The following is a 57,671-nucleotide window of genomic DNA, read 5'->3' as shown; positions in this document are numbered from 1 at the left end:
CCGAAACCGGCGCTCCAGATTATTGATAATCCCCTCAAACTCGGTGTCATAGGTGCCGGTACCGTACTCGTTTTTCCGCACCATTCGGATGCGCTGGCCCTTGGTGCCGTAGAGTATGGCATCCAACTGCTCTTTGGTGAGTTTTTTCACCGGCGTGTCCAGCGAAAATCCGTAATGGGCTGCAAGAGCCTCGTAATACATTTGGGCGATAGTGCCGCTCTCACCAATATACCATCCGCTGGCCTTGATAGCTCCCTGACGGATGGAAAGGTTCTTGTTAGGAATGACCAAATCCGGATCCACCTTCATAAAGGTTCCCAATCCGGTACAGGTGGGGCAGGCGCCCATGGGATTGTTGAAAGAAAACATCCGGGGAGCCAGCTCCTCGATGGAAACGCCGTGTTCGGGGCAGGCGTAATTCTGGGAAAACATCATCTCTTCCCCGTCAATGACATCGGCGATGATGAGTCCGCCTGACAAGTGGATGGCCGTCTCAATGGAGTCGGTTAGCCGGGCTTTGATTCCATCACCGATGGCAATGCGGTCGACGACGATCTCGATATTGTGCTTTTTGTTCTTTTCCAGCTTGATTTCTTCCGACAAATCGTAGATATTTCCGTCTGCCCGCACCCGGACGAAGCCGCTTTTCCGGGCAGCCTCAAATTCTTTGACATGCTCGCCCTTCCGGCCCCGCACCACCGGTGCCAGGAGCTGTAATTTCGTCCGCTCCGGCAGGGCCATGAGCTGATCGACAATCTGGTCTACCGTCTGCTGCTTGATTTCCCTTCCGCAAACCGGGCAGTGGGGAACGCCGATACGGGCGTACATCAAACGGAGGTAGTCGTAAATCTCGGTCACCGTGCCCACGGTGGAACGTGGATTTTTGGAGGTGGTTTTCTGATCGATGGAAATGGCGGGAGAAAGCCCCTCGATATAGTCTACGTCGGGCTTTTCCATCTGTCCCAAAAACTGCCGGGCATAGGAGGAAAGACTCTCCACATACCGGCGCTGGCCGTCGGCGTAGATGGTATCAAAGGCGAGGGAGGATTTTCCAGAGCCCGAAAGCCCCGTCAAAACCACCAGCTTATCTCTTGGAATTTCTACGTCCACATTTTTCAGGTTGTGCTCCCGCGCCCCTTTGATGATGATTTTATCTCTCGCCATGCTAAACTCCTTTATTCCCTGCTGCCATTTTCCACACATCTCCCAGAGGTCTGTGAAAAATTCAGCGTTCCAATTCCTCTTTCAGTTTGTTGATCTTATCCCGCAGGAAAGCGGCCTGCTCGAATTCTAAGAGCTTGGCCGCCTGTTTCATTTCGGCGGTCAGTGCTTTTATCATCTGCTGCTTCTCGGCGCGGGACAACCGCTTGCCCTTTTTGTCGATGGTGTCTTTCGAGGAAATCTCCAAAATCTCCGCCACCGATTTTTTGATGGTCTTAGGCGTGATGCCGTGTTCCTTATTATAAGCAAGCTGAATCTCCCGGCGGCGGTAAGTCTCCCGGAGGGCCCGCTCCATAGAGCCAGTCACCGAATCGGCATACATAATGACCTTGCCCTCGGAATTTCGGGCGGCCCGTCCGATGGTCTGGATGAGGGAGGTCTCGCTGCGGAGGAAGCCCTCCTTGTCGGCATCCAATATGGCCACCAGGCTCACTTCCGGGATGTCGAGTCCCTCCCGGAGCAGGTTGATGCCCACCAAAACGTCAAATTTTCCCAGCCGCAGGTCGCGGATAATCTCCATTCGTTCAATGGTGTCCACATCGTGGTGCATATACCGCACCTTGACCCCCATGCCGTCCAAATAGTCGGTCAAATCCTCCGCCATCCTTTTGGTCAAAGTGGTGACGAGCACCCGTTCCTCTTTATCCACCCGAAGGTTGATTTCGGACAACAGATCGTCGATCTGGCCCTCCACCGGCTTGACGATGACTTCCGGGTCAACAAGGCCGGTGGGGCGTATGACCTGTTCGGCAATGTTTGCGCTGTGTTCCCTCTCAAACGCGGAGGGAGTCGCCGAAACGTAAACCACCTGGTGGATTTTCTTATAAAACTCATCAAAATTGAGGGGGCGGTTATCAAAGGCAGAGGGAAGCCGGAAACCGTAATCAATAAGTGTCTGTTTCCGAGCCCGGTCGCCGAAAAACATACCCCGCACCTGGGGGATGGTGACGTGGGACTCGTCGATAAACATCAAAAAATCGTCCCCGAAGTGGTCAAGCAGCGTGTAAGGAGTGCTCCCCGGCTCTCTTCTTGACAGAACCCGCGAGTAGTTCTCTATCCCCTTGCAGAAGCCGATTTCCTCCAGCATTTCGATGTCGTATTTGGTGCGCTGCTCAATCCGCTGGGCCTCTAGGAGCATTTCGTTGTCCCTGAAATACTTGACCCGCTCCAGCATCTCCCGTTCGATCTCCTCCACCGCTTCTTTCATCTTGTCCGGAGGAGTGATGAAATGAGAGGCTGGAAAAATTGGCACGTGGGAAATGACGTTTTTCACTTCGCCGGTCAGGGGGTTAATCTCAGAAATCCGGTCAATTTCGTCGCCGAAAAACTCCACCCGAATGGCAGTTTCGCCGCTCCCCGCGGGAAAAATCTCCACCGTATCGCCCCGTACCCTAAACTTGTTGCGGACAAAGTTAATATCGTTGCGGTCGTATTGGATGTCCACTAATTTGCGCAGCAAGGCATCCCGGTCGATCTGCATGCCTGTCCGAAGGGAAATCACCATGCTCCGGTAGTCGATGGGGCTTCCCAGTGAGTAAATGCAGGACACGCTGGCCACGATGATGACATCTCGCCGTTCCGCTAAGGCACAGGTGGCCGAGTGGCGGAGCTTGTCGATTTCGTCATTGATGGCGCTGTCCTTTTCAATATAAGTATCGGTGCCGGGGATGTAGGCCTCCGGCTGGTAATAGTCGTAGTAGGACACAAAATACTCGACGGCGTTTTCGGGAAAAAACTCCCGGAACTCGGTGCAGAGCTGGGCCGCTAGAGTTTTGTTGTGAGCCAAAACCAGAGTAGGCTTATTAACTCTGGCAATCACGTTGGCCATGGTAAATGTCTTACCAGACCCGGTGACGCCCAGAAGCGTCTGCTCCCGGTTGCCGTTTTCCACCCCTTTTACCAGACTGTCGATGGCTTCCGGCTGGTCGCCAGTGGGCTGATAAGAGGATACCAGTTTAAATTTTTGCTCACTCATAGACATTTTCTCCCGTTTTGCATCCAATGCCAGTCGGCCAGTACTGATTCACATAACTTCCTTCATTTTGACAAAAAAAGAAGAGAACAACCGTTTTCAACGTCTATCTTACTCCTTATTTCGCCAATTGTCAATGATTTAGTATACCACAAGAACCCTGTTTTTACAATTGAGGAATGATACAACGATTTTTGTGACAAAACGGTAAAATGGTTCCGTTTGTTTCTATCATTTCTCCGATTTGGAGGACGCCGACAGGCTCATTACCGACAAAGGCTTGCCTGAAACGGTAGTCGCAGATATTCGGTACAACACCCCGGGACTCAATCCGGATTTGGTATGATCCCCTATCGAATATATCCATATAAAATTCGCCCTCCACGTAAAATGGAGAGTGATTTTTGTCTGTCTTTTTCAGTCGTTCCCCGCGGGAAGATTACCTTGAAAAATACCGCCAGCAGAATCCTAAGGCCAAACTTTTTTTCGAAGATAAAGGCGAGCCGGCTATTTAGCGTTGTATGACAGCAATCTGGGCTATATAAATTCCAGCAAAAAAATATAACTTGCATTTACCGGACTGCAGAGTTTTACCCTGCGCATGCTGTATGATAGACAAAAAGTAACGGGATCTCCCATTTAGCGGAAATCCCGTTACTTCATATAATACCATGTAAATATTTTCTTTTGTGAATGCTGATAACAAAATCTTGCTGTACAGAACCGTAACATTCTGTCCACTAAAAAACGTCGAATTCATCCTGCCTTGGAAGCTGCATCTCCACAATGTTTTTGATGCCCAAGTGTCCAAATTCCATCATTGAAACCGCCGTATCGCCAGCAACAACAAAATGGTCCAGAAATTCGATATTGAGCTGGCTCAGTACTTTTTGCAGCCGTCTTGTCGTATCGATGTCGTGACGGGAAGGCCTCGCCACGCCGTGTGGATGGTTATGGGCAAGAATGATGCTCACTGCGCCGCACTGCAATACGATTTCCGTGAGCTTTCTTAAATCCACGTGAGCCATGCTTTTACTGCCTTTGGAAATAATTTCTGTCCGCAGCAGCTTGCAGGCATTATTCATACAAAGTAAATATACGATTTCTTCTGATCGGCCCATAAATTTCGGAAGCAAATATTCTCTGATTTTATCGGTGGTATCTAGAATTTCTTCCTTCTCCTTGCTCTCTTCCATAAATTTGCGGTAGACTTCCGGAACTAGTTTAATCAGGATCGCTGCGTTTCGCGTCATTCCTTTGACGGCGGCCAGCTGCTCTACATCTGCTAAAAACACCTGCGAGAAACTGCCAAAGGTGCGGATCAGCTCGTGGGCAATATCGTTGGTGTCCTTTTGGGGAATGCCGAAAAACAGCAGTATTTCCAGCACATTGTGCAGTTCGAAATGCTCCAGCCCGCCTTCGTTGACGAATCTCTCCTTGATTCTTTGCCGATGACCGGCATGGGGATTTTCCTTCCTGGCGCCTTTCTTTGTTGTTGCAACTTTTGTTTCGTCCTCAATCTGTACCATGACAATCCCCCTTCTTTTATCAAGGCCGGATAGTTATCTCTGCTTATGATAAAATATCTAAAAATTTTCTTTTTTACATGGAGACAGTATAGCACATAAATTTTGTTCTGTAAATGTTCTTTTTGGTATATAAAGGCGCTTAAAAAACCAAAAGAAATTGAAATGAAGGTGGAAATTCATTTTAAAATGTAGTATAATAATATTTACTTATGTTTTGACAGTGTCTATGACATTTTAACTTTTCCAAAACGATGAAAAATTTTACCATAAAGGAGCCTTTTGGTTGGAAATTTATCTGGATAACTGTGCTACTACAAAAGTCTGTATCGATGCGGCAAACGCCTGTATGAAAGTAATGACGGAACAATACGGAAATCCCTCATCCCTCCACAAAAAAGGGGTGGAGGCGGAAAATATTGTTACGGCAGCCCGCAAAACGGCGGCCTCTATTTTAAACTGCGACCCCGATTGTATCATCTTCACCAGCGGTGCGACGGAAAGCAATAATCTTGCGATATTAGGCGGCATCTCTGCCCGGAAACGGGATGGCAAAACCATTGTCACCAGCTCAGTGGAGCACGCTTCAGTGGAACATGCGGCAGCGTATCTAGAAAAGCAGGGCTATACTGTCAAACGTGTCGAACCAAAACCCGGCGGCAACTTCGATGAAGCCGATTTTATCAATGCGGTGGATGAAGACACCGTTTTGCTCACCTTTATGATGGTCAACAACGAGTTGGGCACTGTACTGCCCTATGAAAAAATCATCCGCGCCCTGCGACAGAAGTTTCCCAAGCTCCTCATCCATCTGGATGCTGTTCAGGGGTTTACCAAATTCCCCCTGAATGTCCGTAAAATTGATGCTGACCTGATTTCCTTCAGCGGCCACAAACTCTACGCCCCTAAGGGCATTGGTGGACTTTACGTCAAAAAAGGCGTTCGAATCGAACCCATTATCTACGGCGGCAGCCAAGAACGCAGCCTCCGCAGCGGAACGCAAGCTGTCCCCCTAATCGCGGCTTTCGATGAAGCACTCAAACTCTGTCGGGACGAAGGAGAAAAATTTGCGGAAACTTATCGTTTCTGCAACGATTATTTGCGTAAGGCGTTTCAGAAGATGCCGGAAGTGGTGATTAACTCCCCGGCAAACGCTTCTCCTCACGTGCTCAACATCTCGGTTCCCGGCGTGCCTTCTGAAATCATGCTACATTTTTTGGAACAGCACGATATTTTTGTCTCCAGCGGCTCTGCCTGCTCCAAGGGTGCCAAAAGCGTCGTGCTCAAAGCTTACGGCCTCCCGGAGGATCGGGTCAAATCAGCCCTGCGCCTCAGCTTTTCCAAAGACACTGCCAAAGAGCAGCTGGACGGGTTCCTCGACGTGTTAGAACAGGGTATCCGGCGGTTCAAAGCTGTGATCCGGTAATGCTTATCTCCACATAGAAAGGATTATTTCCATGAGAGAACTAATTTTGATAAAAAACGGTGAGATTGCTTTAAAAGGCCTAAACCGAAGCAGTTTTGAAGATATTTTGATGAAAAACATCCGCTGGAGGCTCAAGGACCTGGGGGCTTTCAAGCTGAAAAAAGCACAGTCCACTATCTATTTGGAGCCCACCGACTCGGATTCCTTTGATTTCGATGAGGCACTGGACCGTCTGCGTAAGGTGTTCGGCATCGCCATGCTGTCCCGGGCCCTCGTCGTGGACAAAGATATGGACGCCATCAAGGAAGCTGTCTCCGCTTATGTGGAGCCGGTTCTTTCTGGCGCAAAAACCTTCAAGGTGGAATCCAAGCGGGCGGACAAGCGCTTTCCACGCACCTCACCGCAGATTTCCGCGGAAGTGGGCGGCGTACTGCTGAAGCATTTCAACCACCTGAAGGTGGACGTCCACCATCCTGACATCACTGTTATGGTGGAAGTACGGGATTTTGGGGCCTATATCCACGCTGGGCGGATTCCCGGGGCAGGCGGTATGCCGGTTTCGTCCAGCGGCCGGGCGATGATTCTGATTTCCGGGGGCCTCGACAGCCCGGTGGCCGCTTACATGATGGCAAAGCGGGGACTTGCCCTTTCAGCCGTCCACTTTGTGAGCCCTCCCTATACCAGCGACCGGGCTTTGCAAAAGGTGGAAACCCTCTGCGAAAAACTCACCGCCTATACCGGAAAAATCCGGTTTTATTGCGTCCCTTTCACCGAAATCCAGGAGGCTATCAAAGAGCACTGCCCCGAGGAACTCTTCACTATCATCATGCGCCGGCTGATGATGAAAATTGCCACACGGCTGTCGGAGCAGGAAGAGATCCGCGCCCTTATCACCGGCGAAAGCCTGGCCCAGGTGGCCAGCCAGACCCTGGACGCCCTCCACTGCACCGACAATGCGACCGATCTAGTAGTGCTCCGTCCTCTTATCGGCATGGACAAAACAGAAATTATCGACATCGCTTATAAAATTGATACATATGAGACGTCGATTCTGCCATACGAAGACTGCTGCACCGTCTTTACTCCCAAACACCCTCGCACCAAACCCAAACTGCATTTTGTAGAACAGGCTGAAGCCCGTTTTGATTTTGAGCCGCTCCTTGAAAAAGCCGTGGCGGAAACCAAAATCAAAGTGATCGATTAAAATCTCTGCGCCGGCTTTGTTTTCCGGCAACTCCAGTACAGAAAGGCTTGAACCAACATGAAAAATTTTTGGAAAAAAGTGTCTAGTGCGGTTTGGCTCCAGGTCATAGCCGTATCCTGTGTTTTGTTTATTGTCAATGTAGCGGCAGGCACCTCTCTGGAACGGGTAGACGGCGGTAATAAGCAGCTGGCTAGTTCTTCCGGCCAGTCGGAATCGTCTGACAGCCTGGATTTAGACGACCAAAGCTTTATCGAAAGCGGCGCTTTCGGCGACTGGGAAGATTTTTCCGACTTTTATGAAGACAGCCAGCCCGTGCGCCCGGATTCCAGCCCTTCCAGCGAATCCCGGTCGGAATCCTCCTCTGAATCCTCTTCCGAGCCATCGACTGCTCCTTCTTCGGATTCATCCTCGGAGTCCAGCGTCGAGGTTGCCCCCAGCGAACCCTCCTCTCAAGAGAGTTCAACTCCTTCTTCCGAACCATCCTCCCAGCCTTCCTCGGAACCATCTTCCGAACCCACCCCGGAATCCCCGGCCAGCGGTTCCCCTATAGATGCGCCCAGCCATACCACAGCGCCTCCTATTCCCTCTGAGTCCGCCGACGAATCGGTTCCGCCGGCAGAATAACACAAACTCGCCCGTTCGCATCTGAAAAGGAGGTTGCGGCATGAATCATAAAAGTTACCTGCAAATCATCATCACCGGCTTGATTGCCGGCGGTTTTCTCACCGCCCTTGCCTTTTCCAGCAATCTGGTGGCGACGGCGAATGCCATTCCTCCCCAGAGCAAAGAAACAATTGCGGTTTCCGCTCCGCTCATCGACGAGGACGGTTCGGTCATCAATATGCCGTCTCTGGAAGGCGGCGTTCCATTATACGACGACCTGGATGTGTCTCCCATAAGCATCGAGCCGTCAGAATCCCCGTACAGCGGATCGATTTCCTCCAGCGAATCTTCCAGCAGTTCTAACGCGGCATCTCAATTGGAAAGCCCGTCCAAAGCGCCGTCTTACAATACACCGGACAGTTCCAGTAAAACAAATCCCAACGACGCCGCGTCGCACACCACGTCCTCAAAGCCATCCGGAAGCTCTTCTTCCCCAAGCAGTTCTTCCAAAGAGCCGTCCAGTTCAAAACCAAGCGCCAGCGCCTCTTCAAAGCCTGCGGAATCTTCCAGTTCGATTTCTTCAAAGCCCAGTGAAAATTCTGCCAGCTCATCAAACAGCGCGGGCGGAACGCTGAAGGTCTCAGTGGGAGGCGTTGTCACTGAAATGGACGCCTACAACGCGGTCTGCCAGGTGGTAGAAGGGGAAATGGGTTCTTCCTTCAGCCCGGAAGCCCTAAAAGCTCAAGCCGTTGCCGTTTATTCCTACATAAAATACGAAAATAAGGCGGGGCGCTCGCCGTCCCTGCCTATGCGAACCCCCTCTCAAAAGGTACAAAACGCTGTGTCAGCCGTTATCGGACAAGCTGTCTACTATAACGGATCAATTGCTTTTACACCCTATCATGCCAGTTCCGCCGGAACCACCAATTCTTCTGCGGAAGTGTGGGGCGGCAGTTACAGCTATCTGACCAATGTATTAAGTGCTTACGACCCTTCATCAGGCTATAAAAACCTGACTGCCACCGTATCAGCTTCCACCGTCAAAAACGGGTTGGAAGGCTTTTTGGGCATTACGCTGGATGAAAACAATCCCCAAGGCTGGATAAAAATCGCAGCTGTCAATCAGGGTGGATATGTCACTAAGCTCACTGTTACCGATGCAGATGGGCAGACCTATTCCACCACCGGGCGAAAGCTGAGGGAAAACATCCTGAACTACGCCCTCAAAAGCCACGCTTTTACCTTCACCTGCGACGGGAGCAATTTTATTTTTACCACAAACGGTTACGGCCACGGCGTGGGCATGAGCCAGACCGGCGCCAACGGATACGCCGTCAACGAAGGCTGGACCTACAAGCAGATTTTAACCCACTACTATCCGGGCACCAGCGTTTATTAAGATTTCGAAAGATTATCCACTCGCTTTTTCCATATAATAAATCAACGAATCAATACGGAGGAAAGCTATGGTTTCTTTAGAAAAATTTTACTTCGACGGCGATAAAAAGCTGGCACTGGACACTCTTCCCACCAGTGCCAAGGGACTGGGCCTCGACAAGGATAAAATCCGGGATAAAACGGAAGAAAACCGCAAGGAAATTGCCGCGCTTCAGGACAAACTGTACGCGGAAAGCAAAGAATCCCTCATTCTGATACTTCAGGCCATGGACGCCGCCGGAAAAGACAGCACCATCAAACACGTCATGGGCTGTGTCGATCCCCAAGGACTGGACGTCCACAGCATGAAAGAGCCCACTAGTGAAGAGCTGGCCCATGATTTTCTCTGGCGCACCGTCATCCACCTGCCGCCTCGGGGTAAAATGGCGATTTTTAACCGTTCTTATTACGAGGATGTGCTGATCGTCAAAGTCCATCAGCTTCAAAAAGCTTACCAGATGGCCGACCGCTGCCTCGACGACAAGGAGTTTTTTGAAAAACGCTACCGCCAGATCCGGCATTTTGAGGAATATCTTTACGAAAACAGCTACCGCGTCGTCAAAATTTTTCTGAACGTCTCCAAAGAGGAGCAGAAAAAACGGTTTTTGGAGCGGATCGACATTCCGGCGAAAAACTGGAAGTTTTCTGACAGCGACGTACGGGAACGGGCTTATTGGGACGACTATATGGACGCTTATCAGAAAGCCGTCAACGAAACGGCGACCTCCCACAGCCCTTGGTACGTCCTGCCCGCAGATAACAAATGGTACACACGGTATCTGGTGTCGGAGGCGATTCTCGATACTTTAAAGGAAATCGATCCCCATTACCCCAAGCTGCCGGAGGGCAAACAGGGGGAGCTGAAGCTCTGCCGGGAAAAATTGCTGGCTGAGGAGGAAAGGAAACGGTAAACCGTTGCCGTTTAAGGACGATTTTGCCTCGATAAAATCATTCGATAAAAAACAGGACAGTCGATTAGACCGTCCTGTTTTTTGTTACAAGAGGAAAAATGGTACATTTTTGTACATTGACCGTAACAAAGAATAGCATGGGAAATCTCAACCCAATATCGCAGTAAAACAGCTATTATTTATAATTTGCTTTCTTTTTACTACATTTTATGCGGTAAAATCTATCAAAGATGGTTTCAAAAGGCATTCGTCTTTTAAAAAAGCAAATTGTTAAAAATAGTTGCAATCTTTTTTACGGACTGAACATGCCTGTTTCACTAGGCATTCTGCGGGCATTCCATGCCCGCAATGTTATTATTTTTTATGGAATGATTCCGTTGAGCGGACCCTCCCCGTCCTTCTGGGAAGGAAGCGTCCCCATATACTTTTTATAGGTTTTGGAAAAATAGGATAGGTTTTTAAACCCGCTCATTTCTGCGCTTTCACTGACGTTATACCGCCCGGAAAGGAGCAGGTTTCTGGCGTAATTGCACCGTATGAAATTAATGTAATCCACAGGCGTGCGACGGGTGACTTCCTTAAAGACTCTGCAAAAATAATATTTGCTGAATCCGATGGCCTCGCAGATGTCGTCGATGGTCAGCTCCTCCCGAAAGTGGGTGCGAATATAGCTGATGGCATCCTTTACCATGGTAAGCCGTTTGTTTTGGATCTCCCCTAAATCATTGGCAGAATCCACATGGTAACGACTCAGGTGGAGCAAAAGCTGAAGCGCCAGCAATTTCACTGCCGGCTTGTAAAAGGGTGCCCGATCCGTCCATTCCCGGATAATTTTGTCGTAGAACCCCTGGGCGGCGGAATCCCGGACGATTTCTTTGAACATCATGTTGCTCACCGGAATGCCAAAATCCTCGTAAAGAGACCTGTCCACAATCAGACAGTAATATCTGCACTGCTCGGTAATGGATTCGATACAGTGCAGCACATTGGGGTTGATGACCACAATATCCCCCACCCGGGCGGGAAATTCCGCAGTACCGGAATAAACGATGCCCTCACCTTCGATGAAATACAAAACCTCGATATTTTCATGCCAATGGACGCTGGAGGTCACCGGCAGATATGGAAAACAGGTGTCCAGGTGAAATAAAATCGGAAACGAGGGGTCAAGAAACGTATGATCCTCGTGAGTAGAAACTTGCATAATCATCCCTTCTATGGTTCAAAGCCAAAGCAATATTGTGTCAATCAGAGGCAACATCTTTCCTTTACTTTTTTGTACTATATTATATAATAAATTTGTATTTGAAGTCAACTTTTTCGTTGCTTCAAGTGCATCTTGCTCTCTCTTTAACCGGTTAAATGAAGAAAGGAAGAAAAACATGTACAAATTTTCTATCGGAGTCCTGCTCAACTCCTTTAGGATGGACACTCCGTCTGCCCTGAAAAAAGCAGCAGAATTAGGTCTCCAAGGTATCCAAGTTCCCGCGGCATTCGGAGAATTGTCCCCTGCGGAACTGACCGGAGACAAAAAGAAAGAATTCCTAAAGATGGTCAAAGACAATGGCCTCACCATTTCCGCTCTCTGCGGTGATTTAGGCCAAGGCTTTGGCAACGCGGAGAAAAACCCCCAGCTGATCGACGAATCCAAACGAATTCTCGACTTCGCGAAAGAACTGGAAACAAACATCGTAACTACTCACATCGGCGTAGTCCCAAATGACCCCACTCACGACCGATACAAAGTCATGCAGGAGGCCTGCTTCGAGCTGGCCCAGTATGCGGACACCATGGACGCGCATTTCGCCATCGAAACCGGTCCGGAAACCGCAACTACCCTCAAGGCTTTCCTGGATACGCTCCATTCCACCGGTGTGGCGGTCAACTTAGACCCTGCAAACCTCGTCATGGTCACCGGCGACGATCCTGTTCAGGCGGTTTACACTTTGAAGGACTACATCGTACATACGCACGCAAAAGACGGCAAACGCCTTTACTATAAAGATCCTGAAGTGATCTACGGCCTTGCAGAGGATGAAATGCTCCAAAGTCCCAGCTTCATTGAAGTTCCTTTGGGCGAGGGAAGCGTTGACTTCAAAAATTACCTCAAGGCACTGGATGAAATCGGCTACCATGGCTTCCTGACTATCGAAAGGGAAGTGGGAGATAATCCTGCCGCTGATATCAACACTGCAGCCACCTTCTTAAAAGGACTTATCGGCTAAGCACATCGATTAAAGGAGTATTGCGTATTATGGAGAATAAAAAAATTAAAGTAGGTGTTATCGGCACCGGTAACATCTCTCATGAACATATCAAAAGCTATATCGCTAATCCCAATGTTGAACTCTATGCGTTCTGCGACATCAATCCGGAACAGCTGAAAAAAATGGCCGATCTTTACGGCGTCGAAAGAACTTTTACCGACATCAACGAATTCCTCAAATTGGATGAAATCGACGCTGTCAGCGTCTGCACCTGGAACTCCGCCCACGCGCCCTGCGCTATCGCTGCCCTGAACGCCGGCAAACACGTTCTCTGCGAAAAGCCCATGGCCACCTCCGCCGCGGAAGCCAAGGAAATGCTCGCAGCCGCTGAGAAAAATAATAAGCTCCTTATGATCGGCTTCGTCCGCCGCTATGGCAACGACTGCAAAATTTTGCAGGATTTCATCAGCACCGACTACTTTGGCGACATCTACTACGCCAAAGCTACCTACCTGCGCAGAAATGGCAACCCCGGCGGCTGGTTCGGGGACAAATCCCGTTCCGCAGGCGGCCCCCTCATCGATTTGGGCGTTCACGTCATCGATTTGACTCGCTATCTGATGGGCAACCCGAAACCTGTATCGGTTTACGGTGCAACCTTCCAGAAGCTCTTTAATCGCCCCAATGTAAAAGGCACTAAGGGATACAACTCTGTCTCCGCCGGTACAAAAGACATCTGCGACGTAGAGGATTTGGCTTCTGCCCTAATTCGTTATGACAACGGCTCCGTTCTCGCCATTGAAGCCAGCTTTAGCCTGAATATCAAGAGCGATGAAGGTAAAATTCAGCTTTTCGGCACCAAAGGCGGCGCCAAAATTGACCCTGAACTGGAAATGTACACCGAAATTAACGACTATATGGCCGACGTGAACCTGACTGTCCCCACTTCTCTCGACTTTGCGGGACTTTTCCAGAATGAGATCGATCACTATGTAGACTGTGTAATCAACGGCACTGCCTGTAAATCTCCCGCTGCCGATGGAATCGAAATTATGAAAATCCTCGACGCAGTTTACGAGTCTGCAAGAACCGGTCACGAAGTTGTACTCGACTAATTCCCTATATCGAAAAAGGAATTGATATTATGAAAATTTCTGTAAGCTCCTATAGCTTTTCGAAATATATGGCGGAGGGAAAACTTACTCAGTTTTCCTGTATCGCCGTCGCGAAAGAACTGGGATTCGATGCCATTGAATTCGTCGATATCATTCCCCACGACGGCTCCACCGAAGTGGAATATGCCAAAAAGCTTCGAAAAGAATGCGAACGCCTTGAAATGCCTATCTCTAACTTCACCTTTGGTGCCGACCTGCTTTATCCTGCGTCCGGCGATCGGGAACAGGAGATCGAGCGTGTCAAAACAAAAATCGACTTAGCGGAAATTTTAGGTGCTAAAAGCGTACGTCACGATGCCACCGGCGGCTTTCCCTGTGGAAAAAGGGGATTCCGTGGATTTAACGATATTCTGCCAGAATTGGCAGAGAGCTGCCGTAAAATTACCGAATACGCCGCTTCCAAGGGAATCAAAACCATGGTGGAAAACCACGGTTTCTTCTCCCAGGACAGTGAACGGGTCGAAAAACTAGTAAACACTGTTGCACATGAAAATTTCGGCCTGCTCTGCGATATGGGAAATTTTCTCTGTGCCGATGAAAACCCCGCCATCGCTTTCGGCAGGGTTGCTCCCTATGCATTTTATGCTCACGCCAAGGATTTCTTTGTCAAGGACGGAAATGGTTTTGACCCCGGCGAAGGGTTTTTCCGTTCGAGAAATGGAAACTATCTCCGCGGCGCCATTATTGGCCACGGAGATGTGCCCATCCGCCACTGCCTGTACGCATTGAAAAACGCCGGCTACGACGGCACCATTGCCATTGAATTTGAGGGAATGGAAGATAATATGGATGGGCTCCGTATCGGCCTTGCAAATCTCCGTAAAATGGTCGAAGATGTCTACGGCAAATAATTGGCATTCCCTACCTTGACTGCAATAAAAAATAGCAGGAAACACACTCTCTATAATCAAGCAGGAATATTATTTTTTACAATTCTTCTATACCATAAGAAAAGCGCGCCCCTATTTTGGGGGCGCGTTCTTCTTTTGCGGTCTATCCGCCACGAAGCAAAATACAGATGTTCAACTATTTTGATTGCTGCGCTTAAATTCTTTGGCCACCGCTCGCAGAAGTTCCTTCTGCTGTGTAGTCAAACCGGTGATATTCAGCATTTCATGATTATCCAGACCAAGGAGATAGTCGGTTGTCACGCCATATAAGATAGATAATTGAATCAGTACGTCTACGGAAGGAGTCTTGATGTTGTTCTCGTATCCGCTGATGGTAGCCTTGGAAAGATTGAGCCTTTTGGCAACCTGGGTCTGGGTCATTCTTTTTTGCTCTCGCAACGCCCGTAAACGATACCCAAAATCGTAGACCATCAAAATCCCTCCTACGTAATAGTGTAATCCATGAACGTCGTCTTTTAGAGAACTATTATCTATATTTGTCAACTTAAAATTGACAATAATCATGCTTCCTGTTATAATTGAAAAAAAGAGCATTTTTAAGGGAATATGACTATTTTATATAGCAATGAAAGTTAAGGGGCGGAAGCGATGAAAGAAAAAATACTGGAAGATTTGGCCGAATGGGGTCATTGTTTTATCTCTGACTTGCATTATGCATCTTCCTCAGCCCGAATAGCAGAGCTTCTGAGAAAATTTCCTTTTAATCATTACAGCTTGGAAGAATGTTCCTATTGCTTCAGCTACATTTTTGACCGGCCATTTGCTTTTAAACAATGGAACGAAATCAACAGTGTCATTCAAAGCCTTCCTTTAAAAGAATAAAAGCCTTTGCTTTTGTAGCAAAGGCTTTTATTCTTTTGCCAACATTGTAAATTAGCAAAAAATATAGTATAATAACAGAATATGATAAAATACAAAAAAGAAAGGCTATTACCATGCTTCAAAATAAGGAAGAATTTCTTTCACTCAAGCAGCAGGCGCTGAAAAAACGCTTTTCCCATATGAATCCCATGCAGATGCAGGCCATTTTTCAGGTAAAAGGCCCTCTGCTGATTCTGGCAGGCGCGGGAAGCGGAAAAACCACCGTTATCATCAACCGGATCGCCTATATGATTAAATTTGGCGACGCTTATCAGAACACCTACATAGACGACCAGGTGGACGAAGCCGCTTTGGAAGTGCTCAAAAGCTACATAAACGGCGCAGACGTTTCCGACGATGCTTTATCGGAAATCGTAGGCAGCTATCCCATCCGTCCCTGGAACATCCTCGCCATAACCTTCACGAACAAAGCAGCAAATGAGCTTAAAGAACGGCTCATTCATATGCTGGGTGAAGAGGCCAACGATATCGCCGCCTCTACTTTCCATTCGGCCTGCGTCCGTATCCTGCGTCGGGATATTGAGCGGCTGGGGTACAGCAAAAGCTTTACCATATATGACACCGATGACAGTGTTCGGATGATCAAGGACGCTATGAGCGATTTGAAAGTCGACGACAAAATGTTTAAGCCCAAGTCCGTGCTTGGGGAAATCAGCCGGGCCAAAGACAGCATGGTCTCACCTGATGAGTATATGGCCACGGTGGGCAGCGATTTTAGAAAACAGCAGATTGCCAAAATTTACAGTCGGTATCAGTCCCGCCTGTTGCAGGCAAACGCATTAGACTTTGACGACATCATCTGCAAAACGGTAGAACTCTTTGAGACAAATGCTGACGTATTGGAGTATTATCAGAACCGGTATCGTTATCTTTTAGTAGACGAGTATCAGGACACCAACCACGCCCAATACCGCTTGGTGAGCCTGCTCGCCCAAAAGCATCAAAACCTCTGCGTCGTCGGCGACGACGACCAGAGCATCTACAAATTCCGCGGCGCCACCATCGAGAATATTCTGAGCTTTGAGCAGCAGTTCAAAAGTGCCTGCGTTATCCGGCTGGAGCAAAACTACCGCTCCACTCAGACGATTCTCGACGCGGCAAACGAGGTCATCAAGCATAACGAAGGCCGCAAGGGCAAAAACCTCTGGACCGAAAACGGCACTGGGGACAAAATTTACCTGAAACGGGTCCACGACGAGCGGGCGGAAGCGAAATTTATCGCCGACACCGTCGAGGAAAATGTTGCAAACGGTATGAAATACAGCGACCACGCGGTTCTATACCGGATGAACGCTCAGTCGGGTTCCATTGAGCAGTATTTTATCAAGTCCGGCATCCCCTACCGGCTGTTCGGCGGCATCAAGTTCTTCGAGCGGAAGGAAATTCGGGACATGGTGGCTTATCTGAGCGTCATCAATAACCCCAGCGATACCGTCCGTCTAAAACGCATCATCAACGAACCGAAGCGTTCCATCGGCGACGCTACTGTCTCATCGGTGGAACAAATCGCCCTCCAGACCGGAATTCCGGTTTTTGACGTGCTGAAAAATGCCAACGACTACGGTGTCTTAGCCAGGAAGGCAAGCCAGCTGACCGCCTTTGCCTCCATGATCGAACAGCTGCGGGACGCGGCTCTCACGAAGCCCCTGGACGAGCTGCTGGATGACATCATGGAGCTCACTGGCTACAACCTGATGCTGCACGCTTTGGGCGAGGAAGGCAAAACCAGGCTCGAAAACATCGGTGAGTTAAAGTCAACCCTGGTGAAGTACGAGCAGGCAAATCCCGAGGATGCAAGCTTGGACGGGTTTTTGGAGGAAATTGCCCTGTATACCGACCTGGACAGCATGAACAGCTCCGACGACTGTGTCGTCCTGATGACTATGCACTCTTCCAAGGGGCTGGAGTTCCCGGTTGTTTTCCTCCCCGGCATGGAGGATGGCATCTTCCCGTCGGTACGCACCATGTATGATCCCGTCGAGCTGGAAGAAGAGCGCCGCCTGGCCTACGTGGGCATCACAAGGGCTAAACAGAAACTTTTCCTCACCTACGCCAAGGAACGGATGGTGTTCGGCTCCACCAACCGCAACCGCCTCTCTCGCTTTGCGGAGGAAATTCCTGATGACAAACTGGAAAAGAGCGACGACACTCTTAACGACACTCATTTTTCCCCCTACTCCCGGGAGCAAAAGGCTCCCGCGCCCGCCGCGCCCCGAATGGTTTCTTCGGTTGGGACAAAACCCAAAGCTGCTGGCGTGGCCATCAATTTTTCTGTAGGGGACAGAGTTCACCACAAGGTGTTCGGAGACGGCACCGTCCTTTCCATCACCCCCATGGGCAACGACAATTTGGTGGAAACCGCCTTTGATAAAATCGGCACCAAGAAAATCATGGCAAACTTTGCAAAGCTCCAAAAACTGTAAATTCTTAAAATACTGATATTCTTTCATTTCAATTACTTTTAAAAGAAAAGGAGCATCCAAATGGCTAGAAAAAGAAGGCGCCGCCTGAAGGTCGGCCGCATCGCCGCCGCTTTGGCGATTGTACTATTGCTCGTCCTGGCGGTGATATTCGCCGTAAAGGCCTTAAAACCTGACGGCGGAGATGGCTCCTCCTCTTCGTCGGATTCTTCCTCCCAGTCGGAAAGCAATTCTTCCTCTCAGCCTACCGGTACCGGAGACGCTTATGGCGCAGTGCAGATGAGCAAGGAGGATGTCCATAAAGGCGATTTGATTCTCGTCAACGCCGATGCTCATTATGTAACCGAGAAACCCAACGATTTGGTGACGGTCGCCAGCAGAAAAATTGACCAGTACTCTGTCAAAAACAACGAGCTTGAGGTGCGGGAAAAGATCATGGAACCCTTTAACCGCATGATGCAGGATTTCGCCGGCGCAACTGGCCTCACCGACGTCATGGTCATCAGTGCTCATCGCACAGTGGAGTACCAGCAAATGCTGTATGACAATGATTTGAAGCGAACCGGCAAAGACTTTTCCGACGAGGTTGCAAAACCCGGCGAAAGTGAACATCACACAGGACTCGTCATGGATTTGGGAATCGTCACCTCTGACGGCTCCAAATTCTTTGACGCCAGCGGAGACCACATCTGGGTAAACCAAAACTGTTATAAATACGGTTTCGTCGTCCGCTATCCCGAATCCAAAAAGGACGTTACCAAAATCATCCACGAGCCGTGGCATTACCGCTATGTGGGCCCCGTCCACGCCGCCGTTATGGAAGAAAAGGACTTTTGCCTGGAAGAGTACATCGATTTTCTCAGGCAGCATCCTTTCAGTGGTGAGCATCTGAAAACAACAGTGGACGGCAAAGATTATGAAATCTATTTCGTCCCTGCCAGAGGTGACACAGTTGAAGTCCCCATCCCCAAGGACAAAGAATACACCATTTCAGGCAACAATGTGGATGGATTGATCGTCACAGCGGAATTATAATAAAAAGAGAAGGCAAATGTGGGATTTGCCTTCTCTTTTTGTATAAGTACATCCTTTTCCGCTCATACTTTCCCTAACGAACCCTATGGAAGTGATGACATGAAAAAGGAAAAATCCTCTGCCTCTGTTTTCGCGATTTCTTTTGTAATCAGCCTGGCGGCACTTTTAATAGTGATAATGCTGGTGCTGTCGGCAACCATGCTTTCCCCCGACCGCCTCTCCGCTGCCTCTGAACAGCAGTCCGGCCCCAGCGACCTGTCTTTGGCCTACTACCGTCCCACAAAAGAAGAGTCTTTTTCCCTGCTACTGATTCATTGCAGGGAGCGGAACGAGCCGCCCTACGGTTATACCCTTTTACACTTCGATCCGGTGGATACCGTCATTACGCTGGTGAAAATTCCATCGGAGACAGAAGTAACCATCGGAACCCGCACCGACACCCTCAACGGCCAATACGATTATGCCGGTTCCGATAACGCCAAAATGGGTGTGGGCAGCATTCTGCTCAGCGAAGTGGACCGCTATGCCCGCATCGACCAAAATGGGCGCCTGAACCTGATCGATACCCTGGGAGGCATAGAAAAAACTCTTTCCTCCGCTTACCGTGAAGGGAACGTTTCCCTTCCAGTAGGCAATAACCTCCTCAACGGCAAAACGGTGTCCCAGATTTTGGAACAGCTCCCAAATCAGATTTTTTCATCGGAAGAAGAATTTTTAAAGCAATTGCTGGAACAGCGGCTCACTCCAGAGCTGGCGGACAAAGGTGATTATCTCTTTACAGCTTTTCTGAACAACACAGACACCGATGTGACCCAGTTCGGATATGCCGAACGCAAAAAAGCCATGCGCTATTTCCTGAATAGCCAGGAGCGCCGTGTAGAACTTTGGGAACTGACTGGCAGCTGGTCGGACGATCGGTCTGTGTTCTACCCTGACGCCTCCTCTATACGGGAAATCAATCAAATCATCGATGAGCAGTAAAAGCAGGGACGTAAACGTCCCTGCTTTTTTAGCCTAATCTTTAGAATTTGATTTCAATGACAGCACCGCTGTCCGGCCCGATTCGGATACCGTTTTCTTCAAGTGAGCAGTTTCCAATTTTCGCCAACACCTGTTTGCCTTTGAGAGCTACAAAACCATCCTGTGTTCCACGATTGACAGCAGTCAACACCTTTCCTTCGCGCACAAATGCAACCAGTCCATCCATAGCAGCCACAAAGCGAAATTCTCCTTGAAACGCCACCGCGAATTCTTCTCGGACAGCACCCAACCGCCGGAAATAATCGATGAGCTCTGTATCTTCCCGCTCCCAGGGATAACAGCGCCGGTTCCAAGGGTCGGCAAAGCCGCTTAGTCCCGCTTCGTCTCCATAGTAAAGACAAGGGAACCCGGGAAGAGTGTATTGCAGTAGTGCCGCCGTCTGGAAAAGCTTTTTCCCTCGCTGGTATTCCTGGGAAGACAACTGATAAGTCCCCTGCTGGTCGCTTGGCACCGGATGTTCCACCCCAAGGCAGGTAATGGCCCTAACAGTGTCATGGGTGGACAGAGAGTTCATCAGGGTGCAGACAGCAGGCTGGGGATAATGGTCGAGAATTCCCATGACTGCTTCGTAAAAAACGTCGGCGTTTCCATCCCGCATAAAATTTAGGACGGCTGAACGCCAAGGATAATTCATCACGCTGTCTAGCTGGCCACCCATCAAGTACGGTCTGCGATGTCCGTAGCTTGATTTGTTGGAAGCGTCTTCCCACACCTCGCCAACGATGTAAGCGTCCCTGTTCTCTGCTTTCACCCTACGACGCAAAGTTTCCAAAAAAGTATCGGGTAGCTCGTCGGCCACATCCAGCCGCCACCCCCTCACGCCGGCTTTCATCCAATGCGCCAATACTCCATCCTTTCCGCAGATGAACTCCAGGTAGTTCGGATCTGTTTCATCCACGTTTGGCAGAGTGGGAAACCCCCACCAGCTTTCGTATCGGGTGCGATCTTCGGAAAATTGATACCAAGAGTAGTAAGGGGATTCCGGAGAGCCAAAAGCTCCCTCCGAATCGTAGTGTCCTTCTTTATTGAAGTAAATGCTGTCAGAGCCAGTGTGAGAAAAAACACCGTCCAAAATGATTGAAATACCCAGCTTTTCCGCCTCTTGACAGAGTAGCTTAAAATCCTCCTCCGTCCCCAAGTAGGGGTCGATCTGCAGATAATCGCCGGTGTTGTATCGATGATTGGCCGCTGCCTCAAATATCGGGTTCAAATACAATACCGTCGTCCCTAAAGATCTAATATAAGGGAGTTTTTCTACAATTCCTGAGAGGTTACCCCCATAAAAATCGGTGGCCTCATATTTAGGATCGTCCTGGGTAAATAAGGGACGTTCGTACCAGTCTTCATGGATGATGCGTTTATTTTTCGCCTGCGGCAGAGGATCATTCCCACTTTTCCGAAACCGGTCGGGAAAAATCTGATACATAACACCGTTTTCCGGCCAGAATGGGGTGTAAAAGTCCCGCTGGTACACAGTAAGCTGCCATTCTGGTAGAAAATCTCCTACTGTAGCGCATGCCTTCTCCCCTCTTCCGACAAATAGCACACCATTTCCCGTTTCTATCTCAAAACGGTAGAAATACAGCCCAGCATCTTCGACAGAAAAGGTAATTCTATATGTGATAGAATGATTACCGGCAACGTTTTGGACAAACAGGAGGCGGCTTCCTACGTCCTCTCCGTCTTTCCGGAGAATCAGTGCGACACCCTTAGGCCGAAGTGAGGTATCCACTGTCAGCCGAAGGGTGATTTCTTCATGTTCCCGCACCGCGCCAAAGGGCGCTTTGCAGTATGGATTCCAGGAATCATAATAAATGGCCGGCTGCAAGCATAGACCACCTTTCTCAAAATATGTTAATAAAATTTAAAAAAAAATTGTCACAGCTTAAAATATATGAAGCTGTAATTTTTACTGTGCCCTGCGGAAAAATATATCTTAAGGTTATTATACTGAATCTTTTGCAAACTGTACAGTGCGACAGCTTAAAAAATCTTTACAAAAAATTTAGCGTATCTTACAAAAATACCTTCCAGGATTTTACAGGAAAGTTGCAATTTATTTATAGGTAAATATTTACAAAAACACATCATTGTGCTACAATTATATTGTACACAATGTAATAAATCATTTAAGGTGGTAATCACGTGAGCAAAATGATAAAGAAAAAAGAAGAGAATCCGGCTGCCTATTTATTCCATGAAGGCACCAACTACCGGACCTACGACTACCTGGGATGTCACCGAGACGGCGAAATGAATATTTTCCGCGTGTGGGCCCCCCATGCCGACAAAGTGTACGTCGCCGGCAGCTTCAACAATTGGGAGCCACGCCAGTATGAAGCATATAAAATTACCGAAGAAGGACTGTGGGAATGCCGGATTTCCGGTCTATCTGAATACGATTCTTATAAATTTGTTTTTGAGACAGACGGTAGACTGATTTATAAAGCGGACCCTTATGCTGTCCACGCGGAAACCCGTCCGGGAACCGCATCTAAAATCTACGATATTAACGGGTATCTGTGGGGTGACCAGAAGTGGATGGATAACCGAAAAAACACCCTTCTCTACCACAAACCGGTAAACATTTACGAGCTTCACGCCGGATCCTGGCGGATGTACCCGGACGGCCAGCCCTTTTCCTACCGGAAACTGGCGGAAGAGCTGATCCCCTACATCAAGGAAATGGGATATACCCACATCGAACTGATGCCGCTGGGCGAATATCCCTACGACAAATCTTGGGGTTACCAGGTTACCGGTTATTTTGCTCCTACATCAAGATATGGAACCCCAAAAGACTTTATGTATTTTGTAGACGCCTGTCATCAGCAGAATATTGGCGTTTTGCTTGACTGGGTCCCCGCACACTTTCCCAAAGACGAGTGTGGGCTGTACCGCTTTGATGGTGAGCCCTGTTACGAATATAAGGATCCTCGGAAAGGGGAACATCCCCACTGGGGCACTATGGTTTTCGATTACGGCCGCACCGAGGTGCGCAGCTTCCTTATTTCAAGCGCCTGCAACTGGATTGAAAACTACCACATCGACGGCCTGCGGGTTGACGCGGTAGCATCCATGCTGTATCTGGACTACGGCAAGCAGGATGGCGAATGGATACCCAATGTGAACGGGGGTAAAGAAAACCTGGAAGCCATCGAGTTTCTGCGGCTACTTAATAAATTCGTCTCGGAAAACTACGAGGGTGCCGTGATGATCGCCGAAGAATCCACTGCCTTCCCGAAAGTGACTGCTCCTGTCCCCTATGACGGCCTGGGCTTTACTTTTAAATGGAACATGGGCTGGATGAACGACACTATCCGCTATATGCAGACAGACCCCTTTTTCCGAAAAGGTATCCATGACTGTATCACCTTCAGCATGACCTACGCCTTTTCCGAACATTATGTGCTCCCACTGTCCCATGACGAGGTGGTCCACGGAAAAGGCTCCCTCATCAATAAAATGCCGGGCGAGTATAACGAAAAATTTTCAAACCTCCGGGCTTATATTACTTACATGTTCGCCCACCCCGGCAAAAAGCTGACCTTTATGGGTCAGGAATTCGCCCAGTTTGCCGAATGGAACGAAGAAAAGGAACTGGACTGGATGCTTCTTGACTACGAGATGCACCGAAAGTACCACGCGTTTTCTAAATCTCTCAATGACTTTTACCGCCGCACTCCCGCTCTTTGGGAATGGGATACCGGGTGGGAAGGATTCGATTGGATTTCCTGCGACAACGCTGACCAGAACATCATCTCCTTCCTGCGTCGGGATATGGCGGGGAATGAAGTGGTCGTCGTCTGCAACTTCTCTTCCCTTACTTTAGAGAATTACCTCATCGGCGTTCCCCGCAGAGGGAAATATACCGAAATTTTCACCACCGACGATACCCATTTCGGCGGCGGCGGCATCCGCAACGGCGAAGTATACGCCAAGCTGAAACCTATGCACGGAAAGGACTATTCTCTGAGTCTGACCTTGCCGCCTTTCTCGGCAATATACCTCTATAAAAAGGCAACTGACCCGAAAAAACAGGCCTCCAACAAAAAGCGGACGGCACAGGGCAAAAGGGGACCCAAATCCATGAAAAAAGCGGCAGAGGAGCCTGTTTCCATCCAGGCCGCCTCTCCAAAGTCCATTAAAAAAGTGGAAAAAAAGCAAACCGCTATCAAGACAGTACTAAATTCGCCCAAAGCCATCACTAAAAAAGAGAAAAAAGAAACCGCTATTCAAAAGTCGGACAGAGGGGAAACCGCTCTCAAAACAGTGGAGAAAGAACCCCAGGCAATCCAGAAAGCAGGAAAGCCCATTGAAAAAGCTTCTTCCAGGCAAAACGGCAAGCAGGTGACTAAGAAACCACAGTAAGGCTCCCATTTGGGGAGCCTCTCCCACATTGCTACTACAAGTAAAATAAACGAGGTGTTACAGCATGAAACAGAAAAAAGACATCGTCACCATGCTATTGGCAGGCGGACAGGGCACCCGGCTCTATGTCCTGACAAAAGAAGTGGCCAAACCCGCCGTCCCCTTTGGAGGGAAATACCGCATTATCGACTTTCCCCTGTCGAACTGCGTCAATTCCGGCATCGACACTGTAGGCGTCCTGACCCAATACCGGCCACTGGAGCTAAACTCCTATATCGGAAACGGCCAGCCTTGGGATCTGGACCGAATGAACGGCGGGGTGTATATCCTTCCTCCATACGTCAGCGGCAAGGAAGGCAAGTGGTATAAGGGAACCGCGGACGCCATCTACCAGAACATGAATTTCATCGAGAAATACGACCCGGACAACGTCCTTGTCCTTTCCGGCGACCATATTTACAAGATGGACTACTCTAAAATGCTGGACTTTCACAATAAAAATGGAGCGACCGCTACCATCGCCGTGCTGGACGTCTCTTTAGAAGAAGCCAGCCGCTTCGGCATCATGAATACCAACGAGGATGGCAGCATTTACGAATTCGAGGAAAAACCCAAGCAGCCAAAATCCACCAAGGCCTCTATGGGTATTTATATCTTCAATTGGCCAAAACTTAGAAAATACCTCATTGACGACGAGGCAAATCCCAAAAGCGACAATGACTTCGGCAAAAACATTATTCCCGCCATGCTCCAAAACGGGGAAAAGATGATGGCCTATCAGTTTGACGGCTACTGGAAAGATGTTGGAACCATCGAAAGCCTCTGGGAAGCCAATATGGACCTTCTAAATCCCAAGAGCAACATCAACCTAAACAGCAACCAGTGGAGAATCTACGCCCGCAATGAACCACATCCGCCCCATTTTATCGGCGAACACGCCGACGTGGTGGAGTCCATCGTCACCGAGGGCTGCGATATCGACGGGAAACTTTGGTATAGTGTTTTGTTCTCCGGCGTCACTGTGGAGGAGGGCGCCGAACTCAATTCTGCCGTCGTTATGAGCAATACCGTCATCCAAAAGGGCGCATCTGTCAAATACGCAATTATCGCGGAGGATGCCATTATTGAGGAAGGCGCCGTGGTAGGCGACGATCCCTGCAACTACCCCGATCCCTCGGAATGGGGCATTGCAGTCGTGGGCCGGGGAGCTATCGTGAAGAAAGGCCAGGTCGTAAAACCCAAGGAGATGATCGAGCCGGACGCCAACCGATAAGATTATTCCTACTTTATATAGATGGAGGTACTAGTTATGGCATCACAGACAATGTGTATCCTGTTTTCGGAAAGCTACGGCGTCTCCCCCAACGAACTTGCTTCGGAGCGCACCCTAGCGACCATTCCTTTCGCCGGACGATACCGGCTCATCGACTTTATTCTTTCATCTCTTGTCAAGGCGAAGGTATCCAATATCGGCATCCTCACCAAAGAACACTACGGCTCTTTACAGGACCATCTGGGATGGGGCAAGGACTGGGATCTAGACAGAAAGACTGACGGGCTTAAAATCCTCACTCCCTTTGCCAAGGCGGAAACCGCCAACACCCGAAACCGAAGCGCCATTGATGCGCTGCTGTCAGCGCGGGGCTACATCGAAATGTGTGACGAGGATTACATCATCCTTGCCGACGCCAATCAGGTGATGAACGTGGATTTCACCGCCATGATCAAATCCCATATCGAACGAGAGGCCGATATTACCTTGCTCTACCAGAATCACGACGAGGCTATTTATAACGGCGTCGTTTTGGATTCTGATACCTCTGGCCGGGTTGTGGACGCTTATTTTACCGTCGGACAGGAAAACGAAACCCAAAGCGCCATGCTTAACGTGGTAATCTTTAATAAAAAGCTTTTGCTTTCCCTTCTGGACCGAGCATTTACTTTTGGATGGACCAACCTGGCCAGAGATTTTATCACCAAAAACATCAACAAACTCAATATTTACGGTTTTGAGCACAAGGGCTATTGCGCGGTCATCAACACGGTTGCCGATTATTACCAGGCCAGTATGGATCTCATTAAAAAGGAAGTCCGTAAAGAGCTTTTCTACTCCGATACGCCAGTGCTCACCCATGTAAAAAACAGCGTCCCCACCACCTATGGCTTTGACGGCAAGGTACACAACAGCCTCATCGCCGACGAATGCGAAATCGACGGCGAACTCAATAACTGCATCGTATTCCGCGGCGTCAAAATCAAAAAGGGCGCGGTGCTCAATAACTGCATCATTATGCAGCGGTCGATTATCGGCAGCGGGGCGAAACTCAACTGCGTCATCACCGACAAAGACGTAACCGTTGCGGACAATCATGTACTGTCCGGCTATTCTACCTATCCCTTTGTCATCGCTAAAGGGCAAACCGTTTAAGACTCCACCCAAAAAAGCCTCCGTTTTTGTGCTACTGGCGGCCCTACGCCACTTTTGGCTACGCCAAAACCGGCACAAATTGCGAAGAAAGGAATGATTATTTTTGAAAATATTATTTGCCGCCAGCGAGGCGCTCCCCTTTATCAAGGTTGGCGGCCTCGGCGATGTGGCGGGCGCACTCCCCAAGGCGCTGGTACAAAAGGGGCATGACGTGCGGGTAGTAATCCCCCTCTATTCTTCCATGAAACAGCAAATGCGGGATCAGTGCCAATACATGAAATACTTTTACTTTAACTTCGGCTGGCGCAGCAGCTACTGCGGCGTTTTCACTGCTTTAGTGGACGGTGTTACCTATTACCTCATCGACAATGAGCAGTACTTCAAGCGCCCCGCCCCCTACGGCGAATACGACGACGCCGAGCGGTTCGCCTACTTCTCCAAGGCGGTGTTAGAAATACTCCCCCAGGTGGGATTTTTCCCAGATGTCATCCACGCCAACGACTGGCACACGGCACTGGTCTCCGTCTATCTGGACACCCAGTATCGGCTCATTGAAGGCTATGGAAATATCAAAACCGTCTTTTCCATTCACAATATCGAGTTTCAGGGCAAATACGGCATGGAAATTCTCGAAAGTGTCCTGGGCATCTACAAAGGCCAGGCGAATCTTTTAGAGCATGACGGCTGCATCAATCTGATGAAAGGGGCCATTGAGTGCTCCAATGCCGTGACGACAGTCTCCCGCAGCTACGCTCAGGAGATTTTGAGCCCCTATTTTTCCTTTGGACTCGACCCCATCCTCCGGGCGCGGCAGTATAAACTGACCGGTATTGTCAACGGTATCGACACTGACCTGTTCGACCCCGCTACCGACGTCCATATCCATACCAATTACACCGCCAATACCCCTGACAACAAACGGTTCAACAAGCGGGAATTGCAGCGAGAGATGGGGCTGCCGGAGCGAAACGACATTCCCCTCATCGGCATGGTCACTCGGCTGACACCCCAAAAAGGTGTGGACCTCCTAGAACAGGTCATGGATAAGCTGATGGAATGCGATATTCAGCTCATCGTTTTGGGGACGGGCTATCCCGACTACGAAAACTTCATGCGCTACTGCGAGTACGCCCATCACGACAAGGTCCGTTCCTGTATTATGTTTTCCTCGTCGCTGGCGCAGAAAATTTACGCCGGCGCTGACATGTTTTTGATGCCCTCCCGGTCGGAACCCTGTGGCCTGGCTCAGATGATCGCCCTGCGGTATGGCACCATCCCCATCGTCCACGCCGTGGGCGGCTTAAAAGACACGGTGCACCCCTTCGAGGCGGGAAGCGGGACCGGCAACGGGGTTACCTTCCAGTCCTTCAACGCATATGATATGTTAGACGCTATTTACAGATCCATGACCATATGGTATGATAAAGACCAGCTAAAAACCATTCTCCGAAACGGCATGACGGGAGATTATTCCTGGAATGCCTCAGCGGACGAATACATCCGAATCTACGAGTCGATTCTGTAACGGCTCCATCATCCTCAAGACAATAAAAGGCTTGTGCAAGGAACCGATGCGCATCTCCCGTTATGGGCGGCGCACCGGGTTCCTTTGCTTTTAAAGCAGACATGATAAAAAAGAGAAAGAAAATGCGCCGGATCATTCAGATTTTTGATAAATCCGGCCATATTGGGAAAAATTGAAAAGCAATCTATTTCCGCTTTTTCAGGCGGAAAAATTTACAATGCAAGCGGGGTAATCGAGATGAATCTATCTGTGCAGGAGTTGAAACAAAAACTCGTTAAAACGCTGAAAAGCGAATACGGATACGTACCGGAAGAAGCGACTGACCGCCAGATGTATGGCACCGTCCTCACGGTGGTGCAGGAAATGCTTCTGGACAAACGGGGCGAATACTTAGACAAATTGAAACAAAAGGATCCCAAACGGATCTACTACATGTCCATGGAATTTTTGGTGGGCCGCTCGTTGAAAAACAACCTCTATAATCTCTGCCTGGAGCCGGAGATGAAACGGGCTGTGGCGGAGCTGGGCTTCGATTTAGAGCGAATTTACGATATGGAGCCGGACGCAGGCCTCGGCAACGGCGGTTTGGGCCGTCTTGCCAGCTGCTATATGGATGGGGCTACCACTTTGGGCTACCCTGTCACCGGATTTTCCATTCGCTATGAGTTCGGCATCTTCAAACAGAAAATCGTGGACGGCTGGCAGGTAGAATTTCCCGACAACTGGCTGGAAATGGGTTCTTACTGGCTCACCCCTCGTGTAGATGAAGCAGTGGAGGTCCACTTTGAAGGCAATGTCACCGAACAGTGGAGCGAACAGGGCCTTAAAACCATCCACAGCAACTACTATTCGGTCCGGGCCGTGCCTTACGACCTGCTCATCTCCGGACACAAGAGCGACGCGGTAAACAGCCTGCGTTTGTGGCGGGCGGAATCCGCTGACGCCTTCGATATGAACGAATTTTCCCGCGGCGAATATGTAAAATCAATGGAGAGTGATGCCAAGGCCGCTGCCATCTCCAAAGTCTTGTATCCCGCCGACGACCATATCGAGGGGAAAGAGCTCCGTCTGAGGCAGCAGTACTTTTTCGTCAGCGCCTCTCTTCAGAATATCGTTCAGGCGCACCTGCGCCAGAATCCCACCCTCGATAATCTCCCAGACAAGGTCGTTATCCACATTAACGACACCCATCCCGCTCTCTGTGTGCCGGAACTGATGCGGCTTCTCTTAGACGAATACGGCTACCAGTGGGAAAAGGCCTGGGACATCACCTGCCGCACCCTGGCATACACCAACCACACCGTTATGAGCGAGGCGCTGGAAAAATGGGATCTCAACCTATTCCGCAAACATCTTCCCCGCATCACCACCATCGTAGAGGAGATCAACCGCCGCTTCTGCAATGAAATTTTTGAAAAGTTCCCGGAAAAACGGGGGGCGATTCCTTCCATGGCGGCCATCGGCGACGGCTGTGTGAGAATGGCAAATCTCTGCGTCATCGCCTGTTACTCGGTCAACGGGGTCTCGAAGCTACACTCTGACATCCTCAAAGAAGACCTGTTCAAGGACTTTGACGACATCTTCCCTCATAAGCTCACAAACGTCACAAACGGCATTGCCGCAAGGCGCTGGCTCTGCCAGGGAAATCCCCTGCTGACCAGCATGGTAAAAGAGCTGATTGGTGACGGATTCGAAAAAGATCTGATGGAGCTGAAAAAGCTGGAGCAGTATGAAAGCGACGACACCGTTCTCTCCTGCCTGGGCGACATCAAACAGCGGAACAAAGAAAACCTGGCCCGATATATTTCCAAGGCCAACGGCATCAACGTGGATCCCTGCTCCATGTTCGACGTGCAGGTCAAGCGCCTTCACGAATACAAACGTCAGCTGATGAACGCTCTTCATATCCTTCACCTTTACCTGCAAATCAAGAATCATGGCCTTGAGATGGAGCCCCGAACCTTTATTTTTGGAGCCAAAGCCTCCCCTGGATACTTTATGGCAAAGGAAATCATCCGTTTTATCTGCGGTTTGGGTGATATGATTAACAAGGACAGCAGCATCAGCGGTATGCTAAAGGTGATTTTTTTAGCCGACTACAAGGTTTCTTTGGCTGAGATGATCTACCCCGCCGCTGAAATCAGCGAGCAGATCTCCCAAGCGGGGAAAGAAGCCTCCGGTACCGGCAATATGAAGATGATGCTCAACGGCGCTCTGACTTTGGGTACCATGGACGGCGCCAACATCGAGATTTACGAGCAGGTTGGCAAAGATAATATCTTCATTTTCGGCATGGATACCCCGGAAGTCAACCGCCTGAAAGCAGAGGGCTATCACCCCCGCAAAGTCTACGAAACCAATCCCTATGTAAAGGAAGTTCTGGATTTTGTACAGAAAGGCGGCATTGAGGGGAAAAACTTCGAGACGATTGTCAGCTATCTTTTGAACAACGACAGCTATATGTCGTTGGCGGACTTTGAAAGCTACCGCCAGATTCATCAGACGGTCAACGACGTCTACAAGGATGCCTGCCGCTGGAACCAGATGTCCCTCCACAACATTGCAAATTCCGGAATTTTCTCCGCAGACCGCAGTATCATGGATTATGTGAACAACATTTGGTATAAATAATATGTAATTATACGCACCGATTGAGAAATTAGCCTCAATCGGTGCATTTTTTTGAAATATATTATATTAATTATAAAATTTAATGTAACTCTTTACATTGCCAAAAAAATCTGCTAAACTGTTCTTATTCTGTTAAAGATGACAAAAATTGGTAGGAGTTGCGTACCAATTGCACAGTTTCTTTGACGGAATTATGACGATTTTTCTAAAAGGAGGTGGCAGAGTGTTTTTCCTACATTTACCGAAAGCTGTAGAAGATGCTTTTGAAAGACGCGGCGTTTCAAAAGACAATATCCTTTATACGGCAAAAGCAGATGTTTCAAAACAGAATAGCTACCAAGAGATCTACCTTGCGCTGACTCCAAAAGAACTTTGCGTTCTTTATGGGAAAGAAAAGCTTGTGCGCAACAAGCAGGGACGCAGGGGAGAAAATGAAATCCTGTACGAAGTGTCCGACTACTGCGCCTTTCCCCTAGAAAAAATCAAAGACGTTCAGATAGACAGGCTGTACACCGTTTCGACTTTCATTTTAAAATTGGAAGCAGAAGAAAAAACGGTATGCAGGCTGTCTCTTTCGTCTGTGGGAATCTTTGAAAAGTTCAAAGAGCGGATCCTCCATACAAGGGATCACCTCCCCATCGACGACAGCGGCCTGAAAGACGAATTCAAATGCTGCCCTATCTGCAAAAGGCTTTACCCCAGCCAGGAACGCAGCGTCTGCCCCAACTGCCTCACAAACGCCTCTTCCCTCAAACGGATGCTGGGCGAATACCGCGCCTATTGGAAGGAATCTCTGCTGATTTTGGCGCTCATCGTCGTCAGCAGCGTTTTAACCCTCATCACCCCGCTCATCAGTTCCCAGATGTTTTACGACGAAGTGCTGACCGCAGGCGGCAAATTTTACGGACAGGTCATCCAGATCGTCCTCTTGATTTTCGCCGTCAAGCTCATCGCTTCACTTTTCAGTTCGGTTTATGGCATCCTGCTCACCAAGGTTTCCATGAAGGTGCTGCACAACCTGCGGGTAAAAATTTTTTCCGCCATGCAGCGGCTCTCTATTAACTTTTTTCTCAGCAAGACCACCGGTACCCTGATGACCCGCATCGACGACGACTCCGACTGGCTCCAATACTTTTTTGTTGAGCTCATCCCCTACTATATCGTCAGCGTCATCACTGTCATCGGCCTTTTGGGAATTATGGCCTCCATCAGCCCTATTTTGACAATAGTCATCCTGATCTCCGTTCTCTTGAGTGCCCTGGTCCTCATAAAAGGGCTCAAACGCTTCCAGCGTTCGGAGCGGAGATGCCACCGTACACTGCGTTCCCTCAAATCAGGTATCACCGATTCTTTGGGAGGACAGAAGGTGGTCAAATGCTTTGCCGGCGAACAGCAGGAAGTCAGCCGGTTTAACCGGAAAAATCAGTTTTATACCGATGTCCGCGTCAACAACTGGAAAATTGCCTCCAAGCTCTTCCCACTGGTGCGGTTTATCTATCGGACAGCGGAAATCGTCCTCTTCGGACTGGGCGCGCTTCTGGCTATGCGGGGGCATCTGACTTTGGGTGGCCTGACCTCCATGGTGGCCTTTTTCTCCATGGCGGTCAACAGCATGGAGTATTTCATCCAGTCCACAGATCCCATTGCCCGCTCCATGGACGCCGCCTCCCGCATGTTTGAGATTCTCGATACCGAGGCTTCGGTCAAGGAAAGCGATACCCCTGTATCCATGTCCCAACTCCGGGGTGACATTAAAGTGGACAATATCTCCTTTGAATACGAGGTGGGCCGTCCCGTCATCAAAAACGTGAGCTTTGAAGTAAAGGCTGGGCAGATGATCGGCCTCGTCGGCAAGACCGGCGCCGGAAAGTCCACTATCATTAATCTGATTGCCCGCCTCTACGACCCGACCCAGGGCGAAATCACTATTGATGGGGTCAACGTCAAGGACATTTCCTTTAGTGACCTTCGGAAAAACATCGGCGTCGTCACCCAGGAAACCTATCTCTTTATGGGAACCATCGCCGACAACATCCGCTACGCCCGCCCCGACGCCACTATGCTGGAAGTCATCGCGGCGGCCAAAGCGGCCTTCGCCCACGACTTTATCGTCGGCTTCCCGGAAGGATACGACACCATAGTGGGTAACGGCGGCACTCAGCTGTCCGGAGGTGAAAAGCAGCGGATTTCCATTGCCCGGGCAATTCTGCAAAATCCCGCCATCCTCATTTTCGACGAGGCCACCGCGGCAATGGACACCCAGACCGAACGGAATATCCAAATGGCCATTGAGGAGCTGCGCCGGGGCAAAACCATCATTTCTATCGCCCACCGCCTCTCCACTTTGCGGGACGCCGACTTTCTGGCTGTCATCGAAGACGGAGAGCTTGCGGAAATCGGTACCCATCAGGAGCTGATTCACTGCAAAGGCGCTTATTTCAAGCTCCACAACATCCAGATGGAGGCGCTGAAATTTATCAACGAAGACGCTTCGTAACGCAATTTTCTCATTCCTGCCTCTCTTATCAAAACATCAGAAAGGAATGGTTTCATGAACGACATTCATTTGCTGGATCCAGCGGAGCTCTTTTTCTCGCTGGATGAAAACGGCATTGTTTCCCTCCGTTATGAGGGAAAGGACTATGCACCGGTACAGCTTATCCGGCTTTTTCCCTTCCGCGCCAAAGACGAATATATCGCCGTCCGAGTGGACAAAGAGGAAATCGGCATCATCGAGAAATTAAGCTCCCTGCCAGCAGACCAGCAAAAATTACTAAACGACTATCTCAGCTATAAATACTTCATCCCGCAGATTCAAAAAGTCGATAAGGTAGAGGAAAAACTCGGCTATGTTTACATGGATATCCACACCCTCATGGGGGATAAGACTATCTGCATCGCCGACGCTTCCACCAATGTGCGTCAAATCAAGGAAGACTATATCACGATTATCGACGTGCAGGGCAACCGATACTATCTGAACGGCCTGGAAGGTTTGGAAAAGAAAACCAGGCGGATCATCGAGCTCTACCTGTAATCTCCCGGGATCGTCATAAAAAGGAGGTGCAGTTTCATGCACTTAATGTCCCCGAGCCATCAGAAAATGGAACAAATCTTGGGACAAACGCTGCAATACAGCCTGGACTACAACCTGAACGTCCACGGCATGCCGACAAGCGGTTCTGTGGCCATCTCCGACGAGGAACTAATTCTTTTCCGGGACGAAATCGCTGTCAAACGCATCCCCCTACAAAATATCAATGAGTTTAAAGTGGTGCAGATGGTAGGCAGCGGCGCACTGCAAATCGTATTAAAAGAAAAAACCGAACAGCTTTGTATTTTCACTCAAGACCTACTGCCCGTGTTTGCTGACTTGGCCAAAATGCTGGAATACCACAGGGAAACCGGTGTCTTCCCGGCTCCGGACGACGAAGAACCGGTGAAAACCTGTCCCAAATGCGGCCTCGTCATACCGGAACAAACCAATATCTGTTTCCACTGCGCTCCCAAGGGCAAATACCTCTGGCGGATCGTCAAACTATCTCTCCGATACAAGGCAACACTGCTTACTGCGTTAGTGGCGACTTTGATTATCCAGCTCCTCTGGGTGGTATTTACCTACATGAAGGGCCTGGTGGTAGACAACTACGTCACTTCGGGCAGTCAGGATTTCACAGGGCTTCTCCTAATGATGGGCGGCTACCTGATTATCCCGCTTTTGCTCTTCGGTTTGGAATACATAAACGAGCGCTGCTCCTCATATACCGCTGCGCAGGTGGGCCGCGACCTGAGAGGGATTCTCTTTGAACGAATCCAGAACCAGTCGATGAAAAACGCTCTCAAGCGTCCTACCGGTGAACAAATCAAGCGCATCGCCAACGACACCGAAAAAGTGCAGGACTTTGTTTCCTACCACGGCAAAGAGGCGGTCGTCCGGGTATTTTCCGTCTCGGTAATTTTAGCCGTCATGTTTTGGATGAACTGGAAGCTCACCTGCTGGATCGTTTTGCCCATCATCGCCGGATTCTTTTTCAGTAGGTTTATCTTTAAACGGATGAACCACCCTTTCCGTATCAACTGGAAATTGTTCAGTAAGATGGAATCGGTACTCTACGACATCCTGAGCGGCATTATGGCAGTCAAGGTATTCGGATCCGAGAAACGGGAAATCAAGCATTATTCAGGCTGCTCGGAAAAATTCGCCCACAGTATGTATGTGGCAAATTTTTACTGGTTCGTCATGTTTCCCGTCTCCACCTTTGTGGTGACGCTGGGCGAATACTTCTACCTTTATTTCGGAGGAAACGATGTGCTGAGCGGCGTGCTGTCCTTTGGCAAAATGGTCACCTTTCTCTCCTGCATCGGACTTCTGTACGCCCCGTTAAACTGGCTGATGCAGCTTCCCCGACAGCTTGCCCAGACCGCGATCAGCGCCGGAAAAATCTTTGAGATCATCGATGAAAAAGAGGATGTCCTAGACCGGGGAAATGCCATTGACAAGGAAATCGAAGGTAATGTGGCCTTTGAGCATGTCCACTTCGGCTACAAGGTCTATAATCCCGTTCTCAAAGACATTAACTTTTCGGTTAAAAAAGGGGAAATGATCGGGATTGTAGGTCCTTCCGGCGTGGGAAAATCCACTATGATCAACTTAATTATGCGGCTCTACGACGTGAGCAACGGTCAGATTCTCATTGACGGCACCGACATTCGGGACATCTCCCAGCACTCACTGAGAAGCCAAATCGGCGTCGTGCTGCAGGAAACTTATCTCTTTGACGGCACCGTCTGGGACAATCTCATCTACGCCAAGCCGGACGCCACCATGGAAGAGGTCGTACAGGCGGCTAAAATCGCCAACGCCCACGATTTCATCTGCAAGATGCCCGACGGTTATCAGGAGTACATCGGCAGCCGAGGCTACAAACTCTCCGGGGGTGAAAAACAGCGCATTGCCATCGCCAGAGCTATTCTCCGTGACCCGAAAATCCTGATACTCGACGAGGCTACGGCATCTTTGGACACTGAAACCGAGAAGATGATTCAAGAAGCCCTCAAAAACTTGACTCGTGACCGCACCACCTTTGCTATTGCCCATCGCCTGTCCACCCTCAGGAATGCCGACCGCCTCATCGTTCTCGACGGAGGACGCATTGTCGAAATGGGTACCCACGAGGAGCTGTTACGGCACAAATCGGTATACTATAATTTGGTTATGGCCCAGCGTCAGACCTCCAAGCTTAGCAAAGAGCCGGCTTAGATATAATGAATATACATAATTTATGTATATAAATGTATATTATTGAATATTTGTCTGATATTATGCATATTAATTGCATAATATCAGACAATTTTCTTTAATTCACATGACCTATCCTGTCTATTTTGCATAAACTTTCACATAATCTGCATTTTATTAATTTTTTCCCTTGCAATTGCAAAACCCCTGTGGTAAAGTATTGATATCAACAAAATAAAAACAGCAACTCCTCACAGAAGTTGCTGAGACAGAAAGGTTGTTTTTACAATGAAAATCAAAAAAATCCTTTGCCTGGCTTTAGCTGCTATGACAGCTCTCGCAATGTCTTCCTGCGGAAACAACGGCGGCTCTTCCAGCGATTCCAGCACGGATGGCAACGGTTCTGATTCCAGCGTGTCCGAATCCTCCAATACCGAGGGCAAAACCTCCATTGATATCATCAAGGAGCAGGGTTACATCACGATGTCCACCAATGCGGAATTCGAACCTTTTGAGTTTATGGAAGGCCAGGAATTCAAAGGCATCGACATTGAAATTTCTCAGAAAATCGCCGACAAATTGGGCGTAGAACTGAAAATCAATAACACTTCTTTCGACTCCCTCCCCATGGAGCTCCAAAGCGGCAAATGCAACTTCGTTGCGGCCGGTATGAGCTACACCGAGGACAAAGCGAAAAATATCGATTTTTCCGATCCATACTTTAATGCTTCCCAGTCCATCATCGTATTGAAAGACAGCGACATCAAAGGTCCTGACGATCTCAAAGGCAAAAAGATCGGCGTACAGTTGGGAACTACCGGCGACACCTACTGCACCGAAAATGTGGAAGGAGCGGAAGTTTCTCGTCTGAACAAAGGCGTTGACGCCGTTTCCGACCTGGTCCGGGGCAGCCTGGACGCCGTCGTCATCGACGATTTCCCCGCTCAGAAACTGGTTGCAAACAACGCTGAAAAAGTCATCAAGCTGGATGATGCTCTCACCGTCGAGGAGTACTGCCTGGCCGTTCCCAAAGGGGACAAAGAAATGCTGGATCTCGTCAATTCCGTCATTAAGGAACTGAAAGACAGCGGCGAACTGGACGAAATCTGCAGCAAGTATATTGATGCTGAATAACGTCTTTCCATTAAATGAATCGTTTGATGGGGATGCAGAAAATCTGCATCCCCATACTTTTGTTTTCTCGGCTGGATAAAAAATAGATACAGCAGGCTAAAATGGAGGAACAACTCCTCAGATAGCGCCTGCTTTGGAAAGGGATGAAAGAAAAAATGAGTTTATGGGAGCAGATTCAGCAAAACCTCATTGAAGGCGACCGGTACATGTACATCGTCAAGGGACTGGGCCTGACGCTGGAAATCACTGTATTCGCCGCCATAATCGGCCTGGTTATCGGCATTCTTCTGGCGTTGATCAAAGTCATGGCTCCGGACAACAAGAAAATGAAGCCACTCGACTGGTTCGCCAGCCTTTATTTGACTGTGGTTCGCGGAACTCCTATGGTAGTTCAGCTTTTCATCATGTATTACATCGTCATAACGGCCCCTCAGGTGTCCAAAGTTTTTGTTGCCATCATTGCCTTCGGCATCAATTCCGGCGCTTATGTGGCGGAAATCGTCCGCGCCGGCATCATGTCGGTGGACAGGGGACAGATGGAAGCCGGACGTTCCCTCGGCCTTAGCAAAAAAACAACCATGGTTAAAATCATCCTGCCCCAGGCGTTTAAAAACATTCTTCCCGCTTTGGGAAACGAATTTATTACCCTCATCAAGGAAACTTCCGTCGCCGGCTTCATCGGCATCCAGGATCTTTCCAAAGCGGGCGACGTCATCCGCAGTCAGACCCAATCCCCCTATATTCCGCTGCTGATGGTCGCTGCTATTTACCTTGTCATTGTTATCGGCCTGACCACCCTGTTGGGCAGATTGGAAAGGAGGCTGCGTAAGAGTGATATGCGTTAAAGACCTAAAGAAAAGCTTCCACACCCAGAATGGGGAAATTCAGGTGCTCAACGGCATCAACCAAACCATCAAAAAAGGGGAAAAGGTCGTCGTCATCGGCCCTTCCGGTTCGGGAAAAAGCACCTTTCTCCGCTGTTTGAACCTGCTGGAGCAGCCCACCTCCGGAGAAGTGTGGTTTGAGGACACTCTGATAAACGATCCCAAGTGCAATGTCAACGCGCTCCGGCAAAAAATGGGAATGGTGTTCCAGCATTTTAACCTGTTCCCCCACCTGACGGTGTTGGAAAACATTATGCTCGCCCCCGTGCAGCTAAAGCTTCAATCCAAGGACGAAGCCCGTGAAAACGCCATGCGTCTGCTCGAACGAATCGGTCTGTCCGACAAAGCAGACGTCTACCCTGCCACCATTTCCGGCGGACAGAAACAGCGCATCGCCATCGTCCGTGCTCTTGCCATGAACCCGGACGTGATGCTCTTCGACGAGCCCACCTCCGCCTTGGACCCCGAAATGGTCGGCGAAGTGCTGGAAGTAATGAAAGAACTGGCCCAAGACGGCATGACCATGGTAGTGGTCACTCACGAAATGGGTTTTGCCAAAGAAGTGGGCACCCGGGTGCTCTTTATGGACGGCGGTTTGGTGTTGGAAGAAGCACCCCCCGCTGAATTCTTTGCAAACCCCAAAAACCAGCGCACCAAAGACTTTCTTTCCAAAGTTCTTTAAAAGAGAAAAGCCCCGTAACGGCAATATACGCCGATACGGGGCTTTTCTATACAATCCGTTTAATTCTCTTCGTTTCTGGGGTCCCGGTCCACAAAATAGTATGGGGCTTCCTGCATTACACGCAAAGCCGTATCCCAAACGCCTTTTGCGTCCAGCAAAAACGCGTCCGCTTCCAGCACTTTTCCCCTCCGCATAAATTTCTCTGGTAAAATTTCTTCCAGCCGGTCGTACCGCTGAATCCACTTTCGGCCGAAATGATGCTGCCTGTGCCGAGCGGTGACCCGTTCCCCGTTTTGCAGCTCAATATTGTACTCCACTTCATAAGGCGTAAGACAGTAGGGGGCTCCCGCCAATTCCTCCACCCCATGCATCGAGGTATTGGGGGACCATCCGCAGCCCAGCATCAGGATTTTCCCGCCCACCTGAGGCAGAAGCCGTAGAGGCGAATGCTCTCCGCAGGGCGTTCGGTCGAAGATGTGATCCTTCGTGAGCGAAACCGCCTCTTTTCCCCACGCAGAAACCGAATGGGACGGATGGACGCTGCGGATCGTGTCCGGCAAGGTCCTAAAAAACTCTGGAATCGCCCCCACGCAGCACCGGGAATCACGATAAGAAAAAAAGTAGGGCGGTTTCACCGAAACATCAAAGGTAAAGGCCGGAAACAGCAGTGTCCCTTCCCTGGAAACCGATTCCTTCATGGCGTCAATGACCGTTTGCGGCCCCCCTTCCACCCAGCCCAGGGCGGAAAGGGACGAGTGGGTAAATACGACGTCTCCCCGCCCGAGTCCAAGCGCCTTCAAATCGTCTATTAGCTTGTCCTTCATATAATTCCTCCTGTTCAAAAGCCGCCCGTTACTCTCACGGACGGCTTATATTCTCTATTCCCCGAATAGCTCTTTCCATTTGTTTTTATGTACCGCCTCTTTGGGAAGCTGGTCAGCAGTGACCAAAATGGTGTCCTCCCCGATGATCTGAATATCGCACCAAGGGATAATGATGTCCGGCTGCCGCCCCAACAGCCCGAAAAACTTGAGTCTCCCGTAAACTACCAGAGACTTGACCGTCGCCGTGTCAATATCGATGATGGCGTCGTCCACATAGCCGATTTTGGTGCCGTCCTTTACGTTTACCAGTTCCTTCCGCTGCAAGTCGCAGAGTTTTGCGGTCATTTCCGGCACCTCCCGTCATTAAAAATTCTTTTCCTGTATATTCTATTCACTTAAAACGCCCGGTATGCCATTTTCCGCAAACCAAACCCGCTCCACCTGAAAAGTTTTGCCGTTGAGGTAAGAGAGCATACATTCTTCCTGGAAGGCAAACTGAAGCTTGTAGGAATAGAGGGCCTGATAGGAAAATCCCAATTTCTTTTCCTTCCAGTTGGAAGCGTACTTGCCGTCCCCCACCAGCGGGCAGCCGATATGGGCCATATGAGCACGGATTTGATGGAACCGCCCGGTCATCAGTTCCACTTCCAAAAGGGAATACCGGCCGTTTGTCTGCAAAACATGATACTTAGTAACCATCGTCTTGGTATCCCGGCGGGGCCTTTCAAAAATCTCGGCCAAATTTTCCTTTTCGTTTTTCCGGTGATAGTGGGTGAGAGTCGCCTCCTCGAGCCGTGGTACTCCCTTCACCAAGCAAAGGTAAAACTTTCTCAGTTCCCTCCCCTTGATTTTTTCATTGAGTGTCCGCAAGGCTGCGGCGTTTTTAGCGATAATGACAATTCCGCCGGTATTGCGGTCGATGCGGTTGCAGAGGGCAGGCGCAAAGGAAAGCTCTTCTTCGGGGCGGTATTCGCCCTTGAGGTAAAGATAGTGCTGTACCCGGTTGATGAGGGTGTCCACATCCTCCCCCTCGTCCTCGTGGACAATGAGGCCCTGGGGCTTGTCCGCCAACAGGATGTTTTCGTCCTCGTAGACCACGTTGATGTCCGGCTTGGCCGATAAAAACAGCGGCTTATCGGAGCCGAAAAACTCGTCGTTGATGTAGAGGGATACCTTGTCCCCCTCCTGGAGCCGATAGCTGATTTCACTGCGTTTGCCGTTGACCTTGATCCGCTTGAGACGCAGGTATTTATACATCAGATTCTTAGGAAGAAGCCTTACCGCCTTTGACAGGAACTTGTCCAGCCGCTGGCCCGCGTCGTTTTGATTGATGACAAATTCTTTCAAGGCTGTTCCCTCCCAACGGCAAGCGGCCCGACCGGTCAATCCGGTTTCGGGGCCGCTTTTATGACAATATGTATATTCTATAATTTGCTTTCCTTTTCCCGCATTTTATGCGGGAAATCCATCAAAGATGGGTTCAAAAGACATTTGCCTTTTGAAAAAGCAAATTTTTAAAAAATAGTTGCAATCCGTAATACAGATTGCATATGCCTGATTCGTCAGGCATATTGCGGGCATTTTATGCCCGCAACAATACTATTTTTTATTGCGAAGCAGGTGTTGCTTTAGCAAAACCGTCGTGGAGCAACAAAAAATAAACCATAGCTATTCCAATGGACTATTTTTTATAGTTTAAAATCCTCCGGGTTATAATCCGGCAGAACCGGAACCGGCTTGGGCTTGCGCTTTAAAGGCGCGTATTTGAACCGCCGGCAGGAAAAATAGGGCGCTACCACTCCGTTATGGCGGCAAAGAATCATTTTTCCATCCTGGCTGGGCCGCCCCCACTCACAGTATTCGCAGGCGGGGTCAATATTTTTTCCAAATAACAGGGATTTGATCACACTCAGCTCTTTTCCGCGGGAGGCTACCGGCCCGCCCGATTTTTCTTTATTTTATCATATCCTTTTTCGGTAATCAAGAGCATGACGCAGAGAATGACGAGAAAAACCGCCGCCGTCATGGAAACCGAGCCGTTTTTCGGCACCATCTGTGCGCTGGTGGAAAAGGTTTCGGCGGAAATGGCGAACAGCCGCGCCCCCAATAGGGTGAACAGCAGGCTCAAAAAGACGTAGAAACACCGAAACCACACGAATTTTTTCATCCCCACGCCGGTTTTCCGCAAAAAGCAGGCCACCTGCATCCAGACGCAGATTCCTCCGAAAGCGGTGTAGACGGTGGATAAAATCAAGGTTTCCAGGAAGCCTCTCCCCACCAGGGAGGTGCATCCAACCGAAACTTCCAAAAGCCCCGCCAAAAATTCCCCTTCGGGCACTTGGGACAGAAATACGAACACCACTGAGAATAATACCACAAAACAGCAGATGATGAACATTGCCTTCCCGGCGTTCACTACCGCCGTCACAAAAGTCTGCACGTAGGAAACCTTTTCCTCGTCCTCCTCGTCGGTTTCGGGCGCTTCGTGCCAAGAGTAATCCCCGCCCCGTTTCCGTCCGATCAAACCGGCGGCTACGCCGGTGAGCAGGGCCGCCAGAACCTGACAAACGTACATCATCATGCCCAGCTGGACGCTGTTAAACAGCGCGATTCCCACCGCCCCGATTAAAAACGACGGCGAACAGTTCACCGAACTGCACAGAAGGGTCTCTCCCGTCTCCGGCGAGATTTTTTTCTGCCGCACCAGATTGGCAATCATCTGGGCACCAGTGGGATACCCGCCGAGTAAGCTCAAAACAAAGACCGACACCGTCTCTCCCGGCACCCGGAAGGCCCAGGAAATAAACCGCAGCGGGAAAAACAGCACTTCCGACAAATCGGTGAGCGATAAAAACTCCGCGATGACCATAAACATAAAAAGGGACGGAATGACGGTATGAAGACAGATGTCCAGTCCCCTCGATACCCCTTGAACCGCCAAATCTGCGCGCTTTAGCACCAGAACCCCTGCCAAAAGGATACCAAAAGCCATGAGACTCAGCTTAATATAGTCCTTCTTTTTAATGACACAACTGATCGCCTTCATTCTATGAGGCCCTCCCTTGCTAATTCCATTCCAGCGTCTGAAACGCACCCTTGACGGTAATGGAAGATTCGGTATAGCCGGATACCGAAAGGTCCTTGCCGGTAATCAGCAGTTCCTTTTTGCCGACCACCAGTTTTACCATCATATCGTCATATTCGAGAATGGCCTTGCACCCTTCGATATAAAGCTCGCTGTTGCCGGTAATCTGAAGCTGCGGCTCCAGAACCAGCTGTACCACCGGTTCTTTAAACGCGTCAAACAGAGATTTTTTCTTTTTGGGGGATGGAGTAAACTTTGTGCCGTCGTCATGACGGTTGCGGGGAAGCTTTTTATTCATTGTCATCATGCCTTTGCGCAGCAAAGGCCTCCTTTCTTGCGGAAATTGGGCTGATTTACCGCCGTTTCTGCGGAAATGGCCCAAAAGCAGGCGTGGAAAAATATTTTTCACGCCAAATCCTACCCATCGAAACCTGTTTTCTATTTATATTCATCGGCGCAAACGCATATACATCCAGTAGAAAATAAACGACTTTTGCAGATGATATAGAGAGGATGGCAGAGCTATCATGTTAAAATGGATTGGAACAGTTCTCTTTCAGGCGGAAGGCGACGAGGTGGGCCGCTTTTTATCCCTCTGCCGGTCTAACGGCCTCAACGTCAAGCATTTTGAGAAAAGCGGCAGCACCTGCCGGGGTTATCTCTCCCCCCGGGAATACAAACAGGCCAGCTCTTTGGGAAAAAGCGTCGGCGTCCGCCTGCGGATTGAAAAAAAAATCGGCATTCCCTTTCTCATCTACCGCTACCGCAAGCGGTTGGGGCTTTTCATCGGCGTGGCAGCAGCAGTGGGGGTATTGATGTTTCTCCAATGTTTCGTGTGGGCCATCGACGTTTCGGGAAACGATCAGATCACCGACACCCACATTCTCGCCACCGCGGAAAAATACGGCCTCAAAAAAGGGCTTTTCCTTCCCAAGGCCGACTTGGAGAAAATCGAACTCGACATGCTGGGTGATCTCCCTACTCTATCCTTTCTCTCCCTAAACCGCATCGGCAGCCGGGTGGAAATCGAACTCAGCGAAGAGTCGCCCAAGCCCTTTATCATCCCCGGCGACGAGCCCTGCAACATTGTGTCCTCCAAAACCGCGCAGATCGCGGAAACCGAAGTCTACTCCGGGCAAAAAATGGTGAAACTTGGAGATGTGGTCTATGAAGGGGACCTTCTGGTCAGCGGCGTAGTGGAAAGCGCCGACGGCAAAACCACCTACCATCACGCCTCGGCGAAAATTTTAGCTCAAACAAATTTTACAAAGGAGTTCTCCGTTGCCCTAAACCAGGAGGAAAAAAACTATACCGGAAAAGAGAAAAAACGCTACCGTATCGACATCTGTGGAAAAAAACTGCCTCTTTTTATCGCCACATCCATCAACGCGCCCCATGATTCCAAAAAAGAGATGGATACCCTGCGGTTTTTCGGCGTTCCCCTGCCCATCGGGCTGGAAACCGAGACCATCTCTTTCTATGAGGTAAAACCTGTCAACTTTACCGAAGAACAGGCGTTGGAGCTCATTGAAAAAAATATCGAAATCTATGAGCAGGAAGAGCTGAAGAACGCCGAGATTCTTTCAAAAGAAGTGTCCGCTTCCCTGGACGGCGACCTCTTCCGAGCGGAAGTCCATTACCAGTGCCTCGAAGACATCGCCATCCCGCAAAAAATCCAGGCCGATGTAGACCCCGACATTCCCCGAAATCCGTAAATATCTGCATTTTGGGTAAACTAAAATTGTATTGGTGAAACAATTATCGAAAGCCCCAATCGGACTAAAAAATTTTGTATAATTCGCATAGATACAAAGCGCAATTTTTATGTTATAATACTAATAATTGTAGAATATTTAAGTTAAGCTACAAAAATTAGCTGTTATTCTGTCGAAAATTGGAATATTGAAAAAAATGATTAACGGAAGGACAGGAAAGATTGGCTGAGAAAATAATCACATTACAAAACGCAGAACAGGTGGCCCAGCTCTGCGGCAATTACGACAAGAACCTGTATGTCCTCAAAAAAGAATACGGCGTAGAAATTGTCATCCGCGACCTAGAGGTAAAAATCCTCGGAGAAGAGGAAGATACCGTCCGCTGCCAGAAGGCCATCGAAAGCCTTCTCACCCTCATCGCCGGTGGAAAGGACATCGACGAACTAAACGTGCGTTATGCCGTTTCGATGACCGAAGAGGGCGCAGCGGGACAGCTTAAGGAACTGGGTAATGATTGCATCTGCATCACCCAGAAGGGGAAACCTGTCTACCCCAAAACAGTGGGACAGAAAAAATATATCCAGTTGATTCAAAACAACACCATCACCCTGGGCGTCGGTCCCGCTGGTACCGGCAAAACCTATTTGGCTGTTGCTATGGCCGTCAAGGCCTTTCGCGCTGGAACGGTGGAGCGGATCATCCTCACCCGCCCGGCGGTGGAAGCGGGAGAAAAGCTGGGCTTTTTGCCCGGCGATCTGCAGAATAAGGTAGATCCGTATCTCCGCCCTCTATATGATGCCCTTTTTGATTTTCTGGGAGCGGAAAACTTTTTAAAATACCAGGAACGGGGCAACATCGAAGTAGCGCCTCTCGCCTACATGCGCGGACGGACACTGGACGAATCCTTCATCATCTTAGACGAGGCTCAAAACACCACCCGGGAACAGATGAAGATGTTTCTGACCCGACTGGGCTTCGGTTCCAAAATCATTATCACCGGCGACGTGACCCAGATCGACCTGCCGGACAACAAAAAATCAGGCCTTTTAGAAGCCATGAAAGTGCTCAGAAATATCGACGACATCGGCATGGTTCGGTTTACCGACAAGGATGTCGTCCGGCATAAACTTGTCCAGGACATCGTAAAGGCTTACGACAAATATTATGAGGAGGGCAAAATCAGACGCCATGAATAAGGTTAAAGTTGTGATTTCCAATCGACAGAACGAGGTTAAGATACCCACGGGGATTCGTCTGCTGGTCAGACGCTGCTGCAATGCAGCTCTCAAAGAAGAACAGTTCACCGAGGACGCGGAAATTGCCGTTTCCTTTGTGGACAATAAGGAAATCCAGGAACTGAACGCCAAATACCGCAGCAAGGATATGCCCACTGACGTATTGTCTTTCCCCTTGGGTGAGAACGGCAAATACGATCGCAATGAGGAAACCGGCGCCCTTTTGCTGGGTGACATCGTCATTTCGCTTCCGAAAGCAGTGGAGCAGGCCGATTTTTATGGCCACAGCCTCCAGCGGGAAATCGGCTTTTTGACGGTTCACTCCATGTTCCACCTACTGGGATATGACCACGAAAACGGCGGCGTAGAAGCCGTGCGCATGCGGGAAAAAGAGGAAACTGTCCTGACGATGCTGGGCATTCCCAGAGGAGCCAGCTACGTACTCGAAAATGAATAAATTAGAAGAACAGCGCCGCGCGCTGCTCAAAAGCTTTTTGTACGCCCTTCGGGGAATTCGTTTCTGCGTTAAAAACGAGAGAAATATGCGCATCCACATCAGCGCAGCAGTATGTATTGCTGCGTTTTCTTTCGTGTACGGACTTTCGACCGTGGAGTACGGAATGCTCTTTTTCGCCATCGGTTTCGTCATCGTGGCGGAGATGTTCAACACCGGCATTGAAGTGGTCATCAACTTAGAGATGCCATCCTACCATAATTTGGCGAAAATCGGTAAGGACGTAGCGGCAGGAGCGGTTCTGGTGGCGGCAGTTACCGCCATCCTCATCGGGCTGAGCCTGTTTCTGCACTTTCCGAAGCTTCCGGACACGTTGTGGGCCATCCTCACGACGCCCCATCTGCTGATCGCCTTCATCCTGCTCGCTGGAGCGGGGGTTCTGTTCGCCTTTTGGGGCAATCATCTCTTTCGTCAAAAATAAGAAAAGGAATTTTATATGAATACAAAATCCGCATTCGTTGCCATCGTCGGCAAAGCAAACGTAGGGAAATCTTCCCTCTTAAACGCCCTCCTAGGCGAAAAAATCGCCATCGTCTCTTCAAAGCCCCAGACCACCCGCACCCGGATCACCGGCGTGCTCACCGAAGGGGAGTTGCAGCTGGTTTTTCTCGACACCCCCGGCTTTCACAAAGCCAAAACAAAGCTCAGCGGCCATATGAACAATGTCGTGACCAACAGCATCGGCGATGTAGATTTAGTCTTGTTTGTCGTTGAACCCAAAGGAAAAATGAACGAGGAAGAGCTAAAGCTTATCGAGACCTTCAAGCAGCGGAAGCTCCTCGTTTTTCTCGTCATCAACAAAATCGACCTGGTGGAGCCGGACGACATTCTCGTCCGCATCGGCGAACTCCAGGATTTATACGATTTTGAGGCGGTCATCCCCATCAGTGTCACCGAAAAAAGCGGCCTCGACACCGTGATGGAGGAACTCTCCGCCCACACGCCGGAAGGACCCCACTACTTCCCCGACGATACCCTGACCGATCAGCCGGAACGGGTCATCGCCGGCGAAGTCATCCGGGAAAAAATTCTTCGCAATATGCGGGATGAAATTCCCCACGGCACCGCTGTTTCCATCGAAAAAATGAGGGAACGGGAAGAAGGCGGTATTTTGGACATTGAAGCCAACATCTACTGCGAAAAAGACAGCCACAAAGGCATGATCATCGGCAAGGGCGGTTCCATGCTCAAAAAAATCGCGTCGGAAGCGAGAGCCGATTTAGAAGAATTTTTAGATGTCAAAATCAATCTGAAATGCTGGGTCAAGGTGCGGGACGACTGGCGCAACAACGAAAACATCATCCGCTCTCTGGGCCTGAAATTCGAAGGATAAGGTTGGGAGAAACCGGTAATACCTGGAAAAAGCCTTACCTTGCAAACTTTTTCCACCTATATTTTCCCTCAAACCGTAGAAAATGATAATACAAATTCGTATTACAGCAGGGATGAGGGAGGAAACAACATGGATGACCTGAAAGCAAGCTCCGCGTGGCAGCAATTCGAAAAAACCGGTAAAGTTTCGGACTATCTCCTTTTCAAAAATCTGGCCAACGTTTCTTATGGGGAGGGAAAAACCTTTGATAGTCAAAACCCACGGAATCGTTTTGGCACAGACGCCTCTCAGTTCACAGGACAAAAGATTGACCCTTCTCACTTCTGATTTCGGCCTGGTGGACGCCATCGCCCGCAACGTATCGGGTGCCCGCTCCAAGCTTTCGGCTGCGGCGGAAGTGCTGGCATACAACGACTTTTGCCTCTTTAAAGGCAAAAGCGGCTACATAGTAAACTCCGCCGATTTGGAAAATAACTTTTACGGGCTGCGGGAAGACCTTGTAAACCTTTCCTTAGCCGGTTATTTCTGTGAGCTCACCCGTTTTGTCCTCCCTTCTGAGGACAATGGCGGCGAAATCCTCCGTCTGCTTCTCAACACCCTCTACCTGCTGGAAAAAAGAAAGCGCACACCCAACTTTTTAAAGCCGGTTTATGAGCTGCGGCTGCTTTCCCTGTCGGGATTTGCCCCCAACCTTCATAACTGCTGTATCTGCGGCGAAGAGGGGCTGGAGGAGGTTTACTTTCTCCCGGTGGACGGCAGGGTCATCTGCGGTAATTGCCTGCAAAAGCATCCCTATGACAAATTAAAAATCATCCTGCCGGCAGCCGTCCGTAAGGCCATGGAATACATTCTTAACGCGGACAGCCGGCAGCTTTTTGCGTTCCAGCTGACCCCCGACAGCGAAAAACTGCTGGAGGCGGTGAGCGAGGCTTTTACTCTCTGCCACGCGGGGGGTAAATTTAAATCGCTGGAATTTTATAAAAGTATAACCATCTGACCATATTGAGGAATTACCATGAACGAGAAATACAGTAAAACGCTGGAACTGGACAAAATCCTGTCCATGCTGGCGGAACTCACCTGCTGCGACGACGCGCGGGACGCAGCCATGGCCATCGAGCCCATGACCGACATAGACGACGTCCGGCGGGAAGTGCAGCGGACAAACGACGCCTTTCAGCTCACCGTCCGCTTTGGCACTCCCTCCTTTGTGCGGGTGCGCAATCCGGCGGCACGGCTCAAAATCGCCGAAGCGGGCGGCGTACTCTCCCCCAAGGAGCTTTTAAACATCGAAGCGATCCTTCGACAGGGAAAACTGCTCGCCCAGTGGTCCAACCAGTTCCCTAACGAAGAAAACTCCATCACCGAGCAGCTTTTTTCCATCTATCAAAACAACTCCCTTATGCGGGAAATCTCCTCCGCCATTGTCAGCGAAGAGGAAATCGACGACAATGCCTCCCCAGAGCTTTCCGCCATCCGCCGCAAAATCCGGCAGACGGAACTAAAAGCCCGGGACAAAATGGAGCAGATGATTCGCTCCAGCACCTACCAGAAATACCTCCAGGACAACATCATCACCACCCGGGACGGCCGGTTTGTCATCCCGGTCAAAGCGGAGTATAAAAACGAGGTGGGCGGCCTTGTCCACGACACCTCTGCCAGCGGCTCCACTTATTTTATCGAGCCCGCAAGCGTCGTGGAAGCCAACAACGAAATCCGCGTTCTACAATCCAAAGAGCAGGCCGAAATCGAGCGGATTCTGGCGGAACTCTCCGCCCACTGCGCCGATTGCAGCGAGGACATTTCCATTCTGTTCCGTGAAATCATCGACCTGAATATTTTGTTCTGCAAAAGCACTCTGGCCTCCCGGATGAACGCCCAGGCTCCGAAAATCGTCGACAACGGCGTCATCCATCTGAGGAAGGCACGACACCCCCTCATCGACCCCAAAAAGGTCGTCCCCATCGACGTGTATCTGGGGGAGGATTTTTCCTGCCTCGTCATCACCGGTCCCAATACCGGCGGTAAAACCGTCACATTAAAAACGCTGGGGCTTCTCACTCTGATGACCATGTGCGGGCTGTTGATTCCCGTAGCCGACAACTCCACTATTTCGGTTTTTGACGAAATTTTAGTGGACATCGGCGACGAGCAGAGCATCGAACAGTCCCTCTCCACCTTCTCGGCCCATATGACAAACATCATCTCTATCTTGGGCAAGGCCGACTACCGTTCCCTCGTCCTGGTGGACGAATTGGGCTCCGGCACCGACCCGGTGGAAGGCGCGGCCCTCGCTACCTCCATCCTCGAAACATTGAAAGCCAAAGGCTCCAAAATCGCTGCCACCACCCACTACGCGGAACTGAAAATGTACGCTTTGCAGACCGAAGGTGTGGAAAACGCCTGCTGCGAGTTCGATGTGGAAAGCCTCCGTCCCACCTACCGGCTTTTGATCGGCGTGCCCGGGCGCTCCAACGCCTTCGCCATCTCTCAGCGGCTGGGGCTTTCGGAAGACATCATCGACCATGCAAAATCCCTCGTCCAGAGCGAAAACAAGCGGTTTGAGGACGTTATCGACACCTTGGAGGAATCCCGCCACGAATACGAGTCCCTGACCCGCCAGCTGGAGGAGAAAAACAGAGAGATCGAACGTACCCGGCAGGAAGTCCGGGAGCATAAGGAACGCCTCTCCGCGGAAAAGGCAAAAGAGGTGGAAAAGGCCAAAAATCAGGCCATGAAAATCGTCTCCGACGTGCGGGCCCAAGCCGATGCCTTGATGGACGAATTAAATGAGCTGCGCCGGCAGAAAGACAAGGCGGATTTCTCCGCCAAAACCTTGGCCGCCCGGTCGGGGCTCAAAAACCGACTGGACAAAATCCATGACGCGGCAAACCCCATCGCAAAGCGGGAAAACATCAGCTATACCCTGCCCCGCCCCCTGAAGCCCGGAGATGAAGTTCTTATCTTTGACATCGACAAGGAAGGCACCGTCATTAAAGCCGCCGACAAGGCGGGAAATGTGCTGGTGCAGGCGGGAATTATGAAAACCAAGGTGAACCAATCGAATCTCCGGCTTCTGGACAAAAAGCCGAAAGTCAAATTCGGCGGTTCTACCATCAAGCCCTCCCGGGGCACCGCTCAAAGAAACGCCAAATCGGAATGCGATTTGCGGGGCATGACAGTGGAAGAAGCGCTGATGGATTTGGATGGCTTCATTGACAATGCTGTGCTGTCAAACCTCCATCAGATCACCATTATCCACGGAAAAGGCACCGGCGCCCTCCGCGCCGCAGTACAGCAGCATTTAAAACAGCATAAGTGCATCCGCACCTTCCGCCTAGGCGTCTTCGGCGAAGGAGAAGCGGGCGTCACCATCGCCGAATTGAAATAGCAGAAAAACTCCCCCTCACGCGAGGGGGAGTTTTTTCGTAACTTTTCCTTATTCCGCGATAATTTCGTTCCACAAATCCTGAATCAAAAGATTGGTCTCATCGGGGAGGTTTACAAAGCTTTCGCAATTGCTAAGCACTTCGTCCGAAGGATAGATGATGGGATTGTTCTTCACTTCGTCCGGAAGAGCGTCGTAGACGTTTGTCAGCGGAGTGGAGTAGCAGATTTTCTCGATGTTTGCCACGCCGATTTCGGTGTCGCACATAAAGTTGATGAATTTTTCGGCCAGTTCCTTGTTGGGGCTTCCCTTGGGGATGCACATAGCGTCGATAAAGACGTTGCTTCCCTCTTTGGGAATGACAAATCCCAAATCCGGGTTCTCGGCGATCATCGTCACCGCGTCGCCGGCGTAATAGGGGGCCACCGCCGCCTCGCCAATCTCCATTTTATCGAAAATCTCGTCCATTACATAGGTCTGGAGCACATCCTTCTGCTGTTTGAGCAGGTCCGCCGACGCGCGGATTTCTCCTTCGTCAGTGGTATTTTGAGAATACCCCAGAAGCTTTTCGGCAATGCCGAAAGCGTCGCGAGAATTCAGAAACATCAGGATGTTGTCTTTGTACCGCTCATCCCACAATGCATTCCAGCTATCCGGAGTTTCTTCCACCATGGTGTTGTTGTAGATGAGGCCCACAGTACCCCAGGTGTAGGGAACGCTGTATTCGCCGGTGGGGTCATAATCGGTAGCCTTAAATTTCTCCATGATGTACTGGGTGTTGGGGATATTCGACATATCCAGTTTTTCCAGCATGTCTTCTTTGATCATGCGGGAAATCATGTAATCGGACGGAATGATTACATCATAGCTGACCGAGCCGCTCTTGAGTTTTGTGTACATTTCCTCATTGGTAGAGAACATGTCGTACTGGACATTGACGTTAAACTTTTCCTCAAACGCCTTGATGGTATCCAAAGTGTCGTCGGTGCCATCAGAAATGTACTCGCCCCAGTTGTAAACGTTGAGAGTCGGTTTGTCCTCTCCGCCTGCGCCGCATCCGGTCATGGTCATCGTGCCCAGCATCAGGGCCGCTGTCAGTGAAACAGCAAGTAGTTTTTTCATTTATCTATCTCCTTTAAATATATTTCACCAGGGTTACAAAGGTTTTTCCACCTTTTTGGCCCGTTTGGCTTCTACAACGTTCATAATAATCAGCAGAGCTAAAACAATCAAAAAGATAATCGTAGACAAGGCGTTGATCTGGGGGTTCACCTTTTTCCGCACCATGGCGTAAATCGTCGTGGGCAGCATTTTAAAGCCGTTGCCCGCCGTAAAGTAGGTGACGACAAAATCGTCCAGCGAAAAGGTAAAGGCCATCATAAAGCCCGACAGAATACCCGGCATGATTTGGGCAATGACCACCTTGAAAAAGGCTTGTATCGGCGTACAGCCCAGGTCCAGCGCCGCCTCGAAAAGATTCTGGTCCATCTGCCGGAGTTTCGGCAGCACGTTTAATATCACATAGGGCAGGCAGAAGGTGACATGTGCGATGAGCACCGTCACAAATCCCATCGGAATGTGGAATACGTTTTTAAACCAGACAAACAACAGCATCATCGAGATACCGGTGACGATTTCAGGATTGAGCACCGGAAGATAGGTGACGTTCATAATGGCAGCCCGGCTTCTTTTGCCCATTTTGCTGATGCCGACAGCCGCCATCGTCCCCATAATCGTCGCAATAATCGACGAACAGAGCGCCATGAGCAGGCTGTTAAATAGGCTCGACATAATCAGCTCGTTTTCAAAAAGCTGATGATACCATTTAAAAGTAAATCCGGTAAACAGCGCCCGTGATTTGGACTCGTTGAAAGAAAAGACGATGAGCACCAGAATCGGCGCGTACAAAAAGGCAAAAATCAGCCCCATGTAGAGCTTGGAACCAAATTTAGTTTTATTCATTACCGCTGTTCACTCCTTTCTGGGAATTGGGCGTTTTTGACGGCTTTGCCGCAAAATTGCCGCCCTATTATTGGCGGCAAAGGCCCAAAACCGGGTTTGAAAGTTTACTTTCAAACCAGCATCCCCTCCATTTCTTCGTCGTCGAAATGGTTGATAATGCCCATGATAATGAGGATAATCACCATCAGGATCAGCGACATGGCAGAACCTACGTTGGGGTTGTAGACACTCCCCAAAAACTGCTGCTCAATCAAATCACCGATGAGCAGATGCTTGCCGCCGCCCAACATTCTCGAAATGATAAAGGTGGACACCGACGGTACAAAAACCATGGTGATGCCGGTGATGATGCCGGGCAGACTCAGCGGAATCAGCACCCGCAGCAGTACATGGAAGCTGCTGGCGCCCAAGTCCTGGGCCGCCTCAATCACCGACTTGTCGATTTTCACCATAATGGAATGAAGGGGCATAATCATAAAGGGCAGGAAGTTATACACCATACCCAGCACTACCGCCCCCTGGGTGTTTATCATGTTAAACGGCCCCATTCCGAAAAGCCCCAAAAACTTGTTAATGAGGCCCTCTTTTTCCAGAAGGGTCATCCAAGCGTAGGTGCGCAATAGAAAGCTCATCCACATGGGAAGCATCAATAGCATCAACATGGTCCGCTGGGCTACCTCGCTCATACGGGACATCATATAGGAGATGGGAAACGCCAATATAAGGCAAATCAGCGTGGCAACAACGGACAGGTTGATAGACTTTAGGAAAACGTGCGCGTATTTCCCGATACCTAAAATGTTATCAAAAGTAAATCCGCCGTCTCTGGAAGTAAAGGCAAAAAACAGCACCATAACAAGAGGCACCAAAATAAAAATCGCCATCCAGATAAGGTAGGGCACCGACGCAAAAATAGATTTTTTACTCTTCACCGCCGCTCACCTCCACGGCGTCCGAGACGCTCTCCACCGGGGTGACCAGAATTTTATCGAAGTCGAATTTGATGCCGATATCAGTAGCCACCTGCTGGTCGAGATAGGAGTGAAGCATCACGCTCTTGCCGCCCTCGTAGGTATAAACGATCAGCTCGTTATAATCGCCCTTGTAAATCAAGGATTCTAGGTAAACCTTCATGTCGGCGTGGTCGATGGAAACAACCTCGATGGCTTTGGGAGAAATGGTCAAATTGACCTTTGTCCCCTCCTCCAAACCGAGATTTTCCCGGGTAAAGGACACGCCCAAAAACTCTATGGTATCCTCTCCGGTGACTTCCCCTTCCAGCATATTGGTATCACCCTCAAAGAGCCGCTTCATGATATGGATATCATCGGGAGTAAAATCAAGTCCTACAGTAGTCCCAACCGGCTGCATTTTGGTTGAGTGAACCAGCCAGTCCAAACCGCCGCAGTTAACCGACATCTCGTAATGGACGCCCTTAAATACCACATTTTGCACCGTACCGGTGAGTTTGGCCTTGCCTGCTTCTACCAAGGTGATATCCTCGGGGCGCAACACCACATCCACCGGTTTGTTTGTGCCAAAACCGGCGTCTAAGCACTCGAAGGTCTCGCCGCAGAAAGTAACCTTGTAATCTTCCACCATGGTGGCATCAAAAATGTTGCTTTCACCGATAAAGTCAGCGACAAAGGCGTTTTTCGGCTCGTTGTAGATATCCTCCGGTTTTCCCGCCTGCTGGATGACGCCGTCTTTCATAACCACCACCATATCGCTCATGGTCAGCGCCTCTTCCTGGTCGTGGGTAACGTAGATAAAGGTAATTTTCAGCTTCTGCTGAATTTCCATCAGTTCGATCTGCATATCCTTGCGAAGCTTTAGATCCAAAGCCCCCAGAGGCTCGTCCAAAAGCAGGATTTTCGGATTGTTGACCAGCGCTCTCGCAATGGCGACCCGCTGCTGCTGTCCACCGGACAGCTTACTGACTCTGCGCCGTTCAAAGCCCTTCAGATCGACGATGCTGAGCATTCGGAGCACTCGCTCCCTAATCTCCGACTTGGGCACCTTTTGAATTTTCAGGCCAAAGGCCACGTTGTCAAATACATTTAGATGTGGAAACAACGCATACCGCTGAAACACTGTATTGATGGGCCTCTTATGAGGAGGCAGGTCGTTTATTTTTTTTCCATCTAAAAAAACATCACCCTCATCCGGAGAGACGAATCCGCCAATGACCCGCAGTGTCGTCGTCTTTCCGCAGCCGGAAGGCCCTAAAAGCGTGACGAACTGCCCGTCCTCAATGTCAAGAGAAACGTTGTCCAGGATTCTGTCGCCGTCGTAACTGAGAATAATGTTTTTGAGCTCAATAATATGACTCATTATTGCATCCCCCTTTGCGGAATTAGTACATCTGTACCCACCGGTTCTTTTGAAGTCATCCGCCCGCAAAAGGCTTTTCCGCCTGTTAACCGCTCCCGGAACAGGCCTTACAGTGACACATACGAATCGATGATTGACAGTAGACACAAAAATAACAAGATATACTATATATCCAAACCCCAACAAAGTCAATAGATTTGGAAAAATAAATCGAAAATTCCGGAATTTTCATCATATTCACCGCCAATATTGGAAATCGATACCCATTTATTCCAAAATTACTTTTATATTCTTTAAATTTCTTTATTTTTCTCCTAAATTCATCAAAGGATATAAAAACAAGGCCTTTTGTTGATTTTGACAAAGAAAAATCTCCGTTAAAATGGTTTTGTGCTGTAATATCAAATTTATAATTGCGTCTTGATTTGTTCAATAAAACATGTTATGATGACCGTGTGAACACTTTTGGCCATTGATGGACAAGATCGGCTTTTAACATAAAACACGTCTTTTCCGTCGGCAGAATGACAAATTTTTTGTCAAAACTGTATGCCCCCAAATCAGGAAGGAATGAACTATTTATGGCGATCAACAAAAAAGAATTTGAAATTCTTTGTTTTATTGAAAGAAATAATGGAGAAAAGCTGAGTCAGCGAAAAATTGCGGCTGGTTCCGGGCTTTCCCTCGGTGCAGTCAATAAGCTTCTTCCCCATCTTATCCAGCAAGAGTGGATAGATATCCCTGAAACTAAAAATGTCTATATTACAAAGGAAGGATTAACCGAACTGGAACCCTATCGGGTCAAACGGGCCGTCTTTATGGCGGCAGGCTTCGGTTCCCGTTTGGTACCCATTACCCTCAACACCCCAAAGGCTCTTGTCCGTGTCCATGGCAAACCCATTATTGAAACTATGCTGGACGCTGTTGTCCGTGCTGGTATTGAGGAAATTTACATCGTCCGCGGATACTTGGGAGAGCAATTTGATATTCTCAAAAAGAAATATCCTAACATTGTTCTGATTGACAATCCGGATTACAAGGAAAGCAACAATATTTCATCCGCTATGAAGGTTCGGAACCTATTTCGCAATGCCTATGTTTTAGACTCCGATCTTTATTTGCAAAATCCCGACCTCATTCGCAAATACGAATACTGTGCCAGCTATATTGGTTTGCATGTGGATAAAACCGACGATTGGCGGCTGATTATGAAAAACGGCCGGGTCACCGGAATGAAAATTGGCGGCACCGACTGTTATCAGATGTACAACATCACATACTGGACCGAGGAAGACGGCGAAAAAATGGAAAAGTACCTTCCCCTGCTTTACCAGTCTCCCGGCGGCAAAGAAAATTACTGGGACAACGTTCCCCTCGATGTCTACAATAAAGAATTTTATATTGAGGCACGAGAATGCAAACCAGGAGATATCGTTGAGATAGATACCCTATCCGAATTACAAGAATTAGACCCGATATATCGTTTTTAATCATAGAACCACAGTTTGTGGTGCAATAATATAGTTTTCTGATTGAAAATCTGGAAGCTTTTCAAGAACTTTTGATCTGAAACTTTACAATCGTTTTTGATTTTTTGTCCAAATTATGTGTCATAAACGCAGTATTAAATTCTGATGTCTTTATTAACGTCCTTTTGACGAAGATGGCTTTGCCGCTTCGTGTATTTGAAACAGCCGGCATAGGGATTAAGATCTGAGTTCTCCGGTTATCCTGAAGAGGCCGGAAAATTTATGGCGGCGATGCTCACACAACGATAATCTCAGCCAAATCTTGGCCGCCTTCATTATCGGTTTTATGAATCATTTGAAAGGGAATTTCTTGATTTTCAATGCGGGAGCAACTTACAGCGCATATCAAAAGGCTTTTGAAATGTTTCAACCTTAACCATGCAGATTGGTGCTAAGGACGGCATACGGCCTATGAATATGGATTTGGCTCGGCTTATCAATGAAAGGCAAATTTCTTATGACGCGGTGCTCCGTTGCGTCAGCAACCCCACTGAATTTAAGCAATATCTTGAAAAGAGCATGTAAAATATTACATGCTCTTTTCAATTTTACAGATAATCCTTCCGTTTCCTCTTTCTTCTCCACAAAAAAGCAACAGCCCCCAACCTATTTGCATAGATGAGAGCTGTTGCCTGTAACGAAATTTTGGGAGAATACGTTACAAGTATAGTATGGAGATATAGAGAGTATGCTATTTCACCCACGCGCCGGAAGCGTCTACCTTGTATCCGCCCACGGTGGTGTTTGCTGCCATTTTGCCGCTGGCGTTAAAGTAGTAGCATTTAGCATTTACCCAATTCCAGCCTGTCGCCATGGCTCCGCTGTCTTTCAGGTAATACCAGGTATTTCCCTGCTGCAGCCAGCCGGTCATCATAGCGCCGTTGCCT

General features: G+C 49.3%; 47 protein-coding genes and 1 pseudogene (1 of these 48 running past the window's edge). 31 read left to right on the top strand and 17 right to left on the bottom strand.

The genetic code is table 11. The features are described 5' to 3' along the window. The 3 genes from uvrA to H8710_RS11380 all read right to left on the bottom strand — a co-directional run. A protein-coding gene (gene uvrA, locus H8710_RS11390; protein ID WP_249295828.1) for an excinuclease ABC subunit UvrA crosses the window boundary here: on the bottom strand, positions 1-1,164 show its beginning. 1,668 nt of this gene lie to the left of the window's left edge; 1,164 of the gene's 2,832 nt are visible here — the first part of the coding sequence; its start codon is at positions 1,162-1,164; its stop codon lies off the left edge, out of view. Between the two features lie 61 nt (positions 1,165-1,225). Then, positions 1,226-3,196, bottom strand: coding sequence for an excinuclease ABC subunit UvrB (gene uvrB / locus H8710_RS11385; protein ID WP_249295826.1), 1,971 nt, complete (start codon positions 3,194-3,196; stop codon positions 1,226-1,228). A 737-nt stretch (positions 3,197-3,933) separates the two neighbouring features. Beyond that, a complete protein-coding gene (locus H8710_RS11380) occupies positions 3,934-4,722 on the bottom strand; it encodes a JAB domain-containing protein (RefSeq protein ID WP_249295824.1) in 789 nt (262 codons plus the stop codon). Between the two features lie 283 nt (positions 4,723-5,005). On the opposite strand from H8710_RS11380, the gene H8710_RS11375 reads away from it, so the two are divergent. The 5 genes from H8710_RS11375 to H8710_RS11355 all read left to right on the top strand — a co-directional run bounded on the left by H8710_RS11375 (position 5,006) and on the right by H8710_RS11355 (position 10,300). Further along, complete coding sequence (locus tag H8710_RS11375; RefSeq protein ID WP_249295822.1) at positions 5,006-6,145, top strand: cysteine desulfurase family protein; 1,140 nt, start codon at positions 5,006-5,008, stop codon at positions 6,143-6,145. A 31-nt stretch (positions 6,146-6,176) separates the two neighbouring features. Beyond that, positions 6,177-7,349 carry a tRNA uracil 4-sulfurtransferase ThiI gene (gene thiI, locus H8710_RS11370; protein WP_249295816.1) on the top strand — a complete coding sequence of 391 codons (1,173 nt, stop codon included), beginning with the start codon at positions 6,177-6,179 and terminating at the stop codon, positions 7,347-7,349. 57 nt (positions 7,350-7,406) lie between these two features. Then, positions 7,407-7,973 carry a hypothetical protein gene (locus H8710_RS11365; RefSeq protein ID WP_249295814.1) on the top strand — a complete coding sequence of 189 codons (567 nt, stop codon included), beginning with the start codon at positions 7,407-7,409 and terminating at the stop codon, positions 7,971-7,973. A gap of 40 nt (positions 7,974-8,013) precedes the next feature. Beyond that, on the top strand, positions 8,014-9,351 hold the full coding sequence (locus H8710_RS11360) for a SpoIID/LytB domain-containing protein (protein WP_249295812.1): 1,338 nt from the start codon (positions 8,014-8,016) through the stop codon (positions 9,349-9,351). Positions 9,352-9,418: 67 nt separating this feature from the next. After that, positions 9,419-10,300: a polyphosphate kinase 2 family protein gene (locus H8710_RS11355; RefSeq protein ID WP_249295810.1), complete on the top strand. Its 882-nt coding sequence runs from the start codon at positions 9,419-9,421 to the stop codon at positions 10,298-10,300. A gap of 361 nt (positions 10,301-10,661) precedes the next feature. Here the strand turns inward: H8710_RS11355 and H8710_RS11350 are convergent, their stop codons facing one another. Then, positions 10,662-11,504, bottom strand: coding sequence for an AraC family transcriptional regulator (locus tag H8710_RS11350; RefSeq protein ID WP_249295804.1), 843 nt, complete (start codon positions 11,502-11,504; stop codon positions 10,662-10,664). Between the two features lie 178 nt (positions 11,505-11,682). Here H8710_RS11350 and H8710_RS11345 point away from each other — a divergent pair, with 178 nt between their 5' ends. Genes H8710_RS11345 through H8710_RS11335 form a run of 3 tightly spaced genes read left to right on the top strand, consistent with a single transcriptional unit; the run spans position 11,683 to position 14,533 of the window. Beyond that, positions 11,683-12,525 (top strand): sugar phosphate isomerase/epimerase family protein, encoded by an 843-nt coding sequence (locus tag H8710_RS11345; RefSeq protein WP_249295802.1) that lies wholly within the window; start codon positions 11,683-11,685, stop codon positions 12,523-12,525. 29 nt (positions 12,526-12,554) lie between these two features. Continuing rightward, positions 12,555-13,622: a Gfo/Idh/MocA family protein gene (locus H8710_RS11340; RefSeq protein ID WP_249295800.1), complete on the top strand. Its 1,068-nt coding sequence runs from the start codon at positions 12,555-12,557 to the stop codon at positions 13,620-13,622. A gap of 29 nt (positions 13,623-13,651) precedes the next feature. Then, positions 13,652-14,533 (top strand): sugar phosphate isomerase/epimerase family protein, encoded by an 882-nt coding sequence (locus H8710_RS11335; RefSeq protein ID WP_249295798.1) that lies wholly within the window; start codon positions 13,652-13,654, stop codon positions 14,531-14,533. A 171-nt stretch (positions 14,534-14,704) separates the two neighbouring features. Here the strand turns inward: H8710_RS11335 and H8710_RS11330 are convergent, their stop codons facing one another. Next, the gene (locus H8710_RS11330) at positions 14,705-15,004 is read right to left on the bottom strand and encodes a helix-turn-helix domain-containing protein (RefSeq protein ID WP_249295794.1); all 300 of its coding nucleotides are present in this window, start codon (positions 15,002-15,004) and stop codon (positions 14,705-14,707) included. Between the two features lie 177 nt (positions 15,005-15,181). Between H8710_RS11330 and H8710_RS11325 the strand changes: the two genes are divergently transcribed. From H8710_RS11325 to H8710_RS11310, 4 genes are all read left to right on the top strand, one after another. Continuing rightward, positions 15,182-15,415: a hypothetical protein gene (locus H8710_RS11325; protein WP_249295792.1), complete on the top strand. Its 234-nt coding sequence runs from the start codon at positions 15,182-15,184 to the stop codon at positions 15,413-15,415. 113 nt (positions 15,416-15,528) lie between these two features. Next, positions 15,529-17,898, top strand: coding sequence for an ATP-dependent helicase (locus H8710_RS11320; RefSeq protein ID WP_249295790.1), 2,370 nt, complete (start codon positions 15,529-15,531; stop codon positions 17,896-17,898). A gap of 60 nt (positions 17,899-17,958) precedes the next feature. Beyond that, complete coding sequence (locus H8710_RS11315) at positions 17,959-18,930, top strand: M15 family metallopeptidase (protein WP_249295788.1); 972 nt, start codon at positions 17,959-17,961, stop codon at positions 18,928-18,930. Between the two features lie 99 nt (positions 18,931-19,029). Beyond that, positions 19,030-19,911, top strand: coding sequence for an LCP family protein (locus tag H8710_RS11310; protein ID WP_249295786.1), 882 nt, complete (start codon positions 19,030-19,032; stop codon positions 19,909-19,911). Between the two features lie 40 nt (positions 19,912-19,951). Here the strand turns inward: H8710_RS11310 and H8710_RS11305 are convergent, their stop codons facing one another. Then, entirely contained in the window at positions 19,952-21,799 is a 1,848-nt protein-coding gene (locus tag H8710_RS11305; RefSeq protein WP_249295784.1) for a glycoside hydrolase family 13 protein, read from the bottom strand. 326 nt (positions 21,800-22,125) lie between these two features. On the opposite strand from H8710_RS11305, the gene glgB reads away from it, so the two are divergent. The 11 genes from glgB (at position 22,126) to H8710_RS11250 (ending at position 38,865) form a co-directional block, all read left to right on the top strand. After that, positions 22,126-24,342: a 1,4-alpha-glucan branching protein GlgB gene (gene glgB / locus H8710_RS11300; RefSeq protein ID WP_249296124.1), complete on the top strand. Its 2,217-nt coding sequence runs from the start codon at positions 22,126-22,128 to the stop codon at positions 24,340-24,342. A gap of 64 nt (positions 24,343-24,406) precedes the next feature. Further along, on the top strand, positions 24,407-25,615 hold the full coding sequence (locus H8710_RS11295; RefSeq protein WP_249295782.1) for a glucose-1-phosphate adenylyltransferase: 1,209 nt from the start codon (positions 24,407-24,409) through the stop codon (positions 25,613-25,615). 36 nt (positions 25,616-25,651) lie between these two features. Further along, complete coding sequence (gene glgD, locus H8710_RS11290) at positions 25,652-26,770, top strand: glucose-1-phosphate adenylyltransferase subunit GlgD (RefSeq protein ID WP_249295780.1); 1,119 nt, start codon at positions 25,652-25,654, stop codon at positions 26,768-26,770. A 103-nt stretch (positions 26,771-26,873) separates the two neighbouring features. Then, positions 26,874-28,295, top strand: coding sequence for a glycogen synthase GlgA (glgA, locus tag H8710_RS11285; protein ID WP_249295778.1), 1,422 nt, complete (start codon positions 26,874-26,876; stop codon positions 28,293-28,295). A 237-nt stretch (positions 28,296-28,532) separates the two neighbouring features. Next, positions 28,533-30,926 carry a glycogen/starch/alpha-glucan phosphorylase gene (locus H8710_RS11280; protein WP_249295776.1) on the top strand — a complete coding sequence of 798 codons (2,394 nt, stop codon included), beginning with the start codon at positions 28,533-28,535 and terminating at the stop codon, positions 30,924-30,926. Positions 30,927-31,149: 223 nt separating this feature from the next. Next, positions 31,150-33,423 (top strand): ATP-binding cassette domain-containing protein, encoded by a 2,274-nt coding sequence (locus tag H8710_RS11275; RefSeq protein WP_249295774.1) that lies wholly within the window; start codon positions 31,150-31,152, stop codon positions 33,421-33,423. A gap of 54 nt (positions 33,424-33,477) precedes the next feature. Then, entirely contained in the window at positions 33,478-33,963 is a 486-nt protein-coding gene (locus H8710_RS11270) for a DUF1854 domain-containing protein (protein ID WP_249295772.1), read from the top strand. Positions 33,964-33,999: 36 nt separating this feature from the next. Next, positions 34,000-36,186 (top strand): ABC transporter ATP-binding protein, encoded by a 2,187-nt coding sequence (locus tag H8710_RS11265; protein WP_249295770.1) that lies wholly within the window; start codon positions 34,000-34,002, stop codon positions 36,184-36,186. 267 nt (positions 36,187-36,453) lie between these two features. Further along, positions 36,454-37,299, top strand: coding sequence for a transporter substrate-binding domain-containing protein (locus H8710_RS11260; RefSeq protein ID WP_249295767.1), 846 nt, complete (start codon positions 36,454-36,456; stop codon positions 37,297-37,299). A 155-nt stretch (positions 37,300-37,454) separates the two neighbouring features. Then, positions 37,455-38,144 (top strand): amino acid ABC transporter permease, encoded by a 690-nt coding sequence (locus H8710_RS11255; RefSeq protein ID WP_249295765.1) that lies wholly within the window; start codon positions 37,455-37,457, stop codon positions 38,142-38,144. After that, positions 38,131-38,865 carry an amino acid ABC transporter ATP-binding protein gene (locus tag H8710_RS11250; RefSeq protein WP_249295763.1) on the top strand — a complete coding sequence of 245 codons (735 nt, stop codon included), beginning with the start codon at positions 38,131-38,133 and terminating at the stop codon, positions 38,863-38,865. Before H8710_RS11255 ends, H8710_RS11250 begins: the two co-directional genes overlap by 14 nt. 59 nt (positions 38,866-38,924) lie before the next feature. On the opposite strand, the gene H8710_RS11245 is transcribed toward H8710_RS11250, so the two are convergent. The 6 genes from H8710_RS11245 to H8710_RS11220 form a co-directional block, all read right to left on the bottom strand. Continuing rightward, positions 38,925-39,689: an AAC(3) family N-acetyltransferase gene (locus tag H8710_RS11245; RefSeq protein WP_249295761.1), complete on the bottom strand. Its 765-nt coding sequence runs from the start codon at positions 39,687-39,689 to the stop codon at positions 38,925-38,927. A gap of 54 nt (positions 39,690-39,743) precedes the next feature. Continuing rightward, positions 39,744-40,034, bottom strand: coding sequence for a YlmC/YmxH family sporulation protein (locus H8710_RS11240; RefSeq protein WP_249295759.1), 291 nt, complete (start codon positions 40,032-40,034; stop codon positions 39,744-39,746). A 42-nt stretch (positions 40,035-40,076) separates the two neighbouring features. Then, entirely contained in the window at positions 40,077-41,036 is a 960-nt protein-coding gene (locus tag H8710_RS11235) for an RluA family pseudouridine synthase (protein ID WP_249295757.1), read from the bottom strand. Between the two features lie 341 nt (positions 41,037-41,377). Beyond that, positions 41,378-41,596 carry a hypothetical protein gene (locus H8710_RS11230; protein WP_249295755.1) on the bottom strand — a complete coding sequence of 73 codons (219 nt, stop codon included), beginning with the start codon at positions 41,594-41,596 and terminating at the stop codon, positions 41,378-41,380. Positions 41,597-41,619: 23 nt separating this feature from the next. Continuing rightward, positions 41,620-42,735, bottom strand: a complete 1,116-nt coding sequence (locus tag H8710_RS11225) for a hypothetical protein (RefSeq protein ID WP_249295754.1) — start codon at positions 42,733-42,735, stop codon at positions 41,620-41,622. A gap of 19 nt (positions 42,736-42,754) precedes the next feature. After that, entirely contained in the window at positions 42,755-43,072 is a 318-nt protein-coding gene (locus H8710_RS11220; protein ID WP_249295752.1) for a YabP/YqfC family sporulation protein, read from the bottom strand. 229 nt (positions 43,073-43,301) lie between these two features. Between H8710_RS11220 and H8710_RS11215 the strand changes: the two genes are divergently transcribed. The 7 genes from H8710_RS11215 (at position 43,302) to H8710_RS11185 (ending at position 50,962) form a co-directional block, all read left to right on the top strand. After that, a complete protein-coding gene (locus tag H8710_RS11215; protein ID WP_249295750.1) occupies positions 43,302-44,489 on the top strand; it encodes a sporulation protein YqfD in 1,188 nt (395 codons plus the stop codon). 221 nt (positions 44,490-44,710) lie between these two features. Continuing rightward, positions 44,711-45,685: a PhoH family protein gene (locus H8710_RS11210; protein ID WP_249295748.1), complete on the top strand. Its 975-nt coding sequence runs from the start codon at positions 44,711-44,713 to the stop codon at positions 45,683-45,685. Next, positions 45,678-46,181 carry an rRNA maturation RNase YbeY gene (gene ybeY / locus H8710_RS11205; protein WP_249295746.1) on the top strand — a complete coding sequence of 168 codons (504 nt, stop codon included), beginning with the start codon at positions 45,678-45,680 and terminating at the stop codon, positions 46,179-46,181. Before H8710_RS11210 ends, ybeY begins: the two co-directional genes overlap by 8 nt. After that, positions 46,174-46,659: a diacylglycerol kinase family protein gene (locus H8710_RS11200; RefSeq protein WP_249295744.1), complete on the top strand. Its 486-nt coding sequence runs from the start codon at positions 46,174-46,176 to the stop codon at positions 46,657-46,659. Before ybeY ends, H8710_RS11200 begins: the two co-directional genes overlap by 8 nt. Positions 46,660-46,674: 15 nt before the next feature. After that, positions 46,675-47,571: a GTPase Era gene (gene era, locus H8710_RS11195; RefSeq protein ID WP_249295742.1), complete on the top strand. Its 897-nt coding sequence runs from the start codon at positions 46,675-46,677 to the stop codon at positions 47,569-47,571. Positions 47,572-47,815: 244 nt separating this feature from the next. Further along, positions 47,816-48,568 carry a DNA repair protein RecO gene (gene recO, locus H8710_RS11190; protein ID WP_249295737.1) on the top strand — a complete coding sequence of 251 codons (753 nt, stop codon included), beginning with the start codon at positions 47,816-47,818 and terminating at the stop codon, positions 48,566-48,568. Positions 48,569-48,586: 18 nt separating this feature from the next. Then, the gene (locus H8710_RS11185; protein WP_249295735.1) at positions 48,587-50,962 is read left to right on the top strand and encodes an endonuclease MutS2; all 2,376 of its coding nucleotides are present in this window, start codon (positions 48,587-48,589) and stop codon (positions 50,960-50,962) included. A 48-nt stretch (positions 50,963-51,010) separates the two neighbouring features. Here the strand turns inward: H8710_RS11185 and H8710_RS11180 are convergent, their stop codons facing one another. From H8710_RS11180 to potA, 4 genes are all read right to left on the bottom strand, one after another. After that, the gene (locus H8710_RS11180; RefSeq protein ID WP_249295732.1) at positions 51,011-52,081 is read right to left on the bottom strand and encodes an ABC transporter substrate-binding protein; all 1,071 of its coding nucleotides are present in this window, start codon (positions 52,079-52,081) and stop codon (positions 51,011-51,013) included. A gap of 33 nt (positions 52,082-52,114) precedes the next feature. Beyond that, positions 52,115-52,921: an ABC transporter permease gene (locus tag H8710_RS11175; protein WP_249295730.1), complete on the bottom strand. Its 807-nt coding sequence runs from the start codon at positions 52,919-52,921 to the stop codon at positions 52,115-52,117. Positions 52,922-53,031: 110 nt separating this feature from the next. Continuing rightward, positions 53,032-53,805, bottom strand: coding sequence for an ABC transporter permease (locus H8710_RS11170; protein WP_249296123.1), 774 nt, complete (start codon positions 53,803-53,805; stop codon positions 53,032-53,034). A gap of 37 nt (positions 53,806-53,842) precedes the next feature. Further along, entirely contained in the window at positions 53,843-55,255 is a 1,413-nt protein-coding gene (gene potA / locus H8710_RS11165) for a spermidine/putrescine ABC transporter ATP-binding protein (RefSeq protein ID WP_346727112.1), read from the bottom strand. Between the two features lie 581 nt (positions 55,256-55,836). On the opposite strand from potA, the gene H8710_RS11160 reads away from it, so the two are divergent. After that, positions 55,837-56,745, top strand: a complete 909-nt coding sequence (locus H8710_RS11160; protein ID WP_249295728.1) for a sugar phosphate nucleotidyltransferase — start codon at positions 55,837-55,839, stop codon at positions 56,743-56,745. A 730-nt stretch (positions 56,746-57,475) separates the two neighbouring features. Here H8710_RS11160 and H8710_RS11155 read toward each other — a convergent pair. Continuing rightward, positions 57,476-57,671, bottom strand: a pseudogene (locus H8710_RS11155) (N-acetylmuramoyl-L-alanine amidase family protein); the annotation flags it as partial.

The organism is Fumia xinanensis (assembly GCF_014384905.1).
GTDB lineage: Bacteria > Bacillota > Clostridia > Oscillospirales > Ruminococcaceae > Fumia > Fumia xinanensis.
This window is presented reverse-complemented; position numbering and strand designations above follow the sequence as displayed.

Coding starts and splice junctions, on each gene's coding strand:
- uvrB (WP_249295826.1), bottom strand. CDS start 3,196: ATGAGTGAGCAAAAATTTAAACTGGTATCCTCTTATCAGCCCACTGGC.
- H8710_RS11380 (WP_249295824.1), bottom strand. CDS start 4,722: ATGGTACAGATTGAGGACGAAACAAAAGTTGCAACAACAAAGAAAGGC.
- thiI (WP_249295816.1), top strand. CDS start 6,177: ATGAGAGAACTAATTTTGATAAAAAACGGTGAGATTGCTTTAAAAGGC.
- H8710_RS11365 (WP_249295814.1), top strand. CDS start 7,407: ATGAAAAATTTTTGGAAAAAAGTGTCTAGTGCGGTTTGGCTCCAGGTC.
- H8710_RS11360 (WP_249295812.1), top strand. CDS start 8,014: ATGAATCATAAAAGTTACCTGCAAATCATCATCACCGGCTTGATTGCC.
- H8710_RS11355 (WP_249295810.1), top strand. CDS start 9,419: ATGGTTTCTTTAGAAAAATTTTACTTCGACGGCGATAAAAAGCTGGCA.
- H8710_RS11350 (WP_249295804.1), bottom strand. CDS start 11,504: ATGCAAGTTTCTACTCACGAGGATCATACGTTTCTTGACCCCTCGTTT.
- H8710_RS11345 (WP_249295802.1), top strand. CDS start 11,683: ATGTACAAATTTTCTATCGGAGTCCTGCTCAACTCCTTTAGGATGGAC.
- H8710_RS11340 (WP_249295800.1), top strand. CDS start 12,555: ATGGAGAATAAAAAAATTAAAGTAGGTGTTATCGGCACCGGTAACATC.
- H8710_RS11335 (WP_249295798.1), top strand. CDS start 13,652: ATGAAAATTTCTGTAAGCTCCTATAGCTTTTCGAAATATATGGCGGAG.
- H8710_RS11330 (WP_249295794.1), bottom strand. CDS start 15,004: ATGGTCTACGATTTTGGGTATCGTTTACGGGCGTTGCGAGAGCAAAAA.
- H8710_RS11325 (WP_249295792.1), top strand. CDS start 15,182: ATGAAAGAAAAAATACTGGAAGATTTGGCCGAATGGGGTCATTGTTTT.
- H8710_RS11320 (WP_249295790.1), top strand. CDS start 15,529: ATGCTTCAAAATAAGGAAGAATTTCTTTCACTCAAGCAGCAGGCGCTG.
- H8710_RS11315 (WP_249295788.1), top strand. CDS start 17,959: ATGGCTAGAAAAAGAAGGCGCCGCCTGAAGGTCGGCCGCATCGCCGCC.
- H8710_RS11310 (WP_249295786.1), top strand. CDS start 19,030: ATGAAAAAGGAAAAATCCTCTGCCTCTGTTTTCGCGATTTCTTTTGTA.
- glgB (WP_249296124.1), top strand. CDS start 22,126: ATGATAAAGAAAAAAGAAGAGAATCCGGCTGCCTATTTATTCCATGAA.
- H8710_RS11295 (WP_249295782.1), top strand. CDS start 24,407: ATGAAACAGAAAAAAGACATCGTCACCATGCTATTGGCAGGCGGACAG.
- glgD (WP_249295780.1), top strand. CDS start 25,652: ATGGCATCACAGACAATGTGTATCCTGTTTTCGGAAAGCTACGGCGTC.
- H8710_RS11280 (WP_249295776.1), top strand. CDS start 28,533: ATGAATCTATCTGTGCAGGAGTTGAAACAAAAACTCGTTAAAACGCTG.
- H8710_RS11270 (WP_249295772.1), top strand. CDS start 33,478: ATGAACGACATTCATTTGCTGGATCCAGCGGAGCTCTTTTTCTCGCTG.
- H8710_RS11265 (WP_249295770.1), top strand. CDS start 34,000: ATGCACTTAATGTCCCCGAGCCATCAGAAAATGGAACAAATCTTGGGA.
- H8710_RS11260 (WP_249295767.1), top strand. CDS start 36,454: ATGAAAATCAAAAAAATCCTTTGCCTGGCTTTAGCTGCTATGACAGCT.
- H8710_RS11255 (WP_249295765.1), top strand. CDS start 37,455: ATGAGTTTATGGGAGCAGATTCAGCAAAACCTCATTGAAGGCGACCGG.
- H8710_RS11245 (WP_249295761.1), bottom strand. CDS start 39,689: ATGAAGGACAAGCTAATAGACGATTTGAAGGCGCTTGGACTCGGGCGG.
- H8710_RS11240 (WP_249295759.1), bottom strand. CDS start 40,034: ATGACCGCAAAACTCTGCGACTTGCAGCGGAAGGAACTGGTAAACGTA.
- H8710_RS11225 (WP_249295754.1), bottom strand. CDS start 42,735: ATGAAGGCGATCAGTTGTGTCATTAAAAAGAAGGACTATATTAAGCTG.
- H8710_RS11220 (WP_249295752.1), bottom strand. CDS start 43,072: ATGAATAAAAAGCTTCCCCGCAACCGTCATGACGACGGCACAAAGTTT.
- H8710_RS11215 (WP_249295750.1), top strand. CDS start 43,302: ATGTTAAAATGGATTGGAACAGTTCTCTTTCAGGCGGAAGGCGACGAG.
- ybeY (WP_249295746.1), top strand. CDS start 45,678: ATGAATAAGGTTAAAGTTGTGATTTCCAATCGACAGAACGAGGTTAAG.
- H8710_RS11200 (WP_249295744.1), top strand. CDS start 46,174: ATGAATAAATTAGAAGAACAGCGCCGCGCGCTGCTCAAAAGCTTTTTG.
- era (WP_249295742.1), top strand. CDS start 46,675: ATGAATACAAAATCCGCATTCGTTGCCATCGTCGGCAAAGCAAACGTA.
- H8710_RS11185 (WP_249295735.1), top strand. CDS start 48,587: ATGAACGAGAAATACAGTAAAACGCTGGAACTGGACAAAATCCTGTCC.
- H8710_RS11180 (WP_249295732.1), bottom strand. CDS start 52,081: ATGAAAAAACTACTTGCTGTTTCACTGACAGCGGCCCTGATGCTGGGC.
- H8710_RS11175 (WP_249295730.1), bottom strand. CDS start 52,921: ATGAATAAAACTAAATTTGGTTCCAAGCTCTACATGGGGCTGATTTTT.
- H8710_RS11170 (WP_249296123.1), bottom strand. CDS start 53,805: ATGGCGATTTTTATTTTGGTGCCTCTTGTTATGGTGCTGTTTTTTGCC.
- potA (WP_346727112.1), bottom strand. CDS start 55,255: ATGAGTCATATTATTGAGCTCAAAAACATTATTCTCAGTTACGACGGC.
- H8710_RS11160 (WP_249295728.1), top strand. CDS start 55,837: ATGGCGATCAACAAAAAAGAATTTGAAATTCTTTGTTTTATTGAAAGA.